This window comes from Aeromonas sp. Prich7-2, from assembly GCF_017939255.1.
Lineage (GTDB): Bacteria > Pseudomonadota > Gammaproteobacteria > Enterobacterales > Aeromonadaceae > Aeromonas > Aeromonas caviae.
The window spans coordinates 1-49,274 of the sequence record NZ_JAGKRI010000142.1 but is presented as its reverse complement, the minus strand read 5'-3'; the positions used below and the strand labels follow the sequence as shown (position 1 = coordinate 49,274).

Genomic DNA, 49,274 nt, shown 5'->3' with positions numbered 1-49,274 from the left:
CTGTTCAGCTCAAAGGCAGAAGGCAGTTTTTCGCCAGCATCCAGAATGCGTTTGGTTTCTGCCAGCCCGTGATTCCAGACATAACGAGCACAACCGCCCAACTGGCGCAGGCGTTGCGCTTGTTGGGCTGTCGGTTCGAGTCGGAACTTGTAGGCTTTCAGAATTTGCATTTAGCGCTCAGTGTGTAGCATTATCGCCATATCTATTAAGCCCGATTGAGTGACAGAATGCAATTCACTAAAATTAATAAATCACGCCATGCGGCCTACGTTTTGCACGTACATTTGGTGTTTATTACCAAGTATCGAAAGCCGATACTGGGGGATCTGCATCACGCTTCATTCGGTCAGTGTGCGGCAGAGGTTTGCAGAGATTTTGGTGCGGCACTGAAAGAGTGTGACGGAGAGGCTGATCATGTTCACATGCTGATAGAGTACGCGCCAACGGTGCAGCTATCGGTACTGGTGAACTCGTTAAAGGCGGTCACATCAAGGCGACTGCGTAATGAATTTCTGGACTTGAGAGGTGCTTACAGCAAACCCGTACTCTGGTCACGCTCTTACTTTGCGGGCTCTTGCGGCGGAGCACCGTTGGAGGTGATCAAGCAATACATTCAAAACCAGCGGGGCTGACGCCCCGGCGAAATTCCCCTCCCACCTACGTCGGAGGGAGTCCCCTTTCGCATTTAAGATGGGTCCTCCGTGAAACGAGCTGCCAGTGTAGCGGGCCGCCGCCGCTTTGACAGCACCGGGATCACAACCTCGGGGTTTCCTTTGCATCAGGCATGATGGCGGGAGCGCTCGCCCTTGGGGTCAGGGCAGGGTCACTCGGAAGGGGCGACCACGGCCTCCTCTCCCCTGGCGGTGCGTTTCAGTTGCCCCATGAATTGCTTGAAATGGGGGAGAAACCCCTTGAACAGCTCCTCTTTGCGATGCTGCATCATGACTTCGCCAAACAGCTTCAACCCGACGATAAACGCCTGATGTTCCTGCTCCGACATGGCCAGCTTCCCCTTGCTGAGCGCCAGGATGGCAAAGATGTCGTCGTGATTCTGGCAGTCGAACTGCAACGGGGGCACCTCGCGGTCCAGCGCCTGGACCTGTACACGATAAGTGTGTGGCATCTTTCATCTCCTCTCGGGCTGGGCTTTTGCCCATATGGTTGATAAAATCAATTAAACCCTTTTAAGTTGACTTTATCAACCATGAGGTTGTCAAACCGCCTCTTCCGGATCCTCGATCAGTACAAAATCGCCATGACGCAGCATTTCCGGGCACAGCAGATCGCCCTTAGCCCCCTCCATTACAAGGTGCTGCAACTGATCCATGCGCTGGATCCCGCCACGCCGCAGCTAATCGCACAGCGGTCTGGCCGCGACAAGGCGCAGGTGACGCGCCTGCTGCAGGAGATGGAGAAACAGGGGCTCATCGAGAAGCGGCCCCATCCCACTGACAGACGCAGCATCTGTCTGGCCTTGACCCCGCTGGCCTGCGAGCGGGTCAACCAGGGGGAGCAGGAGGCCGCACGGCTCGACGAACGGCTGTGTTCCCTGCTGACGCCGGCGGAGATAGCGCAGTTGCAGCAACTGCTGGACAAGATAGAAAAAGGGCTTGAGTCGACCGATTAGGGTCAGCGTCAGGGGATCCGCTGCCTGATTTGTGGCCAACCAGCGCGGCCTGTGCTGGCGGCGCCTTGTGAGCCACTCCCGGAGATGGTATCACTGGCCCCACTCTCCCCTTCCCGCCGAGGCGCCATCGTGATCACCCTGATTAAAGAGTCCGACCAGTTGAAAATGCCCTGGAAGAACAGGCAGGGCACCACGGCCCAGATCCTGATCTCCCCCCCTGGTTCGACCCTGGACAAGCTCGACTTTGACTATCGGCTGAGCTCGGCCCCCATCAAGGAAGCGGGGAGTTTCTCCCGCTTTCCCGGCTACCAGCGCATCCTGCTGCCCGTCAGCGGTGCCGGTTTCGTGCTCAACGGCCACCCCTACGCCACCTTCGAGGCGGCCCACTTCAGCGGGGATAACGAGACCCGCTGCGAGCTGCTGAAAAAAGAGGTGACGGATCTCGGGCTCATCTACCACCCGGCGCGCATCAGCGCCAACGTGCGGGTGCTGAACCTGCCCTTCCCCCTCAGCCTCACCCTGGAGGCGGACAAGTGCTACCTCTGCCACCTGCTGGAGGGCCAGCTCACCGTGCAGGGACAGCAGGTCGCACCGGGCGAGACCCTGGTGGTGCAGGGGGAGGAGAACATCCGCTTCGAGTGCGGCAAGAAGACCACCCTCGCCTTCTTTACCCTGCAGCCCAAGCAAGCCGCCGTTTAACGCCGGGGGGCACGGCCCCCGCTGTCGAGGCAGGCCTGCATGGTGTCATAGGGGGTATAGTGCCTGGTGCGGCTGTAGTAGGTGCCGCCCTTGGGGTGACAGATGCCGCTCCGGCTCTTCTTCACCGGGGGCTCGGCGGCCAGCGCGATGGCACACAGCAGCATCAGGCAACAGCCAAGCATCCATTTCACTGCATTCATGCTCTCTTTTCCGAAGGGGCGTAGGCGGGCCACTGGCCCATTTGCGGCCTATTCTACGCCGCTCATCCCCTTGCCACCCCAGACCAGATCATGAAAGCACCGCGACGCAGCGCAAGCGAAGACAAAAAAGCCGGGACCTTCCCGGCTTTTGCTTGTACTGGCGGCGACACGGTCCTTGGCACTACCCCACCTTGAAGCTGCCCTTCATCAGGGCGAAGTGGCCCGGGAAGGAGCAGAAGAAGGTGAGATCCTTGCCCGCCAGGCCGTCGGTCTTGAAGGTAACGCTGGTGCTCTCGCCGCCCCCCACCAGCTTGGTGTGGGCCAGGATCCTGGGGTCATCCTTGGGCAGGTAGTCGTGATCGACCCCGGCGCTCATGCCGGCGGTGGCGATGGCCTGATAGTCGGCGGTGTTGGCCAGCACCCAGTTGTGGCCCATGTTGGCCACCGGCAGTTTGCCCGTGTGATTGAGGGTCACCGTCACCTCCTTGCAGGTGGCCGGCACGCTCATCGCCGTCTGGTTGAACTGCATGGCGTCATTGCCTTCGATCACCAGTGCGCACTCGTCGGCCAGGACCGGGGTGGCGAGGGAGCCAAGAAGCAGCAGGGTTAACACCTTTTTCATCACGTTCTCCTTTGATTGACGAAGGATGACAGCACAGGCATCTCGCCCCCGTGGGCGCGACCCGCAAAGATGCTGTCAGGATCGATCTTCATTATATTCAAATGTCACCGAAGGACGACCGCTTTTGGGCCAGCCTGAGGGCCCGGTCACTTCTTTTCTCCCGACCCCGGGCCCAAAGCGGGTTGCTCACATCCCCGTCCCGCTTAATTATTTGCGGCCTTCCCGCCCACGGCCACTCGCCAACACCGCAGCCGTTGGCTAAGCTGCTCCCCCGTCGATGACTCCCGCGAGAATGAGAGATGAAGTTCCCCTTTGCGCCTGCGCTGGCGCGCACCCTGCTGCTCTCCCTGATCCTGCTGCTTGGCGCCTGCCAGCCGGCCCCGACCCAGACCCGCATCCAGGGCAACACCATGGGCACCTATTATGCGGTGACCCTGAGCGACCCCTTCCCCGGCGGACAGGGAGCACTGCAACAGGAGGTGGAGGCGCTGCTGGCACGCCTGAACAAGGAGATCTCCACCTATGATCCGGGCTCCCTCATCTCCCGCTTCAATCAGGGAACGGGGCTGCCCCCCCAGGTCATCCCGGCCACCATGGCGAAGATTGTGCAACAGGGCATTGACGCCGGGCACCTCACCCGGGGGGTTCTCGATGTCACCGTGGGCCCCCTGGTCAATCTGTGGGGATTCGGGCCGGACAAGCGCCCGGTCAGGCGGCCCAGCGCAGAGCAGATCGCCAAGGCGCGGGAGCGGGTCGGCATCGACAAGCTCACCCTGACCCCCGAGGGGGATCACTTCCTGCTCGGCAAGGCCATCCCAGACCTCTATCTGGATCTCTCCACCCTGGGCGAGGGTGCGGCCTCCGACGAGATAGCCGGGCTGCTGGAGCAAAAAGGGGTCCACAACTACCTCATCGAGGTGGCGGGGGCGGTGCGCAGCAAGGGGCACAACGACAAGGGCAATCCCTGGCGGGTGGCCATCGTCGAGCCCTCTGACAGACCGGGCGCCATCGAGGATGTGGTGACCCCGAACGGCATGGCGGTGAGCACCGCCGGCAGCTATCGCAACTATTACGAGCTCGACGGCAAGCGCTACTCCCACATCATCGATCCTGCCACCGGCGAGCCCGTGACCCACAAGCTGGTCTCCGCCACCGTCATCACCCCCACGGCCCTGGAGGCCGATGCCCTCGACACCGCCCTCATGGTGATGGGCCCCGAGCGGGCGATGGCCTTTGCCAGGGAGCACAAGCTGGCGGTCTATCTCATCGAGAAGACCGCCACGGGCTTTGCCGCCAGCCACACCCCCGAGTTTGCCCCCTATCTGGTGCGCAAGCAGCCCTGAATGACGAGGCCCCGCAGTGCGGGGCCTCGTTCACTGACCGCCTATTCGATGGGGATGCGGTGGGGCGCTGGGCTGGCCGCCTGCTTGGGCAGGCGCAGGGTGAGGATGCCGTTGTCAAAGCGGGCGCTCACCTGCTCTGGCGACACCTCCACCGGCAGCTCGACGCTGCGCGACACGCTGCCATAGTAGCGCTCGCTGCGCAGGGCCCGTTCATCCTTGCTCTGGCTGTCAAACTGGCGGATCTCCGCCTTCAGGGTCACCAGCTTGCCGTGCACGTCCACGTGGATGTCCTCCTTCGCCACCCCGGGCAATTCCGCCAGCAGCAGGTAGTCATCCCCGCTCTCCCGCAGATCCAGCTTGATCTGGCTGGGCAACGGGTCCCCGTGCAGGGGGCAGATGTAGAAGCCGGAGGCCATGTCGTGGAACAGGTCATCAAACAGGCTGGTGCGACTCGGTAGCAAACTCATCTGATCCCTCCTTGTGAGCGGGCAAGGGAGCAGACGGGCACCCTGCCCTCTGCTGCCTCCCGCATGCTGACGCTCTTCAAGTCTAAAAACCGGGACAGCGCCTGCCAGTGCCAACTCGCCTTCCATTGACCGGGATCAAAGGCAAGACACCCTTTTTTTCACCCAAGGTCTGCGGGAAAAACCGGGGGGCCTCCCCATGTGCAATTGCCTGCCTGCGGACTTTGGTGGCACACTTCTCCCACCAGCCCGTAGCGCCTTGATGCCAGACAGATGCAGACACCGGACTCCGTACCCGAGAAGAAACCCCAGCCCAAGCCCAAGCGCATCCTGCTGGTCAACGAACAGCGTTCCTTCCAGATGATGATGAAGGCGATGCTGATCAACATCGGCATCAACCGCATCACCTACACCAACTCCGCCGACGAGGCGCGCCGCCGCTGCCAGAAAGAGAGCTTCGACATCTATCTGCTCGACTATGAGCTGGGGGCGGGCGAGAACGGCCGCCAGTTGCTGGAAAGCCTGCGGGATCAGCAACTCATTCCGCCCCAGAGCGTGGTGATCATGGTCAGCAGCGACGGCTCCCGCGCCATGGTGCTGAGCGCGCTGGAAGCCGAGCCCGACGAATACCTGATGAAGCCCTTCTCCCAGGAGCAGTTCTCGTTTCGCCTCAAACGCGCCCTCGCCCGGCGCCAGGCGCTGGAGAGCGTCTTCAGCGCCCTTACCCGGGACGATCTGCCCGCCCTGGTGGAGGCCTGTGCCAAACAGGCGGACGCGGTGCCCCGCTTTGCCAACTTCTGCCGCTGCCTGCAGGCCGACACCCAGCTCAAGCTGGGCCAGGCCAAGGAGGCCCGCAGCCTGATGCGCCAGCTGCTGGCGGGGCAGGAGAACAGCTGGGCTCGCCTCACCCTGGGCAAGGCGTGCCATACCCTGGGTCTGCACGAGGAGGCGGTAAGCCACCTGCAAGCCACCCTGAAACACACCCCCCTGATGGTGGAGGCTTACCTCTGGCTCGCGGAGTCCCTGCTGGCGCTGGGCAATGACGAGCAGGCCCAGCAGGAGCTGCGCCGGGCGGTGGACATCTCTCCCCAGTCGGTGCAGCTCTCCCGCCGTCTGGCGGAGGTGTGCCTGCAACGGCACGACTACGCCCAGGCCAAGGACGTGCTGCTCGCCCTCATCGACTTGTCGCGCAACTCCATCCACCGCACGCCGCATTATCTCGGGGCCTATATCCAGACCCTCACCTTGTACGCCCTCAACAGCAACGACGGCTACCACATCGCCAACCTGCAAAAGCAGGTGAACTCCGCCCTGTCGCGCATCCGCGACTCCCTGATGATGTCGGAGTTCAACTACCCGGTGTTCGAGCAGATCTGCCAGGCCCGGGTGCGCATCGCCCTGGGGGAGCTGCTCAAGGGCAAGAAGATGCTCTATCGCGCCAACCAGAACTGGCTGGACGAGCCCGCCACCATGCCTCCGGCCCTCCTTGGCGAGACCATACTCGCCCTCTATCAGCTCGGGGAGTTCGAGTACGCCGAGAGCCTGCAATCCCTGCTGGCGGAGGATGAGGATCGGCTGCTCACCACCTGCATCCAGGTGACCCGGGATGACAAGACGGTGCAGGAGCGGCGCCAGCGCTATCAGCAGCTCAACGATCTGGGCATCAAGGCCTATCAGGCCGGGGAGCTGGAGCAGGCCCTCGGCCACTTTCGCGAGGCCCTGCGCCGGGCGCCCGCCAATACCGGCGCCGCCCTCAACAAGATCCAGGTGCTGCTGCAACTCATGCAGAAGAACCGCAAGAGCCCGGAGTTTGGCACCGAGTGCAAGGAGACCCTGGAGGTGCTGGAGGGCATCCCCCTCAACCCCGCCCAGCAGGAACGTTTTCGCAAGCTGCGCCAGGAATATCATCAGCACAGCTGATATCCCCCCTCCTCCCCTCACCTATGCTGATACTGACTCAGGGAAGGGAGGGGCAACACCATGGCAATGTGCCGATACCTGGTGGCCGATGGCCGCCACTGCACCGAAGAGGCAGGGGATCATGATCTCTGCCGCTGGCACGACCCCGCTGCGGCCCACAACACCCCTGATACCGCCCAGGCGCTGGAGCGCTATGTGCGCCAGGGGGGCCTGTGCCACGGCCTGCAACTGGCCCGCGCCGAGCTGGCGGATCTCAACCTGGTGAACAGGCAGGGTCCGGAGGGATTCTTGCTGGAGCAGTGCAACCTCTATCGCGCCAACCTGCGGGGGGCCCATCTCTACGGCATTCGCATCAAGGGCGGCAGCCTGATGAAGGCCGATCTGAGCGAAGCGAACCTCCACTGCGCTACCCTCGACGACGTCAACCTGCTCGGCATCCGCTGGAAGAACACCCGCCTCGACAACCTGGAGACGGGCAAGCGGCTGATGCAGGACAGAAAGGGGCGCCGCGAGCGGGACCCGGCGCAGGCCCGCGTCTGGTTCAAGGAGGCGGAGGAGGCCTACCGAGATCTGCGCAAGGCCTCGGAGGCCCAGGGCATCTTCACCATGTCCGGTCGCTACATCCAGCAGGAGCTCACCATGCGCCGCCTGCAGATGCCGTTCTGGTCCTACCGCCGCTTCGCCTCCTGGATAGTGGATCTCTTCTGCGGTTACGGCGAGGCCCCCATGCGGGTGGTGCTCTTCTCCCTGCTGCTCATCGTCATCTGCAGCATTTTTTACTTCTTCTGCGGCCTCAACTTCGCGGGCACCCACCTCATCTATCGCCCGGACGCTCCTCTGGAGCAGAACGCCATCTTCCTGATGGAGTGCCTCTACTACAGCGTGGTGACCTTCACCACGCTGGGGTATGGGGACTTCACCCCGGTGGGGTTGTCGCGGATCTTCGCCGCCTTCGAAGCCTTTACCGGCAGCTTCACGCTTGCACTGTTCGTGGTGGTGTTTGTCAAGAAGATGACCCGCTAGAAACCTGTCCACGATCTTGCTGGGAAGCCGCTTCCAAGGCTCATGTGCTGCTCGCTTATGTGTCGCCAGGCGCTTCCATGTATACATATGCACTCAGGCTCCTCTGCTGCGCGTCACCTTGCTGACAGACTCTCGCGACAGATCGTGAACAGATTACCGAGCCGCTGCGCCAGTCACAGCCCCCGAACTTGCATCCATCGCGGATTCCTAGTCCAATAAGCGACGAACAAAAACGACATGAGCACCCCGAACATGAAGATCATCTCTTTCAATATCAATGGCCTGCGCGCCCGTCTTCATCAGTTGCAAGCCCTTATCGACAAGCACCAGCCGGATGTGATCGGCCTGCAGGAGATCAAGGTCCACGACGAGGCCTTCCCGGTGGCGGACGTGGAGGCCATGGGCTATCACGTGGAATTCCACGGCCAGAAGGGTCACTACGGGGTGGCCATCATGAGCAAGCAGAAGCCGCTCAAGGTGCAAAAAGGCTTTCCCACCGATGAGGAAGACGCCCAGCGCCGCATGATCATGGCCGACTTTAAGCGGGAAGATGGCTCCATCATCACAGTGATGAACGGCTATTTCCCGCAAGGGGAGAGCCTGGATCACGAGACCAAGTTCCCGGCCAAGCAGAAGTTCTATGAAGACCTGCAGCACTACCTCGAGACCCACCACAGCCCAGACGATCAGATAGCGCTGATCGGGGATATGAACATCTCCCCCACGGATCTCGACATCGGCATCGGCGAGGCGAATCGCAAGCGCTGGCTGCGGGATGGCAAGTGCTCCTTCCTGCCCATCGAGCGGGAGTGGATGGAACGGCTCAAGGGGTTCGGCCTGACCGACACCTTCCGCGCCGCCAACCCCACCGAGTGCGAGCGCTTCTCCTGGTTCGACTACCGCTCCAGGGGCTTTGACGAGAACCGGGGTCTGCGCATCGACCTCATCATGGCCTCCGACGCCCTCAAGGACAAGGTGACCGAGACCGGCATCGACTATGAGCTGCGCGGCATCGACAAGCCCTCCGATCACGCCCCCATCTGGACCTGCTTCGCCTGATCCCGGCCGTCGGGCTGCCCTGTCACTCCTGACCCTGAGCCCCCGCCACGCGGGGGCCTCTTCGTCAGCCAATCCGGCATTTCTTAATCCATATCAACTCTTTGGCAGATGGTACAGGGCGAACCTTGACCTTCTCCTATAGGTAAGGTTTACATTCATCCCATACGTCACAGGGAACCTGCACCATGTTGTCATCGAGATTGCCTACAGCGCTCATCGCCCGGCTATTGCTGGCGCTGGTGCTCGTCTGCAATCTCACCCTGTGCATCGGCTGGCATGGGGTGGCCACCGCCTTTCCGGGCGACGCATCCGGTCCCATCCTGACCCCGCCACAGCCCTCCCTGTCTCATGGGCTGCACCAGAGCGGGCCGGTACGGCACGCCGCCATGACCCCTGACCAGATCGACACCGCCTCCCTCTCCTGCCATTCGGGCACACTGAATGCGGGGACCCTGCCGGGGGATGAGTGTCAGATGCAGCCCGGCTTATCCGGCGCCGCCAGTGCGCCCCCCCTGCTCGGCATGCTGCTGTCACTGCTGTTGCTGCCCCTGCTGTTGCTCCCCTCTTCGTGGAGTATCGGCCCCCTGCTGGACAACTGGTTGCGGGATCCCTTCCTGCGCCTGCGTGGTACCCATCCCCCTTCCTGGCCCAGACGGCATCTGATGTTGTCCGTGCTGCGCCATTAGAAACCGCTTCTCCCGTTAGCCCGGGCGATGGTTCGCCATTGCAACAAGTGCCGTGCACCGGCCGACTCGTCGGCAGTGCTCCGTTTGCCGCCCAACCCGTTCGCTGTGATTCGAGTGTTGCGTGACGCAGGTGCGTGAATAACGCCTCTGCCCCGCCCCTGGACACGACGCTCATGCAGGAACCCGGTCAGGCGGCCTGATAGAAGAGAAGATGTAACCATGTCATCAGCCAAGATTTTCGCCGTTGCCGGCGCCCGCGCCTCCCGTTCGACTCGTGCCGGAGGCCTGCGATGAACAAGACCCTGATCCTGTCGACTCTGATGCTCGTCCTCGGGGCTGGCGGCGGTTACTGGGCCGCCACCAAGATGGGCGGCGCTACTACCGCCAAGGAGAAGGCCCCCCTCTACTGGGTCAATCCCATGGATCCCCGCGACAAGCGCGATGCCCCCGCCAAGGACAACATGGGGATGGACTTCATCCCCGTCTATGAAGAGAAACAGGGCGGCTCGCCGGGCACCGTTACCATCAGCCCCGAGATCCAGCAGAACCTGGGGGTGCGGCTGGCCAAGGTGGAAAAACTGCCCGTCCACCAGCAGATCGAGACGGTGGGCTATGTGGGATATGACGAGGAGCGCCTCGAAGCCATCAACTCCCGGATGGCGGGCTGGATCCGCAACCTCGCCATCAAGAACGAGGGGCAGCAGGTGGCCAGGGGCAGCTTCATCTACGATCTCTACGCCCCGGATCTGGTGAACGCCCAGCACGAGTACCTGCTGGCGCTCAATACCACCAACCCGCTGCTGCTGCGCGCCGCCGAAGGCAAGCTCAAGTCCCTGCAGGTACCGGCGGATCAGATAGCGGCCCTCAAGCGCACCCGCAAGGTGCAGGAGACGGTGCGCATCTATGCCCCGAGCAGCGGCTATGTCTCCGAGCTCAAGGTGCGTGAAGGCCAGTATGTGGAGCCCGCCGCCCCCCTCTTCAACATCAGTACCCTCAAGCAGGTGTGGGTGAGCGCCGAGGTGTTCGAGCGCCAGGCCGCCCAGATCAAGGTCGGCGATCCGGTCACCATGACCCTGGACTATGCCCCGGGCCGCCGCTGGCAGGGTCGGGTGGACTACCTCTACCCGACGCTCGATGCCAGTACCCGCACCCTGCGGGTCCGCCTGCGCTTCGACAACCCGGACGAGTTCCTGAAACCCAACATGTTCGCCAAGGTGAGCATCGGCACCGGCAAGGGGGAACCCCGCCTGGTGGTGCCGAGCGAAGCGGTGATCCGCACCGGCAGCCAGGACCGGCTGGTGCTGGCGCTGGGAGATGGCAACTTCAAGTCGGTGGCCGTCACCCTGGGCCCCCAGTTTGGTGACAAGGTCGCCATCCAGGAGGGGGTCGAAGCCGGTGACAGCATCGTCAGCTCGGCCCAGTTCCTACTCGACTCAGAATCGGCCATCGATTCGGACTTCCAGCGCATGACGGCGGTGCGTCCCATGCAGGTGTGGACCCAGGGCCAGGTGCAGAACATCGATCTCGCCGGGCGTACCCTCGGCATCTCTCACCAGCCCATTCCCGAGTGGCAGTGGCCCGCCATGGAGATGGACTTCACCGTGGCCGACGGCGTGGACATCAGCCAGCTGAAACCGGATCAGACCCTGCATCTGCAGGTGGAGCAGGAGGGGGACGAGTACCGCATCATCCAGATCCATGTGGAAGACAAACCGGCAGCAGACGAGCCGATGAAAGAGGCCAAGGGCGAGATGCCAGGCATGGAAGGCATGGATCACAGCCAGCACCAGATGGGGGATAAATCATGATCCCGGCCATGCTTCGCTGCATTGAGCACAAACCCAATCGGCTGCCAGCCCACCGAATGAGAGGAGCCCAGTCATGATCCCTGCCATCATTCGCTGGTCCGTCGGCAACCGCTTCCTGGTGCTGCTGCTGACCGTCATGCTCACCGCCTGGGGCCTCTGGTCGGTCAAGCAGACCCCGGTGGACGCCCTGCCGGATCTCTCCGACGTCCAGGTGATCATCAAGACCTCCTACCCGGGCCAGGCGCCCCAGGTGGTGGAGGATCAGGTGACCTACCCCCTCACCACCGCCATGCTGGCGGTGCCGGGGGCCACCACGGTGCGCGGCTACTCCTTCTTCGGCGACTCCTTCGTCTATGTGCTGTTTGACGACGACACCGACCTCTACTGGGCCCGCGCCCGGGTGCTGGAGTATCTGAGCCAGGTGGCCCCCAATCTGCCCGCCGGGGCCCAGCCCCAGCTCGGGCCGGACGCCACCGGGGTGGGCTGGGTCTACCAGTACGCCCTGGTGGACAAGAGCGGCAAGCACGATCTCAGCGAGCTCACGTCACTGCAGAACTGGTTTCTGAAATACGAGCTGCAGACGGTGAACGGCGTATCCGAAGTCGCCACTGTGGGCGGCATGGTGCGCCAGTACCAGGTGCGGGTCGATCCGGACAAGCTGCGGGCCTACGGCATTCCGCTCTCCCTCATCGAGACCGCCATCAAGCAGGGCAACCAGGAGACCGGCGCCTCCGTCATCGAGATGGCGGAAGCGGAGTACATGGTTCGTTCGAATGGCTACCTCAAGAGCGTCGAGGATCTGAAGCAGATCCCGCTCGGCACCAATGTGCGGGGCGCCCCCCTGCTGCTGGGTGACGTGGCCGACGTGGTGACCGGTCCCCAGAGCCGGCGCGGTATCGCCGAGCTCAACGGCGAAGGGGAAGTGGTGGGCGGCATCATCGTCATGCGTTTTGGCGAGAATGCCCAGCACACCATCGACGGGGTCAAGGCACGGCTGGCCGAGCTCAAATCCAGCCTGCCCGACGGGGTGGAGATCGTCACCGTGTACGATCGATCCGACCTTATCCAGCGCGCCATCGACAACCTCTCCGCCAAGCTGGTGGAGGAGTTCGCCGTGGTGGTGCTGGTGTGTCTCGCCTTCCTGTTCCACCTGCGCTCGTCGCTGGTGGTGGTCATCACCCTCCCTATCGCGATTTTGACCGCCTTTATCGTGATGCACCTGCAGGGGATCAACGCCAACATCATGTCTCTGGGGGGCATCGCCATCGCCATCGGCGCCATGGTGGACGGCGCCATCGTGATGATAGAGAACGTCCACAAGCACATGGAGCGGGAGGCGCTCACCGACAAGAACCGCTGGCGGATCATCACGGAGGCGAGCATCGAGGTGGGGCCGGCGATTTTCTTCTCCCTGCTCATCATCACCATGAGCTTCCTGCCGGTGTTTGCCCTGGAGGCGCAGGAGGGACGGATGTTCCACCCGCTGGCCTACACCAAGACCTACGCCATGGCCGCCGCCGCCGCGCTCGCCATCACGCTGGTGCCGGTCATCATGGGCTATTTTATCCGCGGCAAGGTATTGCCCGAGCAGGCCAACCCCCTCAACCGTGGCTTGAGCCAGGCCTATGTGCCCCTGCTCAATGCCGTGCTGGCCCGCCCCAAGACCACCCTCGCCGCCGCCCTGGTGGTCACGGTCGCGGGTTTCTGGCCGCTCCAGCACCTGGGCTCCGAGTTCATACCGCCGCTCGATGAGGGGGACATCATGTACATGCCCACCACGGCGACCAACATCTCGGTGGGCAAGGCGCGGGAGATTTTGCAGCAGACCGACAAACTCATCCGCACCGTGCCCGAGGTACAGAACGTGTTCGGCAAGGCGGGGCGCGCCGACTCGGCCACCGACCCGGCGGATCTGGTGATGATGGAGACCAGCATCCAGCTCAAGCCCCGCGATCAGTGGCGTCCCGGCATGACCCCGGAGAAGCTGAAAGAAGAGCTCGACTCCCTCATCCGCTTCCCCGGCCTCACCAACGCCTGGGTGCCCCCCATCAAGACCCGTATCGACATGCTGGCCACCGGCATCAAGACCCCGGTGGGGATCAAGATCGCCGGCCCCGACCTCAAGGTGGTCCAGCAGATTGGCCAGCAACTCGAGCAAATTGTCGGCAAGGTGGAAGGCGCTGCCTCCGTCTACGCCGAGCGGGTGGCGGGCGGTCGCTACGTCAAGGTGGATATCGATCGGCTCAAGGCGGCCCGCTACGGCCTCAACATCGCCGACGTGCAGGCGGTGCTCGCCACCGCGGTGGGCGGCATGGACGTGGGGCAGACCATTGAGGGGCGCGAACGTTACCCCATCAACCTGCGCTATCCCCAGAGCTATCGCGATTCGGTGGCCAGCCTCGAACTGCTGCCCCTGGTCACCCCCAAGGGTGAGCGGATCGCCCTGGCGGACGTGGCCCGGGTCTACATCAGCGACGAGGCGCCCATGCTGCGCAGCGAAAACGCACGCCTCAACGGCTGGGTCTACGTGGACATCCGTGGCCGCGACATCGGCTCCTTTGTGGCAGAGGCCAAGGCCGAGGTGGACAAGCAGCTGGTGCTGCCACCGGGTTACGCCCTCACCTGGTCAGGTCAGTACGAATACATGGAGCGGGCCATGGAGCGCCTCACCTACGTGGTGCCCCTGACCCTCGCCATTATCGTGCTGCTGCTCTATCTCGCGTTTCACCGCTTCCAGGAGGTGCTGCTCATCCTCACCACCCTGCCGCTGGCGGTGGTCGGGGGGATCTGGGCCGTCTGGCTGCTCGACTTCAACCTCTCGGTGGGCGTCGGCGTCGGCTTCATCGCCCTGGCCGGGGTGGCCGTGGAGACGGGGGTGCTGATGCTGGTCTACCTCAACCACGCCTGGGACGATCTGGTGGCCAGCGGCAAACCGGACAAGGCCGGCCTGCACCAGGCGGTCATTCACGGCGCCGCCCTGCGCCTGCGCCCCAAGATGATGACGGTGGTCACCATCATCGCCGGCCTTCTGCCCATCATGTGGAGCCATGGCACCGGCTCGGAGGTGATGCAGCGAATCGCCGCCCCCATGATCGGCGGCATGGTGACGGCGCTGGTGCTGACCCTGCTGGTGCTGCCCGCCGCCTACTACCTGTGGCGCAGCCGCACCCTGAAAACCCTTGAACACACGACGTCGCAGACGGATACCCCGACTGCACCCTGATCAACCGGACAACACAAACAAGGAAACCATCATGAACTACAAGACGCTGACGCTGACCCTGCTATTGGGCCTCGCCACCCACACCGGCCTGCAGGCCGAGGAGATGATGAACCACGAAGGGCACGACATGAGCCAGATGGGGGAGATGGGCCAGATGGAGGGCATGGATGGCATGGAGGAGAAGGTGATGACCAAGGGGGTCATCAGCCGTATCGACACGCAAAACGGCAAGGTAGGCATCAAGCACGAGGCCATCGCGAACCTCAAGATGCCCCCCATGACCATGGTCTTCCAGGTGGCCGATCCCGCCCTGATGGAAGGGTTCAAGGTCGGGGATGCGGTGAGCTTCCACGCCGAAAGTCCGGCTGGAAAGCTCACGGTGACGAAGCTGCAGAAGCAGTAACCACTCACAAGGGCAGTAAAAAAACGGCGGGTTGAACCCGCCGTTTTGTTGTCTGCTTGTCAGCGCCGGGCCGATCCTCAGCCGCGAATGTGGTCGATAAAGGCGTCGATCTGCTCGCGGCTGCAAGCCGGGTTCATGAATACCGCCTTTTCCCCGGCGATGTAGGAGTAACGGCCGCGCGCGTCGTAATCGGAGCGGGCCACCGCCTCCACCCAGTTGGTGTAGAGCCCCACCTTGCCGCGCCCGGTGAAGAGGCTGCTGTGGTATTCGGTGTTGCGTGCCAGCCGCGCCTTGTAGGCGGGGTCGGGACTGCGGGCCAGCTCGAAGGCGAACTCGGCCTCCGGATCCTGCACCCACTCGGGGTTGTAGATCTTGAAGCCCACGCTCGGCCCCTGGTTCTCCTGGGCCACCAGCTTGACGTTGCCGAGCTGGCTCAGACGGAAGCGGAAGTAGTTGGCGTTTTGCAGGCAGTGGGCCAGCACGGTGCGATACCCCTCGACCCCCAGGTAGTTGAGGGCCGCGTAGGCACCGAACAGGCCGCTCGCCCCGCGGGAGCACTCGATGGTGGACTGCAGGTGGGTGTGGCCCTGGATGTCGCGCTCGAAGTAGGAGAAGTTCTCCGGATCGTTCTCCATCGCCTTGAGGTCGTTCTGCTCCTTGATCATCACCAGGCTGGAGGTGTAGGGCACATAGCCCCACTTCTGGAAGTCGACGGTGAACGAATCGGCGTATTTGAGCTCGGCAAAGCGCGCCACGTTGCGCTCGATGCCGGCCAGGGTCGCGGCGTTGATGGCCAGGGGGTTGGCGGCAAAGTCGTAACCCAGGAAGAAGATCATCGACCAGCCGATGGCGGCGTCCACGTGGATGTGGGGCTTGACCGCCACCTCGAAGCGCTCGCACAGGCGATCCCGCAGGTCCACCACGGGTTTGACCTGATCCACCCCGAAGGTGTCGGTGGTACCCATGGTGAGCATGATGGTAGGCACCACGTGCTTCAAGGCAAAACAGGCGGTCAGGGTGCGCTCGAGATCCGCGAGATCGATGTCGTTGTTCTCCCCGACCTGGATGCGGATGGTCTTGTTCTCGATGTCCACCCCGAGCAGGGAGAGGTTGGTGATGTTGGAGTAGTGGCCGCCCTGGGAGTTGATGATGCGGTAGTCCTGATAGTGGCCGAGCCCCTTGTGCTTGGCTTCCGGCAGGCTCTTGCGAATGCCGAGCAGGTAGCCGTAGAGGTTACAGAAGGTCCCCCCCTGGGTGAAGATGCCGGTGGCGCGGGCCGGGTCGTAACCCGCCAGCAGTGCTATCTGGCGCACTACCTTCTTCTCCAGCTCCTCGGCCACCCCGGCGTATTCGGAGTAGACCAGGTTGGGGTTGGCCAAAATGCCCATCTGGGCGCCGTAGATGGCGGGATCCGCCGACATGGTGATGACGTTCTCGACGCTGGAGGGGTTCTCCCAATCCTTTGACAGGGCGCCGGCAAACAGCAGCTCCGTCATGGGCTCCCCCGGGGTACGCATCTGCGCGGGCACCGGCATGGTCTCGCAGAGATCCGCGAGACGGGCGCGGCCATCTGGCCAGGCATTGAGGCGCGCGTCCGGCGCCAGTCCACGGGCGCGAAACTCGTTGAGGGTGGCAAAGCCGGGCTCGCGAAACACCGGCCAGAGGTCGGGGTTGCGTGAGAAAAAGTGGGCTTTGACGGTGGCAAAACGGCGGGCGAATTCGGGGGAGACGGCGTTGACGCCCTCATCTTTCAGATAGACCAAGTGATTCATTTTTATACCATTGATACTGCTGAGGTGCGGTTTTTATACTCCAGTGACACCTCTATCAACAGAGACAATAACTAATGGTCTGCCCTACTTTTTGTCATGTTGGCGCCCTGATGGGCGCCGCGCCCCCTCTCCCCTCTTTTCCCCTGTTCATCTTGTGATCCTGGTCATGGGCAAGGTCAGCGCAGGGCGGTCAGCAGCCATGCCGAAAACCCTTCCAGCTCGGAGTTGGCCGAAAACGTCGCCCGCCACTGACGCAGCAACTCGTCGATGGCGTCGGGACGATAGGCCACCCCGGGCAGGCGTGCGGCCAGGTCATCCAGGGGCGCAGGGTCCAGGGTGTCACTGAAGATCTGTGCCCGTCCTATCACCCCCTTCTCCACGTCGAAATGAAGCTCGACCCCGCCCCAGGGGAAGCGCTCCTCCAGCAGGTGGCTGAAGGCGGGAGCATGGCCGAAGTTCCACTCCCAGCTGCGTTGGCGGGCAAAAGTCTCGGCAAAGCCGGGCAGGTCGGGCATCCGCTCGGGGGAGATATGCTCGGGCGGCACCACCTCACCGTAATGGGCAAAGAAGGCGTCGCACAGGGCCTGTACCACCTGCTCATGATCCAGACCAGGCAGCAGCTCGCCAAGGTTCGCCACCCGGCTTCTCACCGAACTGATGCCCTTGGCCGCCAGCTTCTTGGGGTCGGGATTGAGGTAGTGGGCAAGGCGGCCGAGATCAGCATCCAGCAGCAGGGTACCGTGGTGAAAGCCGCGATCATGGTTCTCCCGGTAGGCCGAACCCGACACCTTGCGATCCCCGTCCGGGGTCGCCACCAGCAGGTCGTTGCGCCCGGAGGCAAAAGCGCTCACGCCGAGTCTGGCGAGGGCATCGATGACGATGGTGGTGGAGACGCTCTTGTCATAACCGGGCTTGCCCGCCATGAAGGTGAAACAGCTGTTGCCAAGGTCGTGGAACACGGCGCCACCCCCGCTGCTGCGCCGGGCCAGGGTCACCCCGTCCTCTTCCATGCGGCGGGTGTTGCACTCCTTCCAGGGGTTCTGGGCCCGGCCTATCACCACCGTATTGTCGTTGCGCCACAGGAACAGCACCCGCTGGGCCGGGTCCATCTGGCGAAAAATGCACTCCTCCACCGCGAGGTTGAACAGGGGATCGTGGGAGTCGGAGAGCAGCAGGCGCAAGGAAGACATGACAGGACCTTCTCGGAAAACAGGAAACGGATGACTACCATACCACCCTGAACGAAGGAAGGCGTCCCCCGACCGCCACAGGTCGACATCCGATCGGGGCAAGAGCATCAACTTCTGATACGACAGGAGAAGACAAGAGGGAGTCGCCGAAAACACGCAGTTTATCATTAACAGGCGAGAAGAGAGGCGGCAGCCACCCCTCCTGGAATGACACCTTATGCCCTTGTCACCGGGCCGGTGACGGGTTGACAAGGTTTCAAAACGAGCCGTGACGCCCATTGACGTGATGAATGACACAAAAATGACTTTTACTGCCTCCCGCGCCCCATCTTATTGGGGCCTGCTCCCCTTGCGAATGGCAGGAAATTGTTTGACTCTAGCCAGAAGAGCACCTCCCGAGAGAACAGCGGTATGACGGAGTCCGATGCATCTCGCCAGCCTGTACGCTGGCTTCTGCCTTTCTGGGTGATGATTGCCACCCTGACCACGGCTCCCCTCAGGGCGGATGAGCGCGTCATCCTGCAACTTCCCTGGCAGCACCAGTTCCAGTTTGCCGGTTACTACGCCGCCATCGCCAAGGGGTTCTACCAGGAGGTCGGCCTGCAGGTCACCCTGCGGGAGGCGGGGCCGGGCACCGACGTCATCAATGAAGTCACCACGGGTCGTGCCCAGTTCGGCATCCGCGGCAGCGATCTGCTGCTGGCCCGGACAGCAGGCCGCCCTGTGGTGGTGCTCGCCGCCATGTTGCAGCACTCCCCCCTGATGCTCATCACCCTGGAGCGGCCGGATATCCAGACTCCGGGCGATCTGGCCAACAAGCGGCTGATGCTCGAACCCGGCTCCAACGAGCTGCTCACCTACCTGCATCGCTACACCCGCAGCCGGCAGTGGGATACCCTGCCCTACGAGCGGGGGGTACAGGCACTGCTGAGGGGCCAGGCGGACGCCATCAGCGCCTACAGCACAACCGAGCCCTTCACCCTGCAGCAACAGGGCATTCCCTACCGGGTGTTCAGTCCCCGCGACGTCGGGTACGACTTCTACGGAGACAACCTCTTCACCTCGGAAAATGAAGTCTTCAACCAGCAGGAGCGGGTCCAGCGCTTCTTGCAGGCCAGCCTCAAGGGGTGGCGCTATGCCATGGATCATCCCGAGGAGATGATCAACCTGATCCTGGAGCACTACCCCAGCGGGGCCGGGCGCGAGGCGCTCGCCTTCGAGGCCCGTGAAACCCGGGCCCTGATGCAGCCCGACATCATCGAGCCCGGCTACATGCAGCAGGATCGCTGGCAGCAGATCGCCCGCACCTACCAGGAGGCCGGGATGATCAAGGCGGTGCCCAACCTCACCCCCTTCCTCTACAACAGTACCCAGGCGAGCCTTCGCCAGCAGCGCCAACTGCTCGACAGGAGCGTGGCCATCGCCATGCTGATCTCCTTCTCCCTGCTGGCCCTGCTCGGCGTCTTCCTGCACCTCTATCTGCGTCTGCGGGAAGAGGCCAGTGACCGACAGCGGCTCACCCGGGAACTGGCCCAGCGCGAGCAGCACTACCGTTTCGTGGCGGAGAACAGCGGCGACGTGATCTGGACCATGGACACCGACAGCCTGCGTTTTCGTTACATCAGCCCCGCCATCGCGTCCCTGAGCGGCTATGAGCCCGCCGAACTCTTTGCCCTCTCCCTGCGCCAGCTGCTCCCCGATGAGTCCTGGAAACAGCTTCGCGACGGCATCACCGCCTCCCTCGAGGCCTGGCAACGGGGGGATCATGGGCAGACCCGGTGCGTCATCCACTCCCAGCTGCGCCACAAGCAGGGTCATCTGGTGGCCATCGAGACGGTCACTACCTTGCATGGCAGCGCCAGCACAAGACCCGATGCCATTTTGGGGGTGACCCGGGATGTCACCGAACGTTCGGCCCGGGAGGAGATGATGCGCCGCCTCGCCTTCTATGACCCCCTCACCGGCCTGGCCAACCGCCGCCTGCTGCAACAGCGGCTCAAGGAGACCCTGGAGCAGGCTCCCCAGCAGCCCCTGGCCCTGGTCTTCATCGATCTCGACCACTTCAAGCCCATCAATGACACCTTCGGCCACGAAACCGGCGACCTGCTGCTCAAGCTGGTGGCCGAGCGCATGGGGGAGTGCGTCAGGGAAGAAGATCTGGTGGCACGCCTTGGGGGGGACGAATTCGTCATCATGCTGCCCGATACGGATGCCTCGGCCCTCGCGGTCGCCGACAAGCTGCACCACTGCCTGCATCACCCCTTCCAGCTTGAGCAGCAGGCGCTGCGCATCTCCGGCAGCATAGGGGTCGCCCTCTATCCGGATCACGGCACCGACCCCAAGACCCTGATGCACCACGCCGATCAGGCCATGTATCAGGCCAAGCACCATGGCCGGGGCAGGGTCTGCCTGTTTTCCACCGGGCAGGATCCCCTCCCCGGCACCCTGCAATGGCAGCCCGCCCACGCATGCGGCCACCCCCGCATCGATGCGGACCACCGCCAGCTCTACCTGCTGGCCAACCGCTTGCTCGAGCACATGCAGGATCCCGGCATCCATCCGGATGCCTTGCTGGCAGACATGGCGCAGATATTCGAGATGGCGCGCCAGCACTTCCTCCTCGAAGAGCAAGTCCTCGCGCAATATGGCTATGAGGAGCTGGCGGCCCATCGCCAGGAGCACCAGCATCTGCTGAAAAAAGCCGGTCAGCTGATGGCGGCCGCACAGGCGGGCACCCTTGGCAACGACGCCCTGCTCAACTTCATCATCCAGGAGCTGGTCGTGGGTCACATGAGCCAGGCGGATCGCCGTTATTTCCCCCTGATGAAAACCTGCGATGCCCGCGAGGCGGTGTGATGCCAGAAAACAGGGGGCACGTGCCCCCTGTGTTTACCTCTGACTTCGGCGAACGAGCAGGCTGTAGTAGAGCAGCGGGATCACCATCAGGGTGAGCAAGGTGGAGACCAGGATCCCGAAAATCAGGCTGATGGCCAGCCCGTTGAAGATGGGGTCATCCAGGATGAAAAGCGCCCCTATCATGGCCGCCAGCGCCGTCAGCATGATGGGTTTGGCTCGCACCTGCGCCGCCTCGATCACCGCCTGCTCGAACGCCATGCCACTCGCCCGCTGCTGCTCGATGAAATCCACCAGCAGGATGCTGTTGCGCACGATGATCCCGGCCAGGGCGATCATCCCGATCATCGAGGTGGCGGTGAACTGGGCCCCCAGCAGGGCGTGACCCGGCATCACCCCGATGAGGGTGAGCGGAATGGGGGCCATGATGATGAGCGGCACCAGATAGGAGCGGAACTGGGCCACCACCAGCAGGTAGATGAGGATCATCCCCACCCCGTAGGCCAGCCCCATGTCGCGGAAGGTCTCGTAGGTTATCTTCCACTCCCCGTCCCACAACAGCGCCACCTCCCCCAGCTTGTCGGGCTGATGCACGTAATACTGTGGCAGCGAGATGTCGGCACCGGCGGCAAACATGCCGTAGAGCGGGCTGTCGGCATGGCCGCCCATGTCAGCCACCACCATCACCATGGGCTGCATGTTCTTGTGCATGAGGTAGCTGGGGGCGACCTCGTCACGACGGCTCACCAGCTCGGAGACCCGCACCAGCAGGCCGCTCTGGCTGCGCACCTTGAGAGCCAGGATGCCGGTCAGATCCCGCTTGTCACCGGGGGCGAGCTCGATGCGGATCGGCACCGGATACTTGGCGCCTTGCCCTTGCAGCCAGCTGGCATCCTGATAACCCACGCCCCCGTTGAGGGTCGCCACCAGATCCCCGAGAACGACCCCGAGCAGGGCCGCCTGGGCGCGATCCACCACCAGCCGCCACTTGGGCTGGGGGTCGGCCAGATAGATGTCCACGTCCACCAGATCCGCCGTGGCCACAAAGCGGGCCTCTACGACGCGGGCAGCGGCTTCACGGGCGGCCTGCGTCGGGCCATACACTTCCGCGACAATGGGCGACCAGACAGGCGGTCCCGGGGGCACCTCCACCACCTTGAGGTTGCCCCCTGCCGCACTGGCGATGGCCTGCAAGGGCGCACGCACCGACCGGGCAATCTCGTGACTGCTGCGATCCCGTTCATGCTTGTCCACCAGATTGACCTGGATGTCCCCCACGTTGGCGCCGCTGCGGATGAAGTAGTGGCGCACCAGCCCGTTGAAGTTGATGGGGGCGGCGGTGCCGGCGTAGATCTGGTAATCCTTCACCTCGGGCACCCTGGCGAGCTCCCGACCCACCGCCAGCAGGGTGCGCTCGGTCTGCTCCAGGGTCGCCCCCTCCGGCATGTCGAGCACCAGCTGGAATTCCGACTTGTTGTCAAAGGGGAGCATCTTGAGCACCACCCACTGCACCACGGGCATGGCGGCCGCCCCCGCCACCAGCAGCAGAATGACCAGCCAAAGCTTGTGTCTCGCTCTTTTGGCACCCGTCCCCATCAGAAAGGGGGTCATCAGCCGGTGAAAGAGCCCGGCCTTGGCCTCCCCGTGGGCGACATGCCCCTCGCGCTTGAGCAGGTGATTGGCCAACCAGGGGGAGAAGATGAAGGCCACCAGCAGGGAGATAAGCATCCCCATGCTGGCATTGATGGGGATGGGGCTCATGTAGGGGCCCATCAGGCCGCTGACGAAGGCCATGGGCAGCAGGGCCGCGATGACGGTCAGGGTCGCCAGAATGGTCGGCCCCCCCACCTCGTCCACCGCGCCCGGAATGAGATCCTTGAGGGACCCCTTGCCCAAACCGCGATGACGGTGGATGTTCTCCACCACGACGATGGCGTCATCCACCAGGATGCCGATGGAGAAGATAAGGGCAAAGAGGGACACCCGGTTGAGGGTAAAGCCCCAAGCCCAGCTGGCAAAGAGGGTCAGCGCCAGGGTGATGACGATGGCAACCCCCACCACCAGCGCCTCGCGCCAACCCATGCTCACCAGCACCAGCAGCACCACCGCCGTGGTGGCAAAAATGAGCTTGCCGATGAGGGTGTTGGATTTGGTCTCGGCGGTGACGCCGTAGTCACGGGTCACCGTCACCTCGACGCCAGCCGGGATGAGTCGATTCTTGAGGCTCTCGACCCGTTCTTCCACCCGCTTGGCCACCTCGACCGCGTTCTGGCCGGGCTGCTTGCCGATGGCCAGGGTCACCGCCGGATAACTGCGATCCCCCTGCCCCATCCAGCTGCGCTGGACCGGGGTCTCTTCCCCAAGCGCCACCCGGGCCACCTCACCGAGGTAGACGGGCTTGCCGTCGTGCAACCCCACCACCAGCTCGCGGGCCTCCTGCTCGCTTTGCAGGAACTGCCCCACCTGCACCTTGATTTCCCGGTTATCCTGCACCACGGCCTGCTCGCTGCCCACCCGGTTGGCGGCCGCAAGTCGCTGGCTCAGCTCGCCCCAGCTGATGCCATGGGCGCTGAGGGCCGCCGGATCCGGCATCACCCGCAGCACGGCGCTCTGGCTGCCCAGCGTGTAGATATCGCGGGTACCGGGAATGCGCTTGAGTTCGGTCTCCAGCTCGTGGGCGACCCGGGTCAGATCGGAGGCCCCCAGCTGCTTGCTCCAGAGGGTCAGACTGACGATGGGAACATCATCGATCCCCCGGGGTTTTACCAGTGGCTGACCGACTCCGATCCCCTGTGGCAACCAGTCGCGGTTGGAGTCGAGCTGGTTGTTGAGATCCACGATGGCCTGCTCCCGGCTCACGCCTACCTTGAACACCACCACCAGCAGGGCGCCATCGGGTTGGGAGAAGGAGTAGAGGGTATCTATCCCCTTTATCTGGGAGACCACCTGCTCGGCAGGGGTGGTGACGAGGGACTCCACCTCTGCCGGGCTGGCTCCCGGGAAGGGAATGTAGACGTCGGCGAAGGTGACATCGATCTGGGGCTCCTCCTCCTTGGGGGTCACCAGCACGGCAAAAAAGCCGAGCAAGAGCCCCACCAGCGCCAGCAGCGGGGTGATGGCCGAGCCCTGAAACAGGGCCGCCAGCCGACCCGCCGGCCCCAGGTGGCCATGGTTGTCGTTCAGATCGCTACTCATGGGGCACCTCCTGTTGACGGGTCCAGGCATCGGGGGCCAGGGTGTCACCGCCCTTGAGACCCGCCAGGACCTCGCACAGCCCAGCCTCGCAGTGGCCGACCCGCACCGGGGTCAGGGCCCAGCCCTCCCCCTCTTTGAGGTAGACGCCGTTGAACTCCCCCTGCCGCAGCAGGGCGGGCTCCGGCACTTGCAACACCTGACGCTCACCCTGTTTGAGCTGCACCTTGAGCCACATGCCAGGCAGCACCCCTGCCGTGTTCGGCGGCAGATCGAGGCGCAGCCGGAAACTGTGGCTCTGGCTGTCGGCGTAGTTGAAGCGGAGCAGCTTGACGGGAGTCACGGCCTTGCCACCGGGCAGCAGCACCTGCACATCCGACGGCTGGCCGGCGAGAGCCAGTGCGGACTGGGGCAGCTCCAGCTCCACCCTCAGCTCGCCAAGGGAGAAACCGGATAGCAGCGGCGTACCGGGGGCCACCGTCTCCCCCAGCTCCACCAGCCGCCTGGTCACCACCCCGGCGTAGGGGGCGAGGATACGGGTATAGCCGTAGGCTTCCCGGGCCTGGATGAGGGCGGCCTCGGCGGCATTGACCTCGGCGCGGGCGGCCCGATCCGTTGCCTGGGCGTTGTCGAGCTGGGCCCGGGTGATCACCCCCTTGGCGATGAGGGCCTGATAACGGGTGAGCTGGCGCTCGGCCTCCACCTGCTGGGCCTGGGCCCTGGCCACCCGCGCCTCGGCGCCGGTCACGGCGGCAGACTGCTCCTTGCCGCTTATCTCGAGCAGGGGCTGCCCGGCCTGTACCTCGTCGTTCACATCCACCAGCATGCGGGAGACGCGGCCACTGGTCTGGGCCGCGACCGTCCCCTGATGAATGGCGCTCACGGTACCGCTCAGGGTGAGCCAGTCGGTGACCGGCTGTGGCGCCACTGTCAGCAAGGGCTCTGGCTCCCCTTCCGCGGCCAGGGCGGATGTCATGGTCTGCGATGTCATCACCATCAAGGTGATCCCCAGCAACCGGATCTTTTCCATCATTACTCTCCTTCCCTGGCATCATCAGTCACTTCACGGGATCAGGCGGTATGGGACTGGCGCACCTTATCCTTTCCCCGAGCTGGCGCCTTGGTCAGCACCCTGGCCAGCCCTCTGTCAAACAGCAAGATCCCGGCCACCATGGCCGCGATGAACAGCAGTATCATGGGCTGCCCGCTGGAGATGAGGCTCAGGGCTGGCCCTGGACAGATCCCCACCAGGCCCCAGCCGATGCCAAACAGGGCGGCGCCACCGATGAGACGGCGATCCAGCACGGGGGCCGGCACCCTGGCCATGGGTTCCCCCAGCAGGCTCTGGCGGCGGGGTTTCACCAGCAGGAAGTAGCCCGGCATGAAGACAGCCAGGGCTCCCCCCATCACAAAGGCGAGGCTGGGATCCCAGGCCCCCGCCACGTCGAGAAAGCCGGTGACCCGGGCGGGATCTATCATGCCGGAGATGGCCAGACCCAGACCGAACAGCAGACCCGCCAGCAAACTTGTCATCAATGCCATGACGATCAACCCCTTACAACAGATGGTGAGTGACGAGGACGGTGAGCACGCCGGCCGCCATGAAGGTGAGGGTGGCCACGATGGAGCGCACCGAGAGGCGGCCCATGCCGCAGATGCCGTGACCGCTGGTGCAGCCATTGCCAAGGCGGGTGCCTATGCCCACCAGCAGTCCGGCCACCAGCACCAGCGGCCAGCCCGGCAGGGTGCTGAACGCAGGCATGCTGGCCCAGCCGGCATTCAGTGCCAGCCAGGCCCCCAGACCCAGCCCCAGCAAGAAGAGTACCTGCCAGGGGGTTCTGTGTTGCAGGGCCCCCGCCAGGATGCCGCTGATCCCGGCCACCTTGCCGTTGAACAGCATCAAGATCAGGGCCGAGAGCCCCGCCAGCATGCCTCCTCCGAGAGAGAGCAGCCATTGGCTTTCCATCATCGTGTTTCCTCATCTGAGTGACAAAAATGGGTTTGCAGCGCCGCCAGCACATCGACGGCCGCCTCGCTCACCAGCGAGTAGAAGATCTGCTGGGAGACCTTGCGCGAACGAATCAGCCCGCAACGCTTCAGTACCGACAACTGCTGGGAGAAGGCAGACTGGCCGAGCTGGCTGTTCGCCAGCAGCTCCCCGACTCCCTTCTCCCCCTCCACCAGCTGACAGAGCACCCTCAGGCGCTCCGGGTGAGCCAGCGCCTTGAGCAGATCGGCGGCCGCGGCGACGTGCCGGTTCATCTCGTCGAGGGGGGTCATGATTTAAATTAGCAACTCCTGATATTTACCTCATTGTATAAATAAACACTAAATTAGCAATATCTAATTAAATGGAGAGTGGCACCTCGCCACCGCCTCACGAGACGCCCATGGGAGACGCGGGCCGCGCCCACGCAAACGGGTGAGACATGCCCCTGCATCGGAAAGTACAGGCCGCCCGAGCGGCCCGCCAATACGGAGGAATGAGGCGTCCTCATCGGCACCTCCATCTCTTTTTTATTATGTTTCAATATGTTGCTATCAGGACCCCAGGGTTTACCCCGGCCGTCTCATCGGCTACCATGTCGCCTCTTTCATCCCTGGCGGAGACCATCAGTGGGCAACTCATCAAGTGACAGATGCACGCCGATCCTTGTCGGCCCCCCGGTCGCGAGCTAGCCGCAGGTTCTTCCCTGCCGCGACTCGCCACCCCAGCGAGATGCGGAACCGTCTCCCTTCTCTTTACACTTGACGTCAGGTGACCAGCCCCGGCCGGACACCTTGCCTGCATAGTTTCTGTTTCCCAAAAGGAGGCTACTATGCGTTTGATTTCAAACAACTATCTTGCTGGCGAATCCCCTTCCCTGCTGAGCAGACTGGGGCACGGCCTGTTGCCGCTCTGGCTGCGCGGCAAGCGGCGCCAGCACCACTACCGGCTACAGATCCGTTGCGAGGATCGGGCCGACATGGCGCAGGTGCTGGATCTGGTGAACCGCACCCTGCATCCGGCCGGGCTGCACCCCGCGCAGTCCATGACGCCGGCTCGCGGCGATGCCCGGATGCTGGTGCTGAGCCTCTGCTGCACCCCGCCCCAGCGCCGCTATCTGGTGCAGTTCGTCCACCAGGTCGGGGCCACTCGCCCCGTGCGCTGGGAGCTGCGCCCGGACAGCGACCCGCCCGCACGGCACTGACCGTCCTCCAGGTCGCCCCGGCAGCGGGGCCGACCCTGTGCGCCCCGCGCCCGCTCCTCCGGGGGCGGGCCTCTACTTTGTGTTCATCCCATGCCAGCGCTGCGCCCTCAATGCCTCATCGCCCCATCTAGGTACCCGTATGGGCATCGTCGTGCCGGCACCTTTAGAAGGAGAACCCCATGAGAATGTGGCAACAACTCGATTTTCTCGCCCTGCTCGACACCCTGGCCAGCCTGCTGCTCGCCTTCGTGCTCGGCAGCCTGGTCGGTCTGGAGCGCCAGTATCGCCAGCGCACCGCCGGCCTTCGCACCAACGTCCTGGTCGCCGTGGGGGCGGCCCTGTTCGTCAACCTGGCCCAGCGCATCTATGACCTGCATGGCGGCAGTTACGGGGTCGTCCACGTGGTGGCCTACATCGTCTCCGGCATCGGTTTTCTCGGCGCCGGCGTCATCATGCGCGAATCCGGCAACATCCGCGGCATCAACACCGCCGCCACCCTCTGGGGCGTGGCGGCGGTGGGGGCCGCCAGCGGTGCCGGCTTTGCCCTGGAGGCCGTGCTCGGTGCCCTCTTCGTGCTGGCGGCCAACACCCTGCTGCGCCCCCTGGTGAACCAGATCAACCGCCACCCGGTGGACAATACCGACACCGAGGTGACCTACCGCGTCACGGCCCTCATCCGCCGCACCCACCAGAAGGAGGTGCTGCCCTGGCTGGAGCAGATGCTGGAGCAGGCCAACTACCCCCTGAGCGAGCTCGATATCGAGCCGTTCGGGGAGCAGGATCTGGAGATCTCGGCGGTGCTGCTGGCCACCTCCATCGATGGCGACGAGCTGGACGCCCTGATGAAGCGGCTGGGGGAGCATCCCCGCATCAAGCAGATCTTCTGGCGCGCCAGCACCACGGATTGAAGCACGCCCTCGCCCCACTACAAAAAGCCCCGCACTGGCGGGGCTTTTTTCATCTTCCGGGTCAACGGCGACTGCGCCAGCGCACCCTGGGGGGGATGACCTGGGCGGTCTGGGTGGGGGCATTGCCCGCAATAAGCTTTTGCATCAGCTCGAAGGTGGCACGGGCCAGGGCCGGGCAATCCTGGGCCACGGAATCGATGCGCATGGGGATGCAGTCGAGCAAGTCGTGATCGTCGAAGGTGCACAGCCGCATCCCCGTTTCCATCAACCCCGCCTCGTTGAGGTAGCGCAGCACCCCCTCGAGCAGAGTGAAAGAGGCGGTAAAAAGCCCTCGGGGGGGCGCCCCGAGCTCGTCCACCAGCTCGGCCATCAGCTGATAGCCGGAGCTTGGCTGGTAGTCGCGATGACGGACCCGGTCTGATGTGGCTTCCAGCCCGGCGCGGTGCAATCCCAGCTCGTAGCCCGCCAGCCGGTGGCGGCTCGGGGAGAGATCCAGCAGGCCGCCGAAGTAGTAGATATCCTCCCCGCAGCCGGCCGCCATGTCCTGCACCAGCTCGGCGGTGGCCTTGCAGGCGTCCGAGATCACCATGGGCAGGCGCGACTCGCCGATGTGGCGGTCGAGCTGCACCACCGGCAGGCGGTCGTGGATGCGGGCATAGATGTCGTCGCTGTGGCCGCTGGAGGCAACGATGAGGCCATCCACCTGGCGGCTGATGAGGTTGTCCACCACCCGCTGCTCCAGGGTGGGGTCATCCTCGGAGCAGGCGATGAGCAGCTGGATCCCCGCCTCCCGGCAGTGGGCTTCGAGGGCGCGGGCAGTGCTGGCGAAGCCGAAGTTGGTGAGGTCGGGGATAACCAGCCCCCAGGTGTAGCTGCGCGCCGCCCGCAGGGAGCGGGCATGGATGCTCGGCTGGTAGTGACACTCGTCCGCCACCGCCTGGATCCGCTTGCGGGTATCGTCGGCGATGCGGTACTCCGCACTCTTGCCGTTGAGCACCAGGCTGGCGGTGGCCTTGGAGACCCCCGCGAGCGTGGCTATCTGGGCAATCGTGATCCGTTTCTTCTTCTCCACCTGACCTCCCGGCAAACTGACACCGGGCTATTGTACAAGGCAGGCCGCCAGCGGCCAGTGATCGAGGCAAATTTTGCTGTCATCACCGTCACAACGTGCGGAAAGTACTGGGTTTTCACCGGGGAAGTAGCGGGTAGACAGGGTCTGGCGACCACCGTCCACGAAGCACTCCAGGCTGGAGCGATCGCACAAGACGGTGATCTTGCCCCCAAGCCAGGGGGCGCTTCGCTCTTCCCACTCCCCGCTCTGCCAGTTCTGGCGCCGCAGGATGAGGCGCCCAGGCTGCCACACCAGCTCGGCCACGGCCCCGAACCCGAGGCGCCCCTCCCCGCTCAAATCCAGGTCCAGCCAGGCCGCGTCGATGGCCAGGGCTGGCAGCTCGCCCGGCGCCCCCTCGAAGCGAGTCGGCTCCCCCTTGAGGGCCGAGATCTCCGCGACCGGCCGCTGGCAGAGCCAGTCGTCCTGCCAGAACAGCTCCCGCGGGCAGCTCATCTGGTGGATCCAGCCGTGCTCGACGGTAGGCTGGCTCATTTCGTTCTCTTCAGGCAGCCCCAGCCAGGCGAACAGCAGGCGGCGCCCCTGGCTGTCCCGGGTGGTCTGGGGCGCATAGAACTCGAAGCCCCGGTCCAGCTCGTGGAAGGCCCCGTGCGCAAACTGAGCGCCGTCGAAGTGGCCCGCCAGCCAGCCGCACTGGTAGAGGTTGCGATAATCCTCTCCTTGGGGGTCTATGCCCTGGGGGCAGCTGATCAGCACGTGACGGTCCGCCAGAGGGAAGAGGTCCGGGCACTCCCACATATAGCCGAACTCCCCGAGCCCGCCGCGCCCGCTGCCAGCGATGGGGCCGACCAGCATCCAGCCATCCAGGGTATCGCCGCGATAGAGCAGCACCTCACCCCGATCGTCCAGGGTGCGGGCCCCCAGCACCATGAGCCACTGCCGGCCATCGTGCCACGCCTTGGGGTCGCGCACGTGGCCGCTGTAGCCTTCGGGCAGCGCCAGCACGGGCCCCAGCTTCTCGAAGCCCCCCTTGCCATCGTCACGGGCCAGACACTGGTAGGCGGTGCGGCTGCCGTCCGGGTATTTGACGTTGCCCGTGTAGACCAGGGTCAGGCGCCCCTGCTCGTCGCTCACCGCCGACCCCGAATAGCAGCCATGGCTCTCGTAGACCTCGGTGGGCAGCAGCGCCACCGGCTCGTGCTGCCAGTGCAGCAGATCGCTGGAGGTGACGTGGCCCCAGCCCTTGTTGCGGTGCTCGCAGCCGAGCGGGTTCCACTGGTAGAAGAGGTGATAGCGCCCGCCGTGCTCGATGAAGCCGTTGGGATCGTTGAGCAGCCCCACCGGGGCTGCCAGGTGCCAGCGGGGCCGATGGGGATCGGCCGCCGCCTTGAGCTGTCCGGCCAGCAGGGACCGGACAACCTGGTTGAGGAGATGGCTCTCTTTCATCACTCCACCTTGTACTTGAGCAGGTAGGAGGCGGCGAAGGCGGCGCCAAAGGCGATCACCAGACCGATGACGTAGTGGATGAGGCTCATGGGCTGGACGATGGCCATGCCCGGAATGCCGGTCAGGCCCACCGCCGTCATGCCGACCTTGGCCGCCACCACGTAGGCGCCGCCGCAGGCCCCGCCGAACAGACCGGCCAGGAAGGGCTTGATGTAGCGCAGGTTGACCCCGAAGATGGCCGCCTCCGTGATGCCGAGCAGGCAGGACATGGCCGCCGGCACGGTAATGGCCTTGATCTTCACGTCACGGGTCTTGAAGTAGACAGCCAGACAAGCCCCGCCCTGCGCCACGTTGGCCATGGCCCAGATGGGGAGCAGGAAGTTGACGCCGATGGCCGGGTTGGCCAGCAGGCCCGCCTCGATGGCGTGGAAGCTGTGGTGAATGCCGGTGATGACGATCAGCGAATAAGTCCCGCCAAACACCAGGCCCGCCAGCCAGCCCGCCTGCTCGTAGAGGGCGCTCAGACCGAACGAGATGCCATCCCCCAATACCCGACCTGCCGGGCCGATAAAGAGCAGCGCCACGAAGCCGGTGATGATGACGGTCAAAAACGGGGTGAGGATGAGATCCAGGGCGTCAGGGATGCGCTTTCTCAGCTGCTTCTCCAGGTGGGACATGAACCAGACCGCCAACAGCACCGGGAAGACGGTACCCTGGTAGCCGATCATGGCCACATCCAGCCCGAAGAAGTCCATGGTCTTGAAGCCCCCCGCCACGCCCCAGGCGTTGGTCAGGGCCGGGTGAGTGAGGATGCCCCCCAGCGTCGCCCCCAGATAGGGGTTGCCGCCAAACTCCCGCGCCGCGGTAAAACCGATGAGGATCGGCAGTATGATGAAGGCCGCCGAGCTGAACATGTCCAGCATGACGAACAGGGCGCTGTCGGCGTTGACCCAGCCATAGGTGCGCACCATGCCGAGCAGCCCCATCAGCAGGCCGGACGCGACGATGGCCGGGATGATCGGCACAAAGATGTTGGAGAGGGTCCGCGCCAGACGCTGGGCCACGTTGAGCTTGGCCGTCGCCAGGTCGGTCAGCTCTGCCTTGCTGGCGGTACCGGTGCCGGTCAGGGCCACGAACTCCGCATAGACCTTGTTGACCAGGCCGGTACCGAAGATCACCTGGATCTGGCCGGCGTTGCTGAAGCACCCCTTGACCCCCTCCAGCTTGTCGATGGCGGCCTTGTTCACCTTGCTGTCGTCCGCCAGCACCAGCCGCAGCCGGGTGGCGCAGTGGGCGGCGCTGACGATGTTCTCCTTGCCCCCGAGCAGGGGCACCAGATCCTTGGCTATCGCACTGATATTCATATTCTTCCTCTTATGGCCCGCCGTCGGCGGGCCCTTGTCACATGAGAGTAGGGTCTGTCGCCCTGCGGCTCTAGCCGCGGATCAACAGCCGCTTGCGCCCGATCGCAAAAATTCATCCAGCCGGGTGCGGGTGGGCAGTGCCGTCATGGCCCCCTTGGCGGTGGTGGCGAGTGCCCCGCAGCCATGGGCCTGGGCCAGGATGGCGGGCAGCTCGCTGAAGGCGGGCACCCCCTCCCCCCTGGCAAGGGCGGCCAGCAGACCGGCGACAAAGGCATCCCCCGCTCCCGTGGTGTCGATGGGTACCACTTTGGGCCCCACCCACTCCAGCTGTTCGCCCCCGAGGCGGGCCACCACGCCGGCCGCCCCCCGGGTCACCAGCACCAGGGCGGGTCCCGTGATGGTGGCGAGCCCGGCCGCCAGATCGTCCAGACCGCTCAGCAGTTGCAACTCCTCCACCGAGAGCTTGACCACGTCCGCGAGGGCCATGGCCTCGCGCACCACGGGCAGCATCTCGGCGGGGTTGCCCCACACCTCGGGCCTCAGGTTGGGGTCGAAGCAGACCCGTCCCCCGACCGCCCGGATGGTCGCCATGGCTTGCAGGCAACTGCTGCGTACCGGCTCGTTGGCGAGCGCGATGGAGCAGGTCAGCAGCCAGTGCCCGGCCTGGAAGACCGGCAGATCGGCGGGGCTCAGAAACTGATCCGCGCTGGGCCTCACCATGAAGGTGAAACTGCGCTCCCCCGCCTCATCGAGATCCACCAGCACCGTGCTGGTGCGATGGGCCGGATCCTGGATCAGGTGGCGAATGTCGACCCCCTCCCTGGCCAGGGTCTCCCCCATGAAGCGGCCGAAGGGATCCGCGCCAACCCGGCCAATGAAGGCCGACTCCCCGCCGAGCCGGGCAACGCCCACCGCCACGTTGGCCGGTGCGCCACCCGGACACCTGAGGTAGTGCTGCCCCCCTTCCGGGATCAAGTCCACCACCGCATCCCCCATTACCCACACACGATTCGTCACCTTGTTGCTACTCCACTGCTGCACAGGATTTGCCGGGGTCAGCCCCGGGTTCTGGGTCCGCATTATCAGCTAAACCGTTTTAGCTAACCAACAGATCCCGGGGCCACCTGCCATTTTTGTGATCGGGATAACGAACTAGAACCAGGTTTCCATCTGCACGCCAAAGTTCCACTCGCCCCCGGCGGTGAAGTTGCTCTGGCCCATGGCATCGGAGCTGGCGTAGTTGTCGAGCTCGGAGGACCAGTCCATCCAGGTGGCGAACACCCGAAGCTCGGGCCGCTCGAAGAAGCCGGCGGTCTGCGCCTTGAAGGTCGGCGCGAAGGTGAGCTTGGTGAAATCGCCGCTCACCGCCTGGCGACCCTTGTAGCCCTTGGGATCGAGGTCCATGTACTGCCAGGTCGCCTCGTAGACCAGCTCGACGTTCTGGCTCAGCACCTGGGCAAACCGGGTGTTGAGGGTGGCCCAGCGGTACTCGTCCCCCTTCACGTAACGGTCCTTGCTCTGCTCGGCCAGCAGGGCCGGGGCGATACGCCAGCGCGAACTGAGATCCGTGGCGCCAAACACGGCGACCCGCACCGCATCGGCGTCCGCCAGCAGCTCGCTGTCGGAACCCAGCCCCTTGAGTTCGGCACCCAGGCCGTGGCCATACAGCACGGCCGCCTTGGAGAAGCCGGGGTTGATGCCAAAGAAGCTGTCGGCGTGGTAGGCCAGCAGGGTGTGGGCCCCCTTGTTCGCCGCTTCGCTGCCGGCGCCGCCGTCGTTGATGCGCGCCTCGTTGTCCTTGGCCGACAGGCCGTTCACCATCCACTGCCAGTTGCCGACCCGGTTGTTCATGGTGAGGATGTAGCTCTCGATGTCGGAGAGACCGCTCGCACTGATGTCGCCGTAGTCGCGCCCGTAGAGGGAGAAGTTCGCCTTCCAGCTGTCAGCCAGCTGCACGTCGTAGACGCCGCCGCCGGTGCCGGCCAGGAACACCACGTCCGAGTCGAGCCAGTGGATGTCGAAGTTGTCCCGGTCAAAGCGCTTGCCCGCCCACAGCACAGCATGCTTGAAGGGACCGTCGAAGCTCGCCAGATCGCCGATTTCGGCAAACACCTGGCGGGTATTGAGGTTGGAATCGCTGGCGGTCCAGTCGTTGCTGGTCTCCACCCCGTCCGCCAGCATCAACTTGTAGCGGGCCCAGCTGCCATCGGCGAAGGTCTGGGTCTTCAGCAGGTTGGCCTCCATGTAGGTGTCATCCTCGTTGCCAAGGCGACCCACGGCGCCACCCACCGAGCCGGCCGGGGTGATGTAGGGGCCGCCGCGACCGCCGTTGCCATTGCCGTTGACCAGCAGGCCCGAGCGGGCATAGCCGTGGAACTCGAAACCCTGGGCCCCGGCGGTCTGCTTGTCCACCTTCTCGCTCTGGGCCTTGGCCACCACGGCCGTCTCGCGGGCTTCGTTTGCCTTGCTCTGGGCCTCATCGGCCCGCGCTTCGGCGGCGGTGGCGCGCGCCTCGGCCGCCTGCACCCGCGCCTCCAGCGCCGCCAGACGGGCCTCGATACCGCCATCCGCCGCCCACAGCGGGCTGCTCATCCCCAATCCCAGCGCTACCGCCAGCGCCAACTTGTGCTTGCACATCGTCATCGTCCTCACCTGTCATCTGTCGCCCGGTCGGGCCTGTTGTTATCGACGACGAGAGCATAGCTAAACCAATTTAGCTAACTCAATACACAAGCTAAACCGTTTCAGCTTAAGTGTGAGCGGGATAACATTCGTACAGCAGGAATTGGCGGAAGTTGTGAGGAAGATCCCTCATCGGGATCCACTCAATAAGCGGGGATCTTGCTAAAGCTGGGGCAAAAAAAGAGCCGGCACAGGGCCGGCTCTTGATATCAGGGTCGCGAACATCAGCTGGTCAGATCGTCGAAGAAGCGTTTCACCCCTTCGAAGAAGCCTTCCGATTTCGGCTTGTGGGTCTTGGCGGCGGCACCGCTGAACGACTCGTCCAGCTGGCGCAGCAGCTCTTTCTGCTGCTCGGTCAGCTTGACCGGGGTCTCGACCACCACCTTGCACATCAGATCCCCCACCTGGCCGGAGCGCACTGATTTGACGCCCTTGCCACGCATGCGGAACATCTTGCCGGTCTGGGTCTCCGGGGTCACCTTGAGCTTGACCCGGCCGTCCAGGGTCGGCACTTCAATCTCGCCGCCGAGCGCCGCCGTGGTGAAGCTGATGGGCACTTCGCAGTAGAGGTCGTTGCCGTCACGGACGAAGATCTCGTGCTCGCGCACGTGAACCTGTACGTACAGATCCCCCGCCGATGCGCCGGTTTCCCCCGCTTCCCCTTCGCCGGAGAGACGGATGCGATCCCCGGTATCGACCCCGGCCGGGATCTTGACCGACAGGGTCTTGGTCTTCTGGTAGCGCCCTTCCCCATGGCACTTGCGGCACGGATCCTTGATGATCTTGCCGCGACCGTGACAGTGGGGGCAAGGCTGCTGCACCGCGAAGAAGCCCTGGCGCATCTGCACCTGGCCGGAGCCGTGGCAGGTGGGGCAGGTCTGGGCCTGGCTGCCGGTGTGAGCACCGGAGCCGTTGCACACTTCGCAGTGGACCTGGGTCGGGATCTTGATCTCCTTGGAGACCCCGCGCACCGCCTCTTCCAGCGTCAGCTCCATGTTGTAGCGCAGGTCGGCGCCACGGGCCGGGCCGCGACGACCGCCCCCGCGACCACCGAAGATGTCGCCAAACACGTCGCCGAAGATGTCGCCGAAATCGGCGCCACCGCCAAAGCCGCCGTGGCCGCCACCCTGGCTCGGATCCACCCCGGCATGACCGTACTGGTCATAACGGGCACGCAGGTTCTCGTCGGTCAGGACCTCGTAGGCTTCCTTGACCTCTTTGAACTTCTCTTCAGCCCCGGCATCACCCTGGTTGCGATCCGGGTGATACTTCATGGCCAGACGCTTGTACGCCTTCTTGATCTCGCGCTCGTCGGCACCTTTCGACACCCCGAGCACTTCGTAGAAATCGCGCTTCGACATACTCATCCTGTTGCTATATCAGCAGTTACGCAGACGGGCGTTGGTTACCCAACGCCCGTAAATTCATTGACGAATCTGCTCACACTCTTACTACGAAGCCGTGATCAAGGCTCATGTGCTGCTCGGAATCCTCACGTATATCTATACGCTCCGGTTCCTGCGCTGCTCTTTACCTTGCTGACGGCCTCTCGCGACAGACCGTGAACAGATTCTGAGCCGATGGGCGAAGCGGACTTCGCCCATCCGGGTCGGGCTTACTTCTTGTCGTCTTTCACTTCTTCGAACTCGGCGTCGACCACGTCGTCGTCAGCCTTGGCAGAAGAGGAGGACTGACCGGCGTCAGCACCGGCGGCGCCTTGCGCCTGAGCCTGCTGCTGGGCAATTTCCATCAGCTTCTGGGACGCTTCCAGCAGAGCCTGCTGTTTGGCTTCGATGGTAGCCTTGTCGTCACCCTTGATGGCGGATTCCAGCTCGCTCAGGGCAGTCTCGATCTTGGTCTTCTCGTCGGCAGGCAGGGCTTCACCGGCTTCGGTGACCTGCTTGCGCACGGAGTGGACCAGACCGTCAGCCTGGTTGCGGGCCTGCACCAGCTCTTCGAACTTCTTGTCCTCGGCCGCGTTGGCTTCGGCTTCGCGTACCATGCGTTCGATCTCGTCATCAGACAGACCGGAAGAGGCCTGGATGGTGATCTTCTGCTCCTTGTTGGTCTCCTTGTCTTTGGCGGAGACGTGCAGGATGCCGTTGGCGTCGATGTCGAAGGTCACTTCGATCTGCGGCAGACCGCGCGGTGCCGGACGGATGCCTTCCAGGTTGAACTGGCCCAGGGACTTGTTGTCGCTGGCGCGCTTGCGCTCACCCTGCAGCACGTGAATGGTCACGGCAGACTGGTTGTCTTCGGCGGTGGAGAACACCTGGGACTTCTTGGTCGGAATGGTGGTGTTCTTCTCGATGAGCGCGGTCATCACGCTGCCCATGGTTTCGATCCCCAGGGAGAGCGGAGTCACGTCCAGCAGCAGTACGTCGGTCTTGTCACCGGACAGTACGGCACCCTGGATGGCAGCACCCATGGCCACGGCTTCGTCCGGGTTGACGTCTTTGCGCGGCTCTTTGCCGAAGAAGTCGGCCACGGTCTTCTGAACCAGCGGCATACGGGTCTGACCGCCCACCAGGATGACGTCGTCGATCTCGCCAACCGCCAGACCGGAGTCTTTCAGGGCGACACGAACCGGCTCCAGGGAGTCTTTCACCATGTCTTCCACCAGGGATTCCAGCTTGGCGCGGGTCACCTTGATGTTCATGTGCTTCGGACCGGTGGCATCTGCTGTGATGTACGGCAGGTTGACGTCGGTCTGCTGGGCAGAAGAGAGCTCGATCTTGGCTTTCTCGGCTGCATCTTTCAGACGCTGCAGGGCCAGCTGGTCGTTGCGCAGGTCAATGCCCTGCTCGCGCTTGAACTCGTCAACCAGGTAGTTGATGACGCGGTTGTCGAAGTCTTCACCACCCAGGTGGGTGTTACCGTTGGTCGCCAGTACTTCGAAGGTGGTTTCCCCTTCGACTTCGTCGATCTCGATGATGGAGATATCGAAGGTACCGCCCCCTAAGTCATATACGGCAACCTTGCGCTCACCCTTGACCTTGTTGACGCCGTAGGCAAACGCAGCCGCAGTCGGCTCGTTGATGATGCGCTTGACGTCCAGACCGGCGATGCGACCGGCATCCTTGGTGGCCTGACGCTGGGCGTCGTTGAAGTAGGCCGGTACGGTGATGACGGCTTCGGTCACCGGCTCGCCCAGGTAGTCCTCGGCGGTCTTCTTCATCTTTTTCAGCACTTCGGCAGAGATCTGCGGCGGTGCCATTTTCTTGCCTTTCACTTCAACCCAGGCGTCACCGTTGTCGGCCTTGGCGATGGCGTAAGGCATGATTTTCAGGTCACGTTGTACTTCGTCATCTTCGAAACGACGGCCGATCAGACGCTTGATGGCGAACAGCGTGTTCTTCGGGTTGGTGATGGCTTGGCGCTTGGCCGGCTGACCAACCAGGATTTCGCCGTCATCGGCATAGGCAATGATGGACGGAGTAGTACGGTCGCCTTCCGCGTTCTCGATCACGCGAGCATGGTCGCCATCCAGAATAGCGACGCAGGAGTTGGTAGTACCCAGGTCAATACCGATGATTTTACCCATTTGACGAATCTCCAAATACTTTGAATAAACTGGCGAGGGGCTCGCCTTGATACGTTAACGGCTAGGTGGGGCCTGCCACTGTGGCTTTCAAGCTCCCGGCATCAAATTTTTTGTGCCGCCGTGGCCTTGCAACCTATATGGGGTCTCAAGTCGGCGCTTCAAGTCCGGCCCTGAAAAAACCTGCATACAGGCCACCTGACAGCCAAATGACGCCAGACACGTTTTTTTGGCGCCACATCCAACAAAAAGCCCGCCAAGCGGCGGGCTTGGTGAGAACAGCGTGATCAGTCAGCGGACTTGGAGACCATCACCATGGCCGGACGGATGACGCGGCCGTTGAGCTCGTAGCCCTTCTGCATCACGGCGATCACGGTGTTCGGCGCCACATCGGCACTGGGCACCATGCTCATGGCCTGGTGGGCATTGGGGTCAAACGGCTGGTTGGTCGGGTCCAGCGCCACCAGGCCAAACTTGCCCACGCCGCTCTGCATGGATTTCAGGGTCAGCTCGACCCCTTCAATCATCGGCTTGAGGGTGTCGTTCTCCTTGTCCGCCAGCTCGATGGCGCGCTCCAGGTTGTCCAGCACCGGCAAGAGCTCTGCGGCGAACTTCTCCAGTGCAAACTTGTGGGCTTTCTCCACGTCCTGAGCGGCACGGCGACGCAGGTTCTCCATCTCGGCGACGGCGCGAATGGCGCGCTCGCGCTCTTCCAGGGAAGCCTGCTGGGCCGCCTCCAGCTGGGCCTCCAGCTCGGCGATCCGGGCCTGCTCGGCTGTCACTTCACTGTCTACATCGGTCGGCTCGACTGGCTGGGCTTCCACTTGCTCCATCGCTTCAACCTTTTGTTCTTCGTGGCTCATGACATCTCCAATATTCAGGGGTTGCGTGTGAGGGTGGCTGGCGTTCAGACAAGCGACACGCGCCAGCAGACCCTGTGTTGGCGCTATTATGGGGACACAGCCCCGGCTTTCAAGGGGAAAAGGGCAGATCGGGCACAATGGCGCCCATCCGCGTGCCAGGCAGTCCCTTTTCGGGGCCGATTGCACCAACCACCACGGAGGCAGACAAATCCCCGGCAAAGCGCGGTATACTCCCCCCAAGACTCTCCCAGACCCGATAACCTATGGATTCTCCGTTCAAAACCGTTGCCCTCATCGGCAAGCCCCATCACGAGGGGGCCAACCAGACCCTGACCGGCCTGTACCAGTACCTGACCAGCCGCGGCTTTCGTGTGCTGCTGGAGAGCCGGGTGGCCCATACCCTGGGGCTGCTCGGGGAGAACGTGATGGATCTGGTGCAGCTCGGCGAGCAGGCGGATCTCGCCATCGTCGTCGGCGGTGACGGCAACATGCTGGGGGCCGCCCGGGTGCTGTCACGGTTCGATGTGGCGGTGATCGGGGTGAACCGGGGCAACCTCGGCTTCCTGACCGATCTCTCGCCCCAGGATTATCTGCTGCCCCTGGAGCAGGTGCTCTCGGGTCACTTCAAGAGCGAGCATCGCTTCCTGCTGGAGGCCGCCGTCTATCGCCACGGGGAGCGCAAGTCGAGCAACCTCGCGGTCAACGAGGCGGTGCTTCACCCGGGCAAGATCGCCCACATGATCGAATTCGAGGTCTACATCGACGGCAGCTTCATGTACAGCCAGCGCTCGGACGGCATCATAGTGGCGACACCCACCGGCTCCACCGCCTACTCCCTGTCGGCAGGGGGCGCCATCCTCACCCCCAAACTCAACGCCATCACGCTGGTGCCCATGTTCCCGCACACCCTGAGCAGCCGCCCCATCGTGCTGGATGCGGACAGCGAAGTGCGGCTGCTGGTCTCGCCAGACAACCAGGACGACGCCATGCAGGTGAGCTGCGACGGCCAGGTCACCCTGGCGGTCCACCCGGGGGACGAGATCCTCATCAAGAAGAGCAGCCACAAGCTTCATCTGGTGCATCCGCTGGATTACAGCTACTTCCACGTGCTGCGCAACAAGCTCGGTTGGGGCAGCAAACTCTTCTAGCCAGGCACCATCGGTGGCGAGGGTCTACCTCTCGCTGCTTTCGACCAGCCGAGGCAGTGCCGGCTCGAATGCCAGATGCACCCCGTTTCGCCCCGCTTCCTTCACCCGGTACATGGCAGCATCGGCTTTGGTCAGCATCAGTGCCAGGTCAGCCTCGGCACTGGCGCACACAACCCCAATGCTCACCGTGACCCCCTCGCACGGCAGGCAGGCCCCCTGCCGGGATCCCGTCTCTATCTGGCGGCGGATCCGGTCACAGATGTCGCGGGCCATCTGGCCGCTCACGCCGCCCATGATGATGGCGAACTCCTCGCCACCGATGCGCCCCACCAGATCATCCTTGCGTACCTCGGCCACCAGCACCCCGGCCACATAGCGAATGACCTCATCCCCGCAGCCGTGACCAAACTGGTCGTTGACCCGCTTGAAGTGATCGATGTCCAGGACCACCACGCAGCGCGTCTGGCCAGGCGTAGCCCCCTCTCCCTGCCTGAAGAGACCGCGCCGATTAAGCACCCCGGTGAGGGGATCCCGCTCCGAGAGCGCCAGCAATGCCTCCTCCGTCTCCACATAGGCCACCAGAGGCAGCAGCAACACCGAGCCGATGGTCAGCACCATGTGCATGAAGAAGATGAGATCGAGCCAGCCTCCGTCTCCCATCCGCCCTTCGGCTCCCAGCAAGAGCAGCCCCCCCCTGACTCAGCAGGATGGTGAAATGCAGCAGGTAAATGAGCGCCACCACATGGAGCACCCGCTTCTGTTGCCGGCCGAGAGAGACGATGAGGCAGGCGCACCACAGGTACAACATCGACTCCATCAGAGCCAGCACAATGCGCACGGGGGCGAGGCTGGACAGTCCCAGATAGAGCAGCAGCAACACCGCCACGCCTCCCCCCACGGCACGGGGATGCCATGCGCGCTCGTAAAGCGCACAAAAACCGGCGAGCAACAGCAGGATGCTCATGAGCGAGACCAGGCCGCCGACCCGGATGCCCAGCGCCGGATACCCTCCCAATACCCCCAGACTGAGCAGCAGGATGGAGAGGGAGAAGAGAAAAGCGGAGAGGGACCAGTACAGAAAGTTGCCTCGACCCGGCTTCAGGGAGTGGATGAACAGCATGATCAGCCCCGACATCAGGTTGATTGCCAGGGAGATCAGCAGCAGGGTCGGGGTATGGATCATCGTGACGCATCCTTGCGAAGAGGTCTGTACACAGCCCAGGCTCAACCAGGACTGTTTCGAGTGTGTCTCAGCCAGCCACTCACCACAAGAGAGCCCCTCGAGGTGGCTTCTCGCATCGCCTCAGCCCATGCCAGGTACGCAGGTTGATTTTGCAGGCCATCTGATCGGCGTCACACCCATGCCGCGGCCTTGACATCCTTGCCCTCCCCCTGTTTCGCAAAAATCCTCCCTGCCCACTTTACTGTATATAAGACCAGTATATACTGGATGCATACACAGTAATGTTGACCCATACAGGATGAGACCATGCTGACCCAGCTGACCGTCAACAACTTCGCCATCGTCAAGTTTCTCGAGCTCGATCTGCAACCGGGGATGACCTGTATCACCGGGGAGACCGGGGCGGGCAAATCCATCGCCATCGACGCTCTGGGGCTCTGCCTGGGAGAGCGCGCCGAAACCAGCATGGTGCGCCCTGGCAGCGACAAGACCGAGGTGAGTGCCCGCTTCCTGCTGGAGGGTAATCCTGCCGCCCGGGCCTGGCTCGCCACCAACGAGCTTGAAAATGACGGTGAGTGCATCGTCCGGCGGGTACTGTCTGCCGAGGGGCGCTCTCGCAGCTATATCAACGGGGTTCCCGTCCCCCTCGCCCAGCTCAGGAACCTGGGTCAACTGCTGGTCAATGTCCACGGTCAGCACGCTCACCAGATGCTGCTCAAACCCGATTACCAGCTCGCCCTGCTGGACGGCTACGCCGGTCATCATCTGCTCCTCGACGATGTTCGCCGTCACTACCAGCAGTGGCGCCAGTTGCAAAACGAGCTCAACCGGCTCAAGGCCGAGCAGCAGCAGCGGGAAGCCCGCCGTCAACTCATCGAATACCAGGTGCAGGAGCTGGACGAATTTGCCCTTCAGCCGGGGGAGTTTGAAGAGATTGAAGAGGAGCATCAGCGGCTCGCCAATGGCACCGAGCTGATGCAGGAGTGCGGGTATTGCCTCGATCTGCTCTATGACAATGAAGAGACCACCATCGCCGGTCTGCTGCAGACGGCGGTGGACAGAGCCGAGACCCTGGTCGGCATGGACAGCCGGCTTGGCAACGTGCTCGGCATGCTCAACGAAGCCCTGATCGGCGTACAGGAGAGCCACAGCGAGCTGCGCAGCTATCTCGACCGGCTGGAACTGGATCCAGAGCGCTTCAACGAGCTGGAGAGCCGCCTCTCCAAGGCCATCAACCTGGCACGCAAGCACCATGTCAAACCGGCGGAGCTGGCCCACTACCATCAGGAGCTGGCCAGCGACCTCGCACGCCTGCACTCCGACGAAGAGCGACTCGAGGGGATGGAAGACGAGCTGGCCTCGGCCCGCCAGGCCTTCGTGCAGGCCGCCGAGGCCCTGAGCCAGAGTCGCCAGCGCTATGCCGAGGAGCTTGGCGCGAAGGTAAGCGCCAGCATGCACGAACTGGCGATGCCCGATGGCCGCTTCGCCATCGAGGTGCGACCCGATGCCCAGAGCAGCCTCTCGCCCCTTGGCATCGATCGGGTGGAGTTCATGGTCACCACCAACCCGGGTCAGCCCATCCAACCCCTTGGCAAGGTGGCTTCTGGCGGCGAGCTGTCGCGTATCAGCCTCGCCATCGTGGTGATCAGCGCCCGCAAGATCTCCACCCCGACCCTTATCTTCGACGAAGTGGATGTGGGGATCAGCGGCCCGACCGCCGCCGTGGTGGGCCGCCTGTTGCGCCAGCTCGGCGAATCCACCCAGGTGATGGTGGTCACCCACCTGCCCCAGGTGGCAGGCAAGGGTCACCAGCACATGGTGGTGAGCAAACACACCGACGGCAAGACAACGGAAACCCAGATGCAGGCGCTCACCCCGGGTGCCCGGCTCAACGAACTGGCCCGTCTGCTGGGGGGCGATCAGATCACCGACAACACCCTGGCCAACGCCCGTGAGTTGCTCGCAAGCTGACCACGGGGCGGGAGGGATGCCCTCCCGTCCATGTCGGCCCTTTCAGATTGACCGTGCCATCATCGCGCTGGCCAGTTGAAGCCTCTTGCCGACGGTGCCGGCCTGGTTGACCCATGCCGTGAGCCGCAAGCAAGAACGAGGGGCTGCCCTGGCTAATCCGCGGCACATGTCTTGATGCTCAGTCTGAACCTGCCAGCCTGGTCATCACCCAGTCGGGTTTCCATCGCCATGGTCAGGACGCCACTCATCTTCGTTGCACTCATTCATATATCGAACGGCCCCACTCCTTCATTTTCCATTCAACTCAGTCTGTTATGATGATGTAAACGGACTCGGTACCTTCAGTTGCCATCGACAGAAGGTGACGCTTGATGCAAACACACCGGGTTCGTTTGAGCTGACATTTCGCGGGAAGGGAGGATGGGAGCGCGCTTCCGCCGTCTGACCCGCACCTGCCAAGGAGAACTGCTTATGAGCCCGACCAATATTGTGCTGTTGCTGGAAGGCAAGGATTACGAGCAGGAGACACTGGCCAAGGCGAGCCGTCTGGCACAAGGGCTGGGCGCCAACCTGACCTTGTTGCACCTGACCCACAGCAGCAAGACCCGTCGCTATAGTCTGTCCCTGTCACAAGAGGAGCGCAGCCCCCAGGGCACCCTGGATGCCAAGGCGATCATCAGTGAACTCATCACCCAGCTGTCTCATCCGGTGGATTACCAGTGCCTGGTGGTGGATGACGTGGTACCGGATCTCCAGCGCTGGCTGGCCGCCCACCCCGCCGACCTCTTGCTGGTCGGCAGCCGTCATCACTGGATGGAGGGCTCGCTGGCCCGCCTGCTCCTCTACAAACTGCCCCTCGATATCCAGATCTGCCACGAGCCTCACGCCGCCTTGCTCAAAGCCGTCGGTTGACACCACAAGACCCGCTCCCTGAGCGGGTCTTCTTGTTTCTGACGCCCCGCCGTCATCCTCCCCCAGCTTGACCTCCTCCACTGCGTCACCGCCAGAACCACACGATTTCTTACACATTGCTCGCTTCTTTTTGAGGGCCATTTGCTGCACGATATGGCCCTTGCACGCCTTCGCTCGTTTCGTTCAGGTGATAAATGAAAGCTCTTCGAAAACCCGGCAAGCTCGCCCTGCTCGCCCTTGTGCTGATCCCTCTCGTCACCTGGCTGGCCTGGCCAGGCAACACACCGGACCCGGTACTGACCGCAACGGTTACCCGACAGGATGTGGAGCAGACGGTGCTCGCCAGTGGCGTACTGCAGGCCATCGAGCAGGTGGATGTGGGGGCCCAGGTCTCGGGTCAGGTCACCTATCTCGCGGTGGAAGCGGGTCAACAGGTCAAACAAGGAGAGCTGCTGGCGGAGATCGATCCCCTGATCGCCCAGAACAACCTCAAGACCGCCGAAGCGGAGCTGGCCAGCCGCCGCGCCCAGCTCAAGATCAAGCAGGCACAGCTCAAACAGAACGAGCTTGCCTGGCGCCGCCAGCAGCAAATGTTTCGGCAGGAAGCGAGCTCTCGTGCGGATCTGGAGAGCGCCGAAGCCCAGCTTGCCGTCACCCGGGCCGAGCAGCAAAGCGCCCAGGCCGACATCGACAACGCCATCATCAAGGTGGAGCGCGCCAAGACGGAGCTCGGCTACAACCGCATTCAGGCCCCCATGGATGGTACCGTCGTCTCCATCGTCACCCGGCAGGGGCAGACTCTGGCCGCCAGCCAGACGGTACCGACCCTGCTCAAGCTCGCCAATCTCGACACCATGACGGTCAAGGCCCAGATCTCCGAAGCGGACGTCACCCGTGTCAAGGCGGGCATGCCGGTCTATTTCACCCTGATAGGGGATCCGGATACTCGCTACCACGGTACCCTGCGCACGGTCGAGCTGGCCCCCACCAACATCAATGAGCAGACGGCCAGCACCACGGCCACCAGCAATGCAGCCATCTACTACTATGCCCTGTTCGATGTGCCCAACCCCGGCCATCAGTTGAGGGTCGCCATGACGACCCAGGTCACCATCGTGCTCGGCGAGCGCAAGCAGGTACTGGCCATTCCCCAGACCGCCCTCGGCAAGAAGACTGGCGACAACGAGTACGAGGTCAGCCTGCTCAAGGAGGGGGACCAGAGAGAGACCCGCCGCATCAAGACCGGCATGAAGGATGACATCAAGATTGAGGTGGTGAGCGGCCTGACCGAGCAGGAGAAGGTGATCCTGGAGCAGGGCAAACCGGCCCTGCACGATGAAGGGGAGATGGAGCCGTGAGCGAGCCCCTGATCCGTCTCAAGGGTATCGAGCGGCGCTACCAGAGCGGAGAGCACGAAGTGACCGTGCTGCACCCGCTGGATCTCGCCATCGATGCCGGGGAGATGGTGGCCATCGTCGGCGCCTCCGGCTCCGGCAAATCGACCCTGATGAACCTGCTGGGCTGCCTAGATCGCCCGAGCGGCGGCCAGTATCTGTTTCGCGGCCAAGACACAGCGACCCTGGATGCCCTCTCCCTGGCACGGCTGCGCTGCCACCACTTCGGCTTCATCTTCCAGCGCTATCACCTGCTGCCCCATCTGGATGCGGCCGCCAACGTGGAGATCCCCGCCATCTATGCCGGCACTGCCCGCCTTGATCGCCAGGCCCGAGCCCGCACCTTGCTGACCCGCCTGGGACTGCAGGATCGCAGCCACCACAGACCCGGCCAGCTCTCCGGCGGTCAGCAGCAGCGGGTCAGTATTGCCCGGGCGCTCGCCAACGGCGGCGAGGTGATCCTGGCGGACGAACCCACCGGCGCTCTCGACAGCCAGAGCGGCAAAGAGGTGATGGCCATCCTCAAGGAGCTGCACGCCCAGGGCCACACCATCATTCTGGTGACCCACGACATGGCGGTGGCAAGCCATGCGGATCGCATCATCACCCTGCGTGACGGGCGGGTAGTGGAGGACAGCGGCCATCGGGCGACCGATGACAACGCAGCCTCCCCATCCGGGGCGCCAGCCCACCCGCTGCCAGGTGACGGCAGCCAGCTGGCCGCTCCCTCTGTCGGGCAAGATGCACAGGGCACAGGCGCCGCCGTCCGCACCGCAAGCCGGGGCTGGGATCGCTACCGGGAGGCGGGGCGCATGGCCCTGCACGCCATGCTGGCCCATCGCATGCGCACCTTCCTCACCATGCTCGGCATCATCATCGGCATCGCCGCCGTGGTCAGCGTGGTGGCGCTGGGTCAGGGGGCGCGCGCCAAGGTGATCGACGACATCAACGCCATGGGCACCAACACCATCGACATCTTCCCCGGCAAGGACTGGGGAGACGAGAAGGCCGCCAGCATCCAGACCCTGAACGAGCGGGATCTCGACGCGCTGCTCGGCCAGCCCTATCTGGAGGGGGCCAGCCCCCAGATAGCGACGTCGGGCCAGCTTCGCTATCGCAACAAGACCAGCAGCGGCAGCGTGATCGGGGTCGGCAACGACTTTTTCCGGGTCAAGGGGATGACGCTCACCCAGGGGCGCCTGCTCGATGAGCGGGACATTCGCAACCGGACGGCAGTCGCCGTGGTGGATGGCAAGACCATAGAGAGCCTGCTCGGCCAGGTGGACCCGGTCGGCCAGGTGGTGCTGGTCGGCACCCTGCCGGTGCGCATCGTGGGGGTGGTCACCCAGGAGACCGGCTTTGGCCGCAGCAGCCAGTCGGTCAATGTCTGGCTCCCCTACAGCGCCGTCATGAGCCGTCTCCTCTCCCAGCAGCACTTCACCCAGATCACCATCCGGGTCAAGGACGGCGTCCAGCCCGCCCTGGCCGAGCAGGCGGCAGTCGCCCTGCTGACCCAGCGCCACGGCGTGAAAGACTTCTTCACCTTCAGCAGCGACAGCATCGTCAAATCGGTGGAGAAGACCACCGCCACCCTGACACTGCTGGTCTCCGCCATCGCGGTGATCTCCCTCATCGTCGGCGGCGTCGGGGTGATGAACATCATGCTGGTCTCGGTGGTGGAGCGCACCCGGGAGATAGGGATCCGCATCGCCGTCGGCTCCCGCCAGTCCGACATATTGCAACAGTTCCTCATCGAGGCGGTGATGGTCAGCCTGCTGGGGGGGCTGCTCGGTATCGGCCTCGCCCTGCTCATCGGCGCTCTCTTCTCCCTGCTCGTGGAAAGCTTCCAGATGCGCTTCTCGCTCTTCTCCATCCTGATGGCCTTCGGGTGCTCCTCCCTCATCGGGATCCTGTTTGGTTACCTGCCCGCCCGCAATGCGGCCAGGCTCGATCCGGTGGAGGCACTGGCGAGGGAATGACGATGCACAACCTATCAAGGCTCGGGCTAAGCCTGATGCTCACCGCCAGCCTCGGTGCCTGCAGCCAGCAGAGCACCTATCACAGACCCGATCTCGACGTGGCGCCAGCATGGCAACAGGAGAGCCGGGGTCTCACCGCGCAGCAGGCTGGCCCATGGTGGCAGGGATTCCAGGATCCCGCGCTCGATCGCCTGGTCGAGGCGGTACTGGCCGCCAACCCGGACATGCGGGTGGCCGGGCTCAAGCTCAAGAATGCCCTGCTCGGCGCCGATCTGGCTGACACCAACCTCACCCCCTCGGTCAGCGCCAATCTCGGGGCCAGCGGCACCAAGAACATGAAAGATGGCAGCGCCAGCAGCAACCTGGGCCCCTCCCTCAACCTCAGCTACGAGGTGGATCTCTGGGGCAGACTGGCCGCGGCAAGGGATCAGGCGAGCTGGGAGGCACAGGCCAGCAAACAGGATCTGGCCGCCACCCGGTTGCTGCTCATCGGCAAGACCCTGGAGCAATACTGGCAACTGGCCTACCTCGGCTCGGCCATTACCCTGGGCACCCAGCAACTGGCCAATCTGGAGCGCATTGAACGCCTGACCCGCGCCAAATACGAGGCGGGCGCCGTGACCCGACTCGATCTGGTACAGGCCAGCCAGCAGAAGGCGGGCAAGCAGGCGGAGCTCGCCACCCTCACCCAGCAACGGGCACAGGCGGGCAATGCTCTTCGCCTGCTGCTGGGCCGCAGCAGCGGGCCGCTCGCTGACGCTCCCGACGCCCTGATCATGGGCCCGATCCCGTCCCTGGCGGCTGGCATCCCCGCCGATGTGCTGGCCCGGCGGCCCGATGTGCGCGCCGCCGAACTCAGGCTGCGCAAGACCCTTGCGAGGGGAGACGAGATCCGCACCGGCTTTTATCCCACCCTGAGCCTGACCGGCGGTGCCAGCACCACCTCGGATACCCTGACCCAAGTGCTGCAAAATCCGGTCGGCACCCTGGGCGCCACGCTGGCGCTCCCTTTCCTCGAGTACAACAAGACCCGGCTCTCCATCGCCAGCACCGACATCGACTACCAGATTGCCGAAACCGAGTTTCGCAAGCAGCTCTATACTGCGCTGCTGGAAGTGGAGGATGGCCTGGCCGCCCGTCAGCAAGGGGATCAGCGGCTGCGCTATCTGGAGCAGCAGAGGGCCTATGCCCGGGAGGCCGAGAGGCTGGCAGGCGCCCGTTTTCTGGCCGGTGCCACTGGGGTGCAACCCTGGCTGGATGAGCAGAACCGCCTGTGGGATGCCGAGCTCGCTCTGCTGGCACAGCAGCAGGCCCAGCTCAACAACATGGCAGGCATCTATCGGGCGCTGGGGGGAAGCGATCGAACCTGACCCAGGCAGAGAGTGTGGGATCGCGTTGACATCCTCCCCCACCTTAGCGCTTCGCGTCACAGGAGGGGGATTCCCATTACTGGGTGATAGCTGCTCGCGCAGTACCGGGTTCCTGCTTCATCGGGCGGCCTGATTGCACCACGCCTCCACAGGCTAAAACGGCGTGTCC

Annotated in this window: 41 protein-coding genes; 20 read left to right on the top strand and 21 right to left on the bottom strand. The window is 63.8% G+C overall.

The annotated features are described in order from the left end of the window. Positions 1-227 precede the first annotated feature (227 nt). Positions 228-632: an IS200/IS605-like element ISAs26 family transposase gene (gene tnpA, locus J9892_RS18220; protein ID WP_103261424.1), complete on the top strand. Its 405-nt coding sequence runs from the start codon at positions 228-230 to the stop codon at positions 630-632. A gap of 191 nt (positions 633-823) precedes the next feature. On the opposite strand, the gene J9892_RS18215 is transcribed toward tnpA, so the two are convergent. Next, positions 824-1,123, bottom strand: a complete 300-nt coding sequence (locus J9892_RS18215; protein WP_042014216.1) for a DUF3861 domain-containing protein — start codon at positions 1,121-1,123, stop codon at positions 824-826. Positions 1,124-1,204: 81 nt separating this feature from the next. On the opposite strand from J9892_RS18215, the gene J9892_RS18210 reads away from it, so the two are divergent. Beyond that, a complete protein-coding gene (locus J9892_RS18210) occupies positions 1,205-1,627 on the top strand; it encodes a MarR family transcriptional regulator (RefSeq protein WP_052815264.1) in 423 nt (140 codons plus the stop codon). 129 nt (positions 1,628-1,756) lie between these two features. Next, positions 1,757-2,326, top strand: coding sequence for a HutD family protein (locus J9892_RS18205; RefSeq protein WP_052815265.1), 570 nt, complete (start codon positions 1,757-1,759; stop codon positions 2,324-2,326). On the opposite strand, the gene J9892_RS18200 is transcribed toward J9892_RS18205, so the two are convergent. Continuing rightward, positions 2,323-2,526: a hypothetical protein gene (locus J9892_RS18200; RefSeq protein ID WP_039039209.1), complete on the bottom strand. Its 204-nt coding sequence runs from the start codon at positions 2,524-2,526 to the stop codon at positions 2,323-2,325. The genes J9892_RS18205 and J9892_RS18200 overlap by 4 nt on opposite strands. A gap of 181 nt (positions 2,527-2,707) precedes the next feature. After that, positions 2,708-3,148 (bottom strand): azurin, encoded by a 441-nt coding sequence (gene azu / locus J9892_RS18195; RefSeq protein WP_043155526.1) that lies wholly within the window; start codon positions 3,146-3,148, stop codon positions 2,708-2,710. A 299-nt stretch (positions 3,149-3,447) separates the two neighbouring features. Here azu and J9892_RS18190 point away from each other — a divergent pair, with 299 nt between their 5' ends. Beyond that, the gene (locus J9892_RS18190) at positions 3,448-4,491 is read left to right on the top strand and encodes an FAD:protein FMN transferase (protein ID WP_053288286.1); all 1,044 of its coding nucleotides are present in this window, start codon (positions 3,448-3,450) and stop codon (positions 4,489-4,491) included. 41 nt (positions 4,492-4,532) lie between these two features. Here the strand turns inward: J9892_RS18190 and J9892_RS18185 are convergent, their stop codons facing one another. Beyond that, a complete protein-coding gene (locus J9892_RS18185; RefSeq protein ID WP_182721675.1) occupies positions 4,533-4,958 on the bottom strand; it encodes an Hsp20/alpha crystallin family protein in 426 nt (141 codons plus the stop codon). A 270-nt stretch (positions 4,959-5,228) separates the two neighbouring features. On the opposite strand from J9892_RS18185, the gene J9892_RS18180 reads away from it, so the two are divergent. The 7 genes from J9892_RS18180 to J9892_RS18150 all read left to right on the top strand — a co-directional run bounded on the left by J9892_RS18180 (position 5,229) and on the right by J9892_RS18150 (position 15,077). Continuing rightward, positions 5,229-6,875, top strand: a complete 1,647-nt coding sequence (locus tag J9892_RS18180; protein WP_180911109.1) for a response regulator — start codon at positions 5,229-5,231, stop codon at positions 6,873-6,875. A gap of 60 nt (positions 6,876-6,935) precedes the next feature. Further along, positions 6,936-7,898, top strand: coding sequence for an ion channel (locus J9892_RS18175; protein ID WP_210538659.1), 963 nt, complete (start codon positions 6,936-6,938; stop codon positions 7,896-7,898). A gap of 252 nt (positions 7,899-8,150) precedes the next feature. Then, a complete protein-coding gene (gene xthA, locus J9892_RS18170) occupies positions 8,151-8,957 on the top strand; it encodes an exodeoxyribonuclease III (RefSeq protein ID WP_109422020.1) in 807 nt (268 codons plus the stop codon). Positions 8,958-9,142: 185 nt separating this feature from the next. Then, positions 9,143-9,643, top strand: coding sequence for a hypothetical protein (locus J9892_RS18165; RefSeq protein WP_109422019.1), 501 nt, complete (start codon positions 9,143-9,145; stop codon positions 9,641-9,643). A 290-nt stretch (positions 9,644-9,933) separates the two neighbouring features. Continuing rightward, positions 9,934-11,451, top strand: coding sequence for an efflux RND transporter periplasmic adaptor subunit (locus J9892_RS18160; RefSeq protein WP_052815049.1), 1,518 nt, complete (start codon positions 9,934-9,936; stop codon positions 11,449-11,451). A gap of 73 nt (positions 11,452-11,524) precedes the next feature. Next, positions 11,525-14,674 carry an efflux RND transporter permease subunit gene (locus tag J9892_RS18155; RefSeq protein ID WP_052815048.1) on the top strand — a complete coding sequence of 1,050 codons (3,150 nt, stop codon included), beginning with the start codon at positions 11,525-11,527 and terminating at the stop codon, positions 14,672-14,674. Between the two features lie 31 nt (positions 14,675-14,705). Further along, on the top strand, positions 14,706-15,077 hold the full coding sequence (locus tag J9892_RS18150; RefSeq protein WP_043759198.1) for a copper-binding protein: 372 nt from the start codon (positions 14,706-14,708) through the stop codon (positions 15,075-15,077). 77 nt (positions 15,078-15,154) lie between these two features. Here the strand turns inward: J9892_RS18150 and J9892_RS18145 are convergent, their stop codons facing one another. Then, entirely contained in the window at positions 15,155-16,849 is a 1,695-nt protein-coding gene (locus J9892_RS18145; protein WP_210538658.1) for a pyridoxal-dependent decarboxylase, read from the bottom strand. A gap of 176 nt (positions 16,850-17,025) precedes the next feature. Next, positions 17,026-18,039: a lipoate--protein ligase gene (locus J9892_RS18140; protein WP_052815046.1), complete on the bottom strand. Its 1,014-nt coding sequence runs from the start codon at positions 18,037-18,039 to the stop codon at positions 17,026-17,028. A gap of 468 nt (positions 18,040-18,507) precedes the next feature. Here J9892_RS18140 and J9892_RS18135 point away from each other — a divergent pair, with 468 nt between their 5' ends. Next, complete coding sequence (locus J9892_RS18135; protein WP_236729441.1) at positions 18,508-20,895, top strand: diguanylate cyclase; 2,388 nt, start codon at positions 18,508-18,510, stop codon at positions 20,893-20,895. A gap of 33 nt (positions 20,896-20,928) precedes the next feature. Here J9892_RS18135 and J9892_RS18130 read toward each other — a convergent pair whose 3' ends face one another. The 5 genes from J9892_RS18130 to J9892_RS18110 are packed head-to-tail and all read right to left on the bottom strand — an operon-like array spanning position 20,929 to position 26,364. Continuing rightward, positions 20,929-24,087: an efflux RND transporter permease subunit gene (locus J9892_RS18130; RefSeq protein WP_210538657.1), complete on the bottom strand. Its 3,159-nt coding sequence runs from the start codon at positions 24,085-24,087 to the stop codon at positions 20,929-20,931. Next, positions 24,080-25,114: an efflux RND transporter periplasmic adaptor subunit gene (locus tag J9892_RS18125; protein ID WP_029314053.1), complete on the bottom strand. Its 1,035-nt coding sequence runs from the start codon at positions 25,112-25,114 to the stop codon at positions 24,080-24,082. Before J9892_RS18125 ends, J9892_RS18130 begins: the two co-directional genes overlap by 8 nt. Positions 25,115-25,155: 41 nt before the next feature. Next, positions 25,156-25,626, bottom strand: coding sequence for a YeeE/YedE family protein (locus J9892_RS18120; protein ID WP_029314051.1), 471 nt, complete (start codon positions 25,624-25,626; stop codon positions 25,156-25,158). Between the two features lie 13 nt (positions 25,627-25,639). Continuing rightward, the gene (locus tag J9892_RS18115; RefSeq protein ID WP_041201475.1) at positions 25,640-26,053 is read right to left on the bottom strand and encodes a YeeE/YedE family protein; all 414 of its coding nucleotides are present in this window, start codon (positions 26,051-26,053) and stop codon (positions 25,640-25,642) included. Then, on the bottom strand, positions 26,050-26,364 hold the full coding sequence (locus tag J9892_RS18110) for a metalloregulator ArsR/SmtB family transcription factor (protein WP_010673655.1): 315 nt from the start codon (positions 26,362-26,364) through the stop codon (positions 26,050-26,052). Before J9892_RS18110 ends, J9892_RS18115 begins: the two co-directional genes overlap by 4 nt. Positions 26,365-26,903: 539 nt before the next feature. Between J9892_RS18110 and J9892_RS18105 the strand changes: the two genes are divergently transcribed. Both J9892_RS18105 and J9892_RS18100 read left to right on the top strand, forming a co-directional pair. Next, the gene (locus tag J9892_RS18105; protein WP_010673654.1) at positions 26,904-27,275 is read left to right on the top strand and encodes a hypothetical protein; all 372 of its coding nucleotides are present in this window, start codon (positions 26,904-26,906) and stop codon (positions 27,273-27,275) included. A 179-nt stretch (positions 27,276-27,454) separates the two neighbouring features. Then, positions 27,455-28,183, top strand: coding sequence for an MgtC/SapB family protein (locus J9892_RS18100; RefSeq protein ID WP_029314049.1), 729 nt, complete (start codon positions 27,455-27,457; stop codon positions 28,181-28,183). Between the two features lie 61 nt (positions 28,184-28,244). Here J9892_RS18100 and J9892_RS18095 read toward each other — a convergent pair whose 3' ends face one another. From J9892_RS18095 to grpE, 8 genes are all read right to left on the bottom strand, one after another. Further along, positions 28,245-29,255: a LacI family DNA-binding transcriptional regulator gene (locus tag J9892_RS18095; protein WP_010673652.1), complete on the bottom strand. Its 1,011-nt coding sequence runs from the start codon at positions 29,253-29,255 to the stop codon at positions 28,245-28,247. 27 nt (positions 29,256-29,282) lie between these two features. After that, complete coding sequence (locus J9892_RS18090; protein WP_010673651.1) at positions 29,283-30,698, bottom strand: sucrose-6-phosphate hydrolase; 1,416 nt, start codon at positions 30,696-30,698, stop codon at positions 29,283-29,285. Further along, positions 30,698-32,062 (bottom strand): sucrose-specific PTS transporter subunit IIBC, encoded by a 1,365-nt coding sequence (locus J9892_RS18085; RefSeq protein ID WP_010673650.1) that lies wholly within the window; start codon positions 32,060-32,062, stop codon positions 30,698-30,700. Before J9892_RS18085 ends, J9892_RS18090 begins: the two co-directional genes overlap by 1 nt. An 81-nt stretch (positions 32,063-32,143) precedes the next feature. Next, positions 32,144-33,103, bottom strand: a complete 960-nt coding sequence (locus tag J9892_RS18080; RefSeq protein WP_210538660.1) for an aminoimidazole riboside kinase — start codon at positions 33,101-33,103, stop codon at positions 32,144-32,146. Positions 33,104-33,214: 111 nt separating this feature from the next. Next, on the bottom strand, positions 33,215-34,705 hold the full coding sequence (locus J9892_RS18075) for a carbohydrate porin (RefSeq protein WP_210538656.1): 1,491 nt from the start codon (positions 34,703-34,705) through the stop codon (positions 33,215-33,217). A 263-nt stretch (positions 34,706-34,968) separates the two neighbouring features. Beyond that, positions 34,969-36,105: a molecular chaperone DnaJ gene (gene dnaJ, locus J9892_RS18070; protein WP_210538655.1), complete on the bottom strand. Its 1,137-nt coding sequence runs from the start codon at positions 36,103-36,105 to the stop codon at positions 34,969-34,971. A gap of 254 nt (positions 36,106-36,359) precedes the next feature. After that, on the bottom strand, positions 36,360-38,288 hold the full coding sequence (dnaK, locus tag J9892_RS18065) for a molecular chaperone DnaK (RefSeq protein ID WP_201956578.1): 1,929 nt from the start codon (positions 38,286-38,288) through the stop codon (positions 36,360-36,362). Between the two features lie 284 nt (positions 38,289-38,572). Continuing rightward, on the bottom strand, positions 38,573-39,148 hold the full coding sequence (gene grpE / locus J9892_RS18060) for a nucleotide exchange factor GrpE (protein ID WP_113978197.1): 576 nt from the start codon (positions 39,146-39,148) through the stop codon (positions 38,573-38,575). Positions 39,149-39,411: 263 nt separating this feature from the next. On the opposite strand from grpE, the gene nadK reads away from it, so the two are divergent. Continuing rightward, complete coding sequence (gene nadK, locus J9892_RS18055) at positions 39,412-40,296, top strand: NAD(+) kinase (protein ID WP_010673644.1); 885 nt, start codon at positions 39,412-39,414, stop codon at positions 40,294-40,296. A 24-nt stretch (positions 40,297-40,320) separates the two neighbouring features. On the opposite strand, the gene J9892_RS24735 is transcribed toward nadK, so the two are convergent. Further along, positions 40,321-40,848 carry a GGDEF domain-containing protein gene (locus J9892_RS24735; RefSeq protein WP_246876708.1) on the bottom strand — a complete coding sequence of 176 codons (528 nt, stop codon included), beginning with the start codon at positions 40,846-40,848 and terminating at the stop codon, positions 40,321-40,323. Continuing rightward, a complete protein-coding gene (locus J9892_RS24730) occupies positions 40,805-41,479 on the bottom strand; it encodes a hypothetical protein (protein WP_246876707.1) in 675 nt (224 codons plus the stop codon). Before J9892_RS24730 ends, J9892_RS24735 begins: the two co-directional genes overlap by 44 nt. A gap of 306 nt (positions 41,480-41,785) precedes the next feature. On the opposite strand from J9892_RS24730, the gene recN reads away from it, so the two are divergent. The 5 genes from recN to J9892_RS18025 all read left to right on the top strand — a co-directional run bounded on the left by recN (position 41,786) and on the right by J9892_RS18025 (position 49,105). Then, positions 41,786-43,450 carry a DNA repair protein RecN gene (recN, locus tag J9892_RS18045; RefSeq protein ID WP_210538654.1) on the top strand — a complete coding sequence of 555 codons (1,665 nt, stop codon included), beginning with the start codon at positions 41,786-41,788 and terminating at the stop codon, positions 43,448-43,450. 471 nt (positions 43,451-43,921) lie between these two features. Beyond that, the gene (locus J9892_RS18040; RefSeq protein ID WP_202041570.1) at positions 43,922-44,362 is read left to right on the top strand and encodes a universal stress protein; all 441 of its coding nucleotides are present in this window, start codon (positions 43,922-43,924) and stop codon (positions 44,360-44,362) included. 194 nt (positions 44,363-44,556) lie between these two features. Further along, a complete protein-coding gene (locus J9892_RS18035; protein WP_202041571.1) occupies positions 44,557-45,720 on the top strand; it encodes an efflux RND transporter periplasmic adaptor subunit in 1,164 nt (387 codons plus the stop codon). After that, positions 45,717-47,735, top strand: a complete 2,019-nt coding sequence (locus J9892_RS18030; protein ID WP_202041572.1) for a MacB family efflux pump subunit — start codon at positions 45,717-45,719, stop codon at positions 47,733-47,735. The genes J9892_RS18035 and J9892_RS18030 overlap by 4 nt, the downstream gene beginning before the upstream one ends. Further along, entirely contained in the window at positions 47,732-49,105 is a 1,374-nt protein-coding gene (locus J9892_RS18025; protein WP_161653634.1) for a TolC family protein, read from the top strand. The genes J9892_RS18030 and J9892_RS18025 overlap by 4 nt, the downstream gene beginning before the upstream one ends. The last annotated feature ends 169 nt before the right edge of the window (positions 49,106-49,274 follow it).

What these genes read in the sequence shown, in the direction of transcription:
- J9892_RS18105 (WP_010673654.1), top strand. Translation starts at nt 26,904, where the DNA reads ATGCGTTTGATTTCAAACAACTATCTTGCTGGCGAATCCCCTTCCCTG.
- J9892_RS18200 (WP_039039209.1), bottom strand. Translation starts at nt 2,526, where the DNA reads ATGAATGCAGTGAAATGGATGCTTGGCTGTTGCCTGATGCTGCTGTGT.
- J9892_RS18130 (WP_210538657.1), bottom strand. Translation starts at nt 24,087, where the DNA reads ATGAGTAGCGATCTGAACGACAACCATGGCCACCTGGGGCCGGCGGGT.
- J9892_RS18160 (WP_052815049.1), top strand. Translation starts at nt 9,934, where the DNA reads ATGAACAAGACCCTGATCCTGTCGACTCTGATGCTCGTCCTCGGGGCT.
- J9892_RS18215 (WP_042014216.1), bottom strand. Translation starts at nt 1,123, where the DNA reads ATGCCACACACTTATCGTGTACAGGTCCAGGCGCTGGACCGCGAGGTG.
- recN (WP_210538654.1), top strand. Translation starts at nt 41,786, where the DNA reads ATGCTGACCCAGCTGACCGTCAACAACTTCGCCATCGTCAAGTTTCTC.
- J9892_RS18075 (WP_210538656.1), bottom strand. Translation starts at nt 34,705, where the DNA reads ATGACGATGTGCAAGCACAAGTTGGCGCTGGCGGTAGCGCTGGGATTG.
- nadK (WP_010673644.1), top strand. Translation starts at nt 39,412, where the DNA reads ATGGATTCTCCGTTCAAAACCGTTGCCCTCATCGGCAAGCCCCATCAC.
- J9892_RS18185 (WP_182721675.1), bottom strand. Translation starts at nt 4,958, where the DNA reads ATGAGTTTGCTACCGAGTCGCACCAGCCTGTTTGATGACCTGTTCCAC.
- J9892_RS18085 (WP_010673650.1), bottom strand. Translation starts at nt 32,062, where the DNA reads ATGAATATCAGTGCGATAGCCAAGGATCTGGTGCCCCTGCTCGGGGGC.
- J9892_RS18190 (WP_053288286.1), top strand. Translation starts at nt 3,448, where the DNA reads ATGAAGTTCCCCTTTGCGCCTGCGCTGGCGCGCACCCTGCTGCTCTCC.
- J9892_RS18125 (WP_029314053.1), bottom strand. Translation starts at nt 25,114, where the DNA reads ATGGAAAAGATCCGGTTGCTGGGGATCACCTTGATGGTGATGACATCG.
- dnaK (WP_201956578.1), bottom strand. Translation starts at nt 38,288, where the DNA reads ATGGGTAAAATCATCGGTATTGACCTGGGTACTACCAACTCCTGCGTC.
- xthA (WP_109422020.1), top strand. Translation starts at nt 8,151, where the DNA reads ATGAAGATCATCTCTTTCAATATCAATGGCCTGCGCGCCCGTCTTCAT.
- J9892_RS18145 (WP_210538658.1), bottom strand. Translation starts at nt 16,849, where the DNA reads ATGAATCACTTGGTCTATCTGAAAGATGAGGGCGTCAACGCCGTCTCC.
- J9892_RS18110 (WP_010673655.1), bottom strand. Translation starts at nt 26,364, where the DNA reads ATGACCCCCCTCGACGAGATGAACCGGCACGTCGCCGCGGCCGCCGAT.
- J9892_RS18025 (WP_161653634.1), top strand. Translation starts at nt 47,732, where the DNA reads ATGACGATGCACAACCTATCAAGGCTCGGGCTAAGCCTGATGCTCACC.
- J9892_RS18040 (WP_202041570.1), top strand. Translation starts at nt 43,922, where the DNA reads ATGAGCCCGACCAATATTGTGCTGTTGCTGGAAGGCAAGGATTACGAG.
- azu (WP_043155526.1), bottom strand. Translation starts at nt 3,148, where the DNA reads ATGAAAAAGGTGTTAACCCTGCTGCTTCTTGGCTCCCTCGCCACCCCG.
- J9892_RS18100 (WP_029314049.1), top strand. Translation starts at nt 27,455, where the DNA reads ATGAGAATGTGGCAACAACTCGATTTTCTCGCCCTGCTCGACACCCTG.
- J9892_RS18035 (WP_202041571.1), top strand. Translation starts at nt 44,557, where the DNA reads ATGAAAGCTCTTCGAAAACCCGGCAAGCTCGCCCTGCTCGCCCTTGTG.
- J9892_RS18180 (WP_180911109.1), top strand. Translation starts at nt 5,229, where the DNA reads ATGCAGACACCGGACTCCGTACCCGAGAAGAAACCCCAGCCCAAGCCC.
- J9892_RS18155 (WP_052815048.1), top strand. Translation starts at nt 11,525, where the DNA reads ATGATCCCTGCCATCATTCGCTGGTCCGTCGGCAACCGCTTCCTGGTG.
- J9892_RS18115 (WP_041201475.1), bottom strand. Translation starts at nt 26,053, where the DNA reads ATGATGGAAAGCCAATGGCTGCTCTCTCTCGGAGGAGGCATGCTGGCG.
- J9892_RS18090 (WP_010673651.1), bottom strand. Translation starts at nt 30,698, where the DNA reads ATGAAAGAGAGCCATCTCCTCAACCAGGTTGTCCGGTCCCTGCTGGCC.
- tnpA (WP_103261424.1), top strand. Translation starts at nt 228, where the DNA reads ATGCAATTCACTAAAATTAATAAATCACGCCATGCGGCCTACGTTTTG.
- J9892_RS18135 (WP_236729441.1), top strand. Translation starts at nt 18,508, where the DNA reads ATGATTGCCACCCTGACCACGGCTCCCCTCAGGGCGGATGAGCGCGTC.
- dnaJ (WP_210538655.1), bottom strand. Translation starts at nt 36,105, where the DNA reads ATGTCGAAGCGCGATTTCTACGAAGTGCTCGGGGTGTCGAAAGGTGCC.
- J9892_RS18210 (WP_052815264.1), top strand. Translation starts at nt 1,205, where the DNA reads ATGAGGTTGTCAAACCGCCTCTTCCGGATCCTCGATCAGTACAAAATC.
- J9892_RS18175 (WP_210538659.1), top strand. Translation starts at nt 6,936, where the DNA reads ATGGCAATGTGCCGATACCTGGTGGCCGATGGCCGCCACTGCACCGAA.
- J9892_RS18120 (WP_029314051.1), bottom strand. Translation starts at nt 25,626, where the DNA reads ATGGCATTGATGACAAGTTTGCTGGCGGGTCTGCTGTTCGGTCTGGGT.
- J9892_RS18165 (WP_109422019.1), top strand. Translation starts at nt 9,143, where the DNA reads ATGTTGTCATCGAGATTGCCTACAGCGCTCATCGCCCGGCTATTGCTG.
- J9892_RS18150 (WP_043759198.1), top strand. Translation starts at nt 14,706, where the DNA reads ATGAACTACAAGACGCTGACGCTGACCCTGCTATTGGGCCTCGCCACC.
- grpE (WP_113978197.1), bottom strand. Translation starts at nt 39,148, where the DNA reads ATGAGCCACGAAGAACAAAAGGTTGAAGCGATGGAGCAAGTGGAAGCC.
- J9892_RS24730 (WP_246876707.1), bottom strand. Translation starts at nt 41,479, where the DNA reads ATGATCCATACCCCGACCCTGCTGCTGATCTCCCTGGCAATCAACCTG.
- J9892_RS18140 (WP_052815046.1), bottom strand. Translation starts at nt 18,039, where the DNA reads ATGTCTTCCTTGCGCCTGCTGCTCTCCGACTCCCACGATCCCCTGTTC.